Here is a 49765-nt window from a genome sequence, read left to right on the forward strand (position 1 = left end):
CTCATTAAAGAGTTACGATATTTAGGGTATCTCACTTAAGAGTTACCATTTTTATTTATATGTGATTTTTTGATTTTAATTCGTGTCCGCGGAAGCAACCACATTCGTGATTGCTATTTTCCTTGGACAGCAAGCTCATTTTCGAGAGCTATTTTACTGCATATCTCATTAAAGAGTTACGATATTTAGGGTATCTCACTTAAGAGTTACCATTTTTATTTATATGTGATTTTTTGATTTTGATTCGTGTCCGCGGAAGCAACCACATTCGTGATTGCTATTTTCCTTGGACAGCAAGCTCATTTCCGAGAGCTATTTTACTGCATATCTCATTTAAGAGTTACCATTTTATTTATATGTGATTTTTTGATTTTGATTCGTGTCCGCGGAAGCAATCACATTTGTGATTGCTATTTTCCTTGGACAGCAAGCTCATTTTCGAGAGCTATTTTATTGCATATCTCATTAAAGAGTTACGATGTTTAGGGTATCTCATTCAAGAGTTACCTAATTTATCAAGTGTTTTTAGGTTCTTTCGAAGCTTATTTTATATTGTTCATGCTTGTCTATAAAAACTCTTAAAGTTTCCGAAAAGGGAGATAATATAGTTTTTCCTTTATAAGTTAACTGTAATCGGACTTTGATGTAAAAATGAGCTTGTGAACGACTCTTTTTTCTATATAAAGTATTCTGATTTCCGTTTTTCATTCCCATAGCTAATAATCTACTAGATGTAGTAGAAATATCATCTTTAAAGAAATGTTCTAAACCAAAATCTAAAGTAGATTTTCTGCTAGTGATTGGAATAACAGTATTTCTTCTTCCTGAATCTTCATAATGATAGAATCTTGCCTTTTTGGTAAATAAAAAAGGTTTGTTAGTCTTCTTATCGTAATAAGTTATTTTCTTTTTAGATTTATATCTATATAGTAATATTTTAGGTTCGTAATCTAAAATATTATCAGATCCATTAATTAACTCACAATCTAATAGGTTTACGTTTCCTGTATATGTTCTTGTTGGAGTATTACTATAACTTTTAGTATAGCTTTTTGATTTATCCCCCCAAGAGAAATTAAATTCAGGAAAAATATTCTGACTATCTGAAGAGTCAATTTCTATTGAATTATTGCCTGGATTAATAGTTGCTCCTTTAAAAATAACTTGATCTCCTTCTTTTGAAGCTGAAATAGTATTTACACCATCTGTTATAGTACTAAAGCTATTTAAATTAAGATTAGCAAGTTTCTCTTTTTCTTTATCAGTATAATCATTACTAGATAATTGTTTTCCTACAATTTTATCAACCTTATTAACTAATTTAGCTTCTACTTCATTAATCTTATTCTTAACAGGAGTGAACTCTGTTGTATCTAGTTTATCTTCTAAATTAGTTTCAATTTGGCTGACCTTATCTTTTGTAGGAGTAAACTCGCTAACATTGAGTTTGTCATCTAAATTCGATTTAATTTCATTTACTTGATCTTTAACAGGAGTAAATTCTGTAATATTCAATTTGTCATCGAAATTACTTTCAAGCTCTTGAACTTTATCTTCAAGTAATGTGAAATCACCACGATCTACTTTCTCTTCTAGATTACCTTCAATTTTTTCAACCTCAGTAGATAAGTTTTCATTGTCGACCTTGTTATTGATATCTTCTTTAATTTGATCTAATTCATTCTGAAGATCAGTGCTATCAACTTTATCAGCCAAAGATGTATTGATACTATCAAGTTCATCTTGTAAATTCTCAATACTACTGATAGGATAGGAGGTAGGAATTTCAGGTTGATCTATACTAATAATGTTTTTATCTATATCAATAGTAACTCCATCAAAAACAAGTTCATCTGCTTGACCGTTTGCTATAATTCTATTTTCACCATCGGTTACTGTAGAAAAAGTACTTATATTGAAATTCGCTAATTTTTCTTTTTCTTCTGTGGTGAAGTTTTCATCTGAAAGTTGTTTTCCTTCTACAATATCAATCTTGTTTTCTAAATCTTGATTGATTTTACTTAATGATTCTTCAAGTTCTTCTATATAACTAATTGGTTGTGAGTCTGGAGCTACATAATTTTCTAAGTTTGCTAACTTTTCTTTTTCTTCAAAAGAAAAATTCTCATCTGAAAGTTGTTTTCCATCTACAGTATCAACTTTACTTTCAATAGCTGCTTGTAAACCTTTTACATCTGTAATTTCATGAAATTCAGGATGTACATAGTTTTCTAATTCTACTAATTTCTGTTTTAATTCTAAAGTGAAATTTTCGTCAGATAACTGTTTACCAGTTTCTTTAGTTACTTTAGAGTTTAAAGTTTCAACTAAGCCATCAATAAAATTCTGAGGCATTGTATTTGGCAAAACAAATTTTTCTATTGAAGTGGTGTTTCCGTCAGAAAAAGTGAAAGAAACATCTCCATTAGTCAAAATTTCATAGCTTGTTATAATATTTCCATCATCTTTATGATGAAAACTATCGATAAGGTTTTCAAACTGATTCTCTGTAGGTGTATCTCCAGTTTGAAACCAACTTTTTAATATATCTAAACTTGTCTTCATTTTCTTTTATAGGGTCTTAAAATCTAGAACGTCGCTGGAGGAGCGGTTTCTGAGACTACAGGTACATCTTTCTTTATGTTCATAGTGAAATATTCTATTCTTAGGGTAAGTGATCCTTTTAAAGTGTCAATTACCTTATTAGGTTCACCAATAAGATTAATACCTTGAGTGAAATCTGGTTTATATTCTTTTAAATTTGTGTATCGGATGTATATATTGTTGTTTTCTACGTATGGAGCGTTTACAGTATATTCACCAAGATTAGCTAATTGAATATTGTGGAAAGTATCCAAATAAGGTTTGTCTTGAGTTAAATCTGTAAAACCTAATTTTAAAAAATATCCATATTCTGTAAAAGGATCAGTATATCCAGATATCGTTATTTTGGTAGGGATAATGATACTGTTCGCTACAGAATTTTCAATAAGAGGCAGCGTTACTATTTCTTTATCATCTGTGGTGTTGAAAAATTCTAGGTTGATTTCTTCTTCGTATACAGAGTTGTGACCTTCTATAATAACAACATTCTTTTCAGTATCTATTTTCGCACCTTTTAATACTAATTCATCAGCTTGACCGTTTGCTATAATTCTATTTTCTCCGTCTGAAATACTAGAGAAAGTAGTAATATTGAAATTCGCTAACTTTTCTTTTTCTTCAGTTGTAAAGTTTTCATCAGAAAGTTGTTTTCCTTCTATTAAATCAACTTTGTTTTCTATGTCTTGGTTGATTTTTGTTATGGTTTCTTCAAGTTCTTCGATATAACTAATCGGTTTCGAATCTGGAGCAACATAATTCTCTAAACCAGCAAGCTTTTCTTTTTCTTCAGTAGAAAAGTTTTCATCAGAAAGTTGTTTTCCAACAATACGATCTACTTTATTTTCAATAGCTTCTTGTAAACCTTCAACCTCTGTAATTTGATGGAATTCAGGATGAATGTAATTCTGTAGTTCAGTAAGTTTTTGTTTTAATTCTAAACTAAAGTTTTCATCAGATAACTGTTTTCCTGTTTCTTTATTAACTTTTGAATTTAACGTTTCTACTAAACCATCAATAAAGTTTTGAGGCATAGTATTCGGTAACACAAACTTTTCTATTAAAGCTTTATTTCCATCGGAAAAAGTGAAAGAAACATTTCCGTTATCTTGTATTTGATACTGAGTAATAATATTTCCATCATCTTTATGATGAAAACTATCAATTAAGTTTTCAAATTGATTTTCTGTTGGTTTATCGCCAGTTTGAAACCAGGTTTTTAATATATCGATACTTGTTTTCATTTTTTTTTAGTTTAAAAAAATTAATAAACCATCACTACTGATGCTTGTGTCCATATTCTAAATGGAGAGTTTGTAAAGTTTAATAGCAATTTGTTATTATCTATTTTATTAGGTGTTTCTGATAACGGATAATCAAAATATGTTCTTGGGTATGTTTCTGTTTTTGAGTATGCTGTTTGTAATGGTTTAGCACAATCGATTTCAATATTTTGGGTTATAAATCGAACTCCATTAGCATTGTGAGTTACTATATCCGTTGTTAAAACAATATCATTTAAGTAAACTAATTTAGATGGTTCAAAATTTATAACAGATATGTTGAATAGCGGATAAGCGAAATTCAAATTTCTAATTAGACCAAGTTCAACAGAGAAATTGAAACTCTTTTGAGTTATTTCAACATTATCTGGAATATAACATCTTAGAGTTGAGTTTAATTTAATAGTATTGAAATCTCTAAGTAATTCATATGCGATAAAAGATTGATCTAGTAGGTCAATTTTTCCTGCTTGAAGTTCCTCAGGATCATAGAAAACAGATTTCGAGTCTTTGTATATTTTAATACTTTGATTTCCTAATTCTGCCAATTTCTGTTTTTCAGCGGTTGTGAAATCATTTGTAGAAAGCTGTTTTCCTGTTACTTTATCTACTTTGTTGCTTAAATCAGATTTAATTTCTACCAATTTATCATCAACTTGACTTTCGTCTAACTTGTTGTCTATTTCAAGTTTGATTTGATCGAGTTCGTCATGAAATTCAGTTCCGCTTATTCTTTCACTGATCTGATTTTCTAGATTTTGAACAATTGGTTCTAAACCACCTTCATCTATTTTTGTGTCTAGATCATTATTAATAGTTGTTAATTCAGCTTGTAAATCTTCATTACTTACTTTCTCATCAATAGATTGTGTAATACTGGTTAATTCCTCTTCAAGATTTTCTATACTGCTAATAGGGAATGAAGTAGGGATTTCTGGTTGATCTATAACTACTATATTTTTATCAACATCAATAGTAGCTCCATCAAAAACTAATTGATCTGCCTGTCCGTTAGCACTAATTATATTTGTTCCGTCTGAAACTGTTGCAAATGTGCTAATGTTGAAGTTTGCTAACTTCTCTTTTTCTTCACTAGTGAAGTTTTCATCAGATAATTGTTTACCCTCAACAATATCAATTTTGTTATTTAAGTCTTGATTGATTTTTGTTAGAGATTCTTCAAGTTCTTCTATATAGCTAATTGGTTGTGATTCTGGAGCAACATAGTTTTTTAAATCAGATAACTTTTCTTTTTCTTCAGTCGAAAAGTTTTCGTCAGATAATTGTTTTCCTTCAATAATGTCAACCTTGTTTTCTATAGCTTCTTGTAATCCTTCTACTTCAGTTATTTTATGAAATTCTGGATGAACATAGTTTTCTAAATTCTCTAGTTTTTGTTTTAATTCTAAAGAGAAGTTTTCATCAGATAATTGTTTTCCAGTTACTTTATTTACTTTAGAATTTAAAGTCTCTACCAATCCATCAATAAAATTTTGAGGCATGGTATTCGGTAATACAAATTTTTCAATTAAAGCAGTTTTCCCGTCAGATAAAGTGAAGGATACATCACCGTTATCAAAAATTTGATAGCTAGTTATAATGTTTCCTTCATCTTTGTGATGAAAGCTATCAATTAAGTTTTCAAATTGATTTTCTGTAGGTTTATCTCCAGTTTGAAACCAAGTTTTTAAAATATCTATACTAGTCTTCATTTGTTGTTCTTATTTGGTAGTGTTTTTATCTTGCTTTTGCAGAAGGAAATCCATCTGAAATAGAAATATCTACATCATCAAGGTTAATAGCATTAATTGCGTTTTTCTCCACTCTAAAGCTTGAGCCAATAATCCAGTATCCAATTCCTTGAAGGCCTTGAGTAATTCCTTCATCGCTTTTAGTTAATCCAGAAGCAGGAGAAAGATTTTGTTGGTTGTAATAATTTTTTATTGTTGTATCTACGACAACATCATCTGGGATAGTTAAAACACTTCCTACAGTTAAATTATCAGTAGTTGATAGTCCGTTTTCTTGAGCAATAGCTAAAGCATTTGTAGCTATACCTGTAGTTTGAATAGCAATATCGAATAAAGACTGGTTATTGCTAACTGTTACTGTATTTATCATAATTCTGTTGAGTTAGATAAAATAGTTACCCTGGCCAAGTAGTTTTAGCTGGTAATATTTTTGTTATATTTTGTTTGACTAGACGTGGTGTTAAGGAGGTGTAGTTGAGGTTAAACTAATCCTTTCTTAATATAGTATCGAATAGAAAAGTGTTTTAAAAACTGATATTTGATAAAATTTAAAAACCAAGTACTTGGGTTACTAGCAGTGTTCCATTTATGAAATTCTTCGTTTGAAAACTGTAAAGCTTCGTAAATATTTCCAAAATATTCTATTTCACTAATTTGTTCAGTCCATAATCTGTCGTAAATTAATGTTGCAATAGAAATTTTTTGAGTTGACAAAGAAAGCTTTTTAATCCATTTAGGTGTATTAGATGATTGTATTACATGACCTTCTGGTATAGAAAGCTTTCTTCCGTCTGAGAGTGTTACTTCTATGGTTTTTGTTATTATAAAATCATTTTTAATAGCATGTAATTTTGATGCCGGAATGAACGATGGAAGTTCGAGGTAATTTAATTTCATTTTTAATTTTTTTGGTTGATTCTCAATATAGCTTTGAAAAATAATTTTCGAATTTTAAATAATTGCTAATACTGTGCTTTTTAACGATTGATTACCTTAAACTTTTGTTAATTCTGTAATTATTGTGTTATTTTATGATCGTTTTTATAACTTTCGAACTCATCTTTTAAGTCTCGATACTTACTTTTCCATAAATCTAAGTTGGTTCTTAATTGTTTTATTTCTGTTTCTAATTCGTTGAATTTTTCGTCATATCTCTTTTTCAAATCATCCAATGCTTCTTGATATAAATCCACTACTTGTTGTTGGTTTTGGGTTTCTTCTTTAATAAGCTCTTGTCTTCTTTTTTTTCTTTCTGTCCAAGCTGTTAATATTCCACCAGCTCCGAATAGATATCCTATGATGACATCTATATGATTTACTAAAAACTCTTTCATTTTATGTTATCGTTAAGCTTAATGGTGCACCTTGATTACCAACTCCAATTATGGTCATTGTTTTTACATACGTATCTATGGCATTGGCTAAGTCTGCCGCAACTTGCTCATAGTTATTTTCGGTATTGTTAGATGGAGCTAAAATACTTTTGATTTGAGCTTCCAAAGCAACTTTGTTTAATGGCATAATTAAGGTTTTAAAATTTTATCTAATTCTGTATTCAAGGTATCGGTAACAGCAGTTTTAATTTGTGTTATCGCAGCAACATTTGGAGTAACTCCAATAGAAACAACAATTTTGTTTACTTCATCACAAAGACTTCCTATTTGATTTTGAATTTCATTGATAATATCTTTTAGTCTAACATCACCTTTTTCAAAGATGTATCCATCTTTATCGATATGAAAATGTGTGTCTTCTATAGTTCCTTCAATACTTTCAACTTCACTTATGGCGCTAACGAAAAGTGTATTGTCGTCGTCTCCAATTCTGCTAACTAAAACAGAGGTTTCTTCTTTAGGAAACTGTACAACTTTGTTAGTATCATCTATAACGCTAGTTAATCGCACATCATCAAAATCAAAACCATCAGTATCTATAATTTCAATAGTTTTCTTTTCTTTATCTACTTTAGTTACAGTAGCTATAAAAGTTTGAGGTTCTTTATGAGTTAAATGCCTAAAAGCATTTTGTAAATCTTTATCTTTTCCCATGTGCTTTAGTTTTAAATTATAGCTCCTAATTCTACTTTTCTTCTAGCTCCACTTTGCCCGAAGTGAGTGGTTACTTTTGGAACAAAATAAGTTCCGTTTCTTGAAGGATATTTTTCATCGATAATTTCAACTTTCATACCTCTAGTTGTATGAGGAACTAAGAATCCGGTTAAGTTTCCTCTATAACCACTATATTTAATGTTCTCTAATTCAGATTCTCCAATTTCTTTAAGTTTTTCTTCATCAGAAATGTTGTAATAATGTAATGTTCGTTGTTCTCCTTCTTCTTTATCACCTACAATAACTTCTACTTTAGTGTTGTCTTTTTTTACTCCAATGACCTTAACGTATAGATTAACATCTTCTTCTTTGGTGTATTTTAAGTTGTGTTTTACTACATTGGTTTGTAAATTGTATGTAGAAGATTCGTTAATATTTGTTGTTAATCTTAGTCCGCCATAAAGCTCATCTTTATCGTTAATAAAAACTCTTAAATTATAATCATCTACAATTTTCTTTAAAGCTTGAGCTCCATTTTTATCTTTTAATGGAAGATTGTCAAAGTTTATATCTGCTATATTGCTAGCTAACTTTACAGGAGTTGCATTTTCTGGTAATTTTTTATTAGTCTCAGAAATGATATGAGTTAAAACCTCCTTTAATGTTGTTTCTTTAAAGTTTTTATTGATTCGAGTTTTTCTAACATGATATAAAACATCTTCACATTCTATAGTTACCATGTGGTTTCTTGGTTCGATATGAGTTACATAACCTGTAAATTCTTTCTTTTCAAAAACATCTTTATAAGAAAGGGTGATTTCTACTGGCATACCAGCTTTTAATTCTTCTTCAAGCTGTTTTCTTTCTTCTCCGTTAGTGTTAGATAAAAAGACTGCGCTTGCTGGCATTTTAATCATAGCAGTATCTGAAAGTAAATCTACAGATTTCACAATCTTAATATCGTTAACACGCTTAAAAGTATATTCTCCTATATTTATTGTACAGTCTAAAACAAACATCTTTTTTTAATTTGATAATAGTTTTCCTCTATTATTTAGTTCTACATAAAAATCATCATCACTAATAGCATTAATGGTATAGCGTTGCGAGTAAGGCTGACCTTGCATTTTGTCAAAATTATAGCTGGTTATAATTATTTTATTAATTCCGAATAATTCAGCTAAATCATTTTCAAAATCCATAGCTTGTTGTTTTTGACATAAAGAAATGATCTTTTCTACTTGATTTGTAGGATATTCCTTTTTTCCAGGTTCAATACAAACACCTTCTATTTTAATTTTGAAATCACTTGAATTCACGATTTCTTTAACAGATCCTTTTTGTTCTCCACCAATGATATTAGTTTTTACAATCTGTTTTTGTGCACTAAAGGTTAATAAAGGTTCATTTGGTAATCTTTCTCCATCGATAAATACATCCATAAAATAAGGTCTACCCATGTGGTTTTTTAAAGATGAAAAACGACCTATTTTATTTCTGTTTGCTAAAGCTTCTTTATTCAAATAGAATGGAGGAACAGTATTATATCCGTGAGATGCTGCGGTTAATGTTTTTAAGTTAAATGTGTTTGCCATAATTATTAAATTTGAATTTCGTAAGTAGAATTAAGTACTCTTAAAAGGGCTTCTTTAACCTTATCTTCCATTTCATCTACACCTTCTACAAATTGCTCTGTAGTAATATTCATCTGTTCGATTAGTTTATCGAAATGAACATTAATATTTGTTTGTTTTTTACCGCCATCGGTAATGTTACCAATACCTTGTTGTGTTCCAGAAGGAATTGTAGATAAAGAAGGAGTTTCATTTCCTGTTTTATCAGCAGAGAAAGAGAAGTTATTTTTAACTTTACTTATATCTCTTTGTAAGCCTTTTCCATCAAAAGATAAACTTTGAACTTTTTTAAGTCCTTCACCAAAAGTTTTAGCATTGTTTAAAAAATCTAATTGATATTGTTTAACTCTTTGATCTCTATTTTTCTTGAGTTCCTCAATTTGAACTTGGGCTTTTGTTTCAATTTTTTGAGTTAAGGTTTCTCTGGCTTCAGAAAATTTTCCTTGCCATGCTAGTTTTATTGCTTGTCCAATATTTTTTACAAACTGAACAGCACGTTGACCGAAACTAACTATATTTAAAAATGCAAGTTTGAAACCGTAACCTATAGAGTCAATTAAGAACCAAAAATCACTTTTTATTTGTTGCCATATTGCAGACAGCATATCTCCAAGACCTTGCCACGCTGTTCCCCAACCTTTAGTGTACTTAATTAATATGGCTATAGCAGCTACAACAGCAACAATACCAATAATTAACCAGGTTAAAGGACTTAAGTACATGATTGCATTCCATAAAGCCCATACTGTAGCTATCATACCAATAACAGGAGCGATAGGTTTTAGTGTTTCGAATACAATTGAAAGTCCTAAGCTTATATATGATAAAACTACTCCAAGTCCTTCCAGGATAAACTTAATCCATTCGAATAAATATCCTCCTTCTTGAAGAGGGAACATAGCATTGATAAAGTTGTTAAGTCTTTCTGCTAAGTAGGTTAAACTCCCAATAATAGGTTCTAAGTTTGATTTGAATTTTTTAAATAAGTTAATAGCTAAAGGAACATATAAAAGTATTTTGATTAAAGGGTTTAGTTGAGCCAAGAATTTTATTTTATTTAAAGTTGCACCAATACCTCTAAAAAACTTTCTTAACCTAACAGAAACTAATGCGATTCTAGTAGCTAAAACAGAAAAAAAGTTCATTGTTACTCTTATACCATTAGATAGTTTTCTTACGAGTATAACACTAGTTCTAAAGAAACGATTTGCAATGTTTAAAATATTGCTAACTACACCGAAAACTTTTCTGAATTTACCTCCCGTAACACTTAACAAAGTAAAAACCTTAAATAAATTTCTAGATTTTCTTGCAAGACCTATTAAAGTGGTAGCGAACTTTCTTAAAACTTGAACAGTTTTTAAGTTTGATATATTTGTTAGTTTTCTTAATACAGAAAAGGTTTTAATTATAGGGTTAAAAGCTTTGTTTGCATTAGCACTCAATAGTATAAAGAATCTGGTGAATAATCTTAATTTACCGATAAAATCATTTATTGGTTTAATTCCAAAATATATTCCTATTCCTTGTTTTATATATCCTTTTAGTAAATCAAGGATACTTTTTACTTTATTAAATCCATTTTTAACTTTACTTACAAAGCTTTTTACTTTAAAAATGGCTCCCTGAATTCCAGATTTAACCTTGTCTATAGCTCCTTTAATTTTAAAGAAGGTAGTTTTAACTTTATCAAGTTTATTTGATATGTTTTCTTTTAATTTATCCTTTAATTGAATAAATTTATCATAAACACTGGTTAACACTTTTTTTAGTTTTTCATATGCTTTTTCAAGCTTTTCAGTGCCTTTTCTTAAAGTTTCCGAATCAATAGATACACTATCGATAACTTTATTAAGTTTTTCTAAAATTTCAAGGAGTTTTTCCATCTTTACATTTGATTTGATTTGGCTTCTTTTTGCCTAATATCTTCTAGTTGCTTAAACTTTTCTGCCCATTGCTGATCACTCAGGGTAGAAGGATCTATGTTTAAATGATATTGCATAAGAGTATCAACATAGGTGATCCAGTTTTTTTGAGGGTCCCCTTGGGCACCCTCTAGCACTTTTTTAGCTCAGCCTCTTTTATTTCGATTAGTTTGTCAATTTGTCCTGCAGCGGCGAAGAATAAACCATCATTAGTTTTAATGTCATCATCTCCACCTAACCAACAGTTTTCTAGTATTACTTCTGCAAAACCTAAAGGATTGGTTTGTGCGTTAGTCATAGCATATGAAAGTGTTTTACGGTCTGGTTTTTTTAAATATCCTTTTTTACCATCTACGGCTACTTCGAATACTTCTCCGTGTTGTTGCTTCCAGCTGTTGATTTGTTCTTTATTAATTTTCATAATATTAAATGTTTATAGTTTTTAAGTATTTGTGTTTTTGAATCTTGTTTTGGTAAAAGTGTTTGTTGAAGAAAGGAGCAGGGATTCTAATAAAGGACATATCATTAGCCCTGCTCCTGAAGAATGAAACAAATACACTAGCTAAAAAACTAATCTTTTGTTCACAAACACTAATTACCGAGTGTTGGTGTTTATGCAGCTAATCTGCGTAAATACATGATTGGTAAAGTGATTTCCATGAATTTATCACCTTGTTTTAATTCTCTGTTATCTTCAGTGAATTCTACTCCTTTTAACATATATGTTGCAATTTTATCTGGAGCAGAGTTTCTTACGAAAGAAACAGTGATATCGAATGGAGGTAAATCTGTTAAATCTTCCTCTGGAGCTAATAATAATTGTAAAGCTTCCACTTCGCTTTGTAATAATGTTAATTCTCCTTCTGGAGTTTTGTTACCATATTGTATAGCGTGAGGATCTTCACCTCTTGCCATTAAATATTCTTTTTCTCTTTTTACAGAAAATTTTACTCCACGAACACGAGTAAGAACTCTTCCTAACATTACAATTTGTACATCTGCCCAACGATATTCAGGGCTTTTACTATCAAAAGTCATTTTTTAAATTTTATTAATAAGTTAAACGTTAGTTTTAGGGGGTTACGATAAGCTAGTAGTAAAGCCTAATTCAACAGTAATATATTTAGCATATCCTACTGGTAAAATATCTAATGATACTCTTACTTCGTTAGTTGCTAATACATCTTGAGCTGGATCGATGAAAGTTCTTACAGCAGAAATTTCACCATTTTGAGCCATAGTTAAGTTGATCGCATTGTCAACTAAACCTTCCCAACTCTTAATTAAAGCAGGAGCAATTTTACCGTTAGCTTCTAATGGAATTTCATCTAAGATTTCGTTAACAAATACTCCGTAAGCAACACGTCTTGCTTTGTAAATTGTACGAACTCTTGTGATGTTATTTAAATCATCGCTAGCAACAGTACAAGTAGGAGCATCATTGAAGAAATATCCAGAACGACCTACGAAAGATCTTAAAAAGATGTATCCTTTGTTGTGGATATTATCCCATGCGTTTTCTAATTCTTCAATAGCTTGTTCGTTAGTAAAGAAACCTTCAGTTGCAGGTAATGATCCAGATTTTACACGACCTGGGTTTCTCATTACAGGATCTTTAGCTAATCTACCTAATAATAATCCTACAGCTGCGTTTTTACTTCCGTCAGTGTTAGATAAAAGGATAGAAACGAATTCTTGATCTGAAGTAGAGTAATCTTTTAAGTCGGCAACAGTTCCATTAAAGTCTTTTCCGTCAATAATAACAGAAGCTTCTTTGTATTTGTCAGCATAACCTTCGATTAAAGCTTGAGCTTTTACTACAGCATTATCAACGTCAGCATCTACACCATTTGCAATAGTTGCAGAACCATCAGATTCTCTAGAAACTGCAATTAAGCGAACAGCTCCTTTAGCATCATCTAATAATTTTTTAGCATAGTCTTCGTCTGAAGAAACCATGTCTTCCATTGAAACAGTATCAGCAACTAACATTAACCAAAGCTCAGCTCCATTACCAGCTTCTTCGTAGAATTGTTGTACTTGTTTGTAAGCATAAGGGTTTGCAGTTGATGTGATACCAGCTGCTTCAGCTTCGTCTAAGCTAAATACTTGAAATGATTCTCCAACTTGAGCGCCTCCAGAAACAGAAGTTCCTGTTAAAATCATAGCAGATACGCCATCTTCGGTTTGAGCTACTTGCCCTAAACCATCATTGTTTACATTAATTTTTACTTTAGGTAATCCATTCATTTTTTATAGGATTTTTGGTTTAACAAATTTCACAATCGTTCCTCCTAGGAAAAGGATTAGTACAATTCCACCAATCCAAATCAGGGGTTTCAACAGTTCAGGTATATATTTTTGTGGAATCACAATAGTTTCCTGTTTTTGTTGATTAATTTCTTTATAGTGTTTTATGATTTCTTTCTGTAATTCTAAAAGTTCTTTTAGTTCATCAGCAATACATTCAGCTTCAATAGTGTTTCCCACTCTTTTAATGCTCAACTTGGTGTAGTTTGAGCGTTTTACAATAGCTTCTTCAGTAAGTTTATTGATGGTCTCTCTAAGTTTTACAGTGTCGGCTTTCCTAGCAATCACAATGGTGTCTATTGTGTGAGATTCTTTATAAATTGAATCCTTTATTTTAACAGTGTTTTGTGTTGCTGGTAGCTTTTTAAAACTTCGACAAGAGTTGATTAAAAGAGAGAGAACTATTAAACAGCTTAAGAGTTTAATTTTTCTCTTCATTTTTATTTTTTAAAGGTTACAGTATTCTTTTCTAGCATCGAAACATGGACAAGCTTTTATAAATTCAAAAGGCTCTATAATACCATTCTTGTTTATGTCTGTAGAAAAATCTCTATGTCCTAAAATTTTTGCTTGAGGATATTTTTCTTTTAAGACTAATAGTAATTCTCTCAAAGCTCTTTTTTGTTTTCTTGTTCTCGTGTCTTTTGGAGAAAATCTTTTATTTAAACCTCCGACATATACAATTCCGATTGAGTTTCTATTATGTCCTTTAACATGAGCACCGATTTTATATTCTGGTCTTCCTTCTTCTATAGTTCCGTCTAATCCTATTACATAATGATATCCGATTCCTTTCCAGCCTCTTTCTTTATGCCATAAGTCAATGTCTTTAGCTGTAAACTTTTTCCCTGCAACAGTAGCGGTACAATGAATAACAATGTGTTTAATTTTTCTCATTCTTTTTTCTTTTTTAACTCCCCCGAAGGGTTTGCAGTTCCCTCATTAATAAGAAGAGGTGAACTGCCTTTTGGTGACTCTTTAATAGTATAGTTTTATACTTCGTTCGAGTTGTTTGACGATGCAAATATGGGACGGAATTAGAGTTCTTACAACTTGATTATCAGTGTTTGCGGATAGATTTACAATGGTTGTATTTCGATTTGCAATGGTTGATTTTGAGTTTTAAAATTCCATGTAGTTAAAGCAACTTTGTATCAGAATTTAAACTAAAAAAATATGAATGATTTTAAATTAGACGAAACAGGAGATTTATTAATTGTAAACGGAGATTTTGTAGTTACAGATGCTACATTACAACATCAAGAACACATTATTTTGGCTCAGAAAGGTGAGTATAAAGAGTATCCAGAAATAGGAGTAGGAATTTCGAACATGCTTAATGATGAAAATCCAAGAGATGTTATTACTCAAATCAGAAGAAATTTTCAATATGATGGTATGGAAGTAAAGCAATTGGATTTTGATCCAGCAGGAGATATTGTTGTAGAAGCTCCTTATAGAGAAGTATAAATTAAAAAAAGTAAAAGTAATATGAGTGTAAGAGTAGAAATATTTAATGAATTGTCATCTAGATTAGATGATATGAATTTTTTTCAAATTATAGATATTTATAAAGGACAGTTTTCAGATGAAGATGCAAATGGAATTAGTCATTTTCCTGCAGCTTACGTTTCAATAAGTAGAATTGATTATGAAGAAATGACTGTCGATTTTATTGAGGGTAGAGCAGTAATAGATGTTTATGTTTTCTTCAGGCAATTCGATAACACAGATATTTTAGATAAGAACAAACCAAGTTCTATTGATATTTTAAATATTATGGATGAAATTGTAGATGAACTACATGGAGCTACAGGAAATTTTTTCTCAGAATTATCGCAAACTGCTGAAGAAGATTTAAGCTTTATATATGGAAAACCCGCTTTCAAAGTTTCTTTTTCAACTGAAATTCGAAAGCGAGTTGAACTCGATAATTATATTTTAAACTAGTTTAAAAAGGCGCTTTTATAAGCGCCTTCATTATTTAATATTGCAGAGATGGTTCTTTTACTTATAAAAAACTCTAATGATAAAGTTTCTAAAACTGCATCATATTTCCATTTAGGATACTTATTTGAGATTTGACTAAAGCGTTGTTTTACTTTCTGATTTCTCAATGCAATTAAATTGTTGTTTCTAGCCATAGATATTTCGTTTTTAATGGAGGTTTGTGGTTAAGTTTTTAAAGACTGTGCAATTTTAATTTACACAGTCTTATGTTGGTTTTAATCTTTTAAAATGATTGTTTTGTTATTCAATCTTTTGTATTTCGCGCCTTGACTAAGTTTGTCTTTTTCTATTTCCTTAGCAAGTTTTAACGCTTTCTTTCCTTTCTTTTTTAAATAATTTTGAGATTCCATAGATTTTATTGAGAGTTATTTTTACTGTTTTTTTCTTCTAAAAGAAAATGAAGTACAATTGCACAAATCATAATCATAGCTGTATTGGCTTGAATTTTTAGAAGCATACTCACGTCAATCGATGTTAGTTGTATTAAAACAACAGTAATCAGTAATGTTATACAAGAAATACCAATTACGATAAGTCTGAAATTTTCCATAAGATTTACAAGCTAGAGAATTGAATGTTAATGTCTTTCCATTTATTGTTTTCATCTCTAGTCTTTACACGACAGTATTTAGAAGATCCAGAAACACGTTGACAATCGCTTAATTTTTCAAATTCTTCAATTAATTTTTCGTCTCCCATATCTTTAACTTGTTTGCGAGCTTTAGCTAATAGTTTTGGATCATATTCACCTTTATTTCCTTTAATTAATAAGCCGTCTAAAATGTTATATAATCCTTTGTTACGGTTTGCAAACTTATTTTTAAAGATATCTTTAATAGCATTAATATGAACATTAGCTTCTTCTGTAAACTCTATTCGCTCTTGATAATCTACAGTAACCATTATATTACCTTCTTTGTTTTTTCTAGAGAATGATTTTACATCTTTTGGTTGTCTTCCGTTCAGATTATACATTTCTTTATATAATCTATTGGCTTCTCTAATGGTTTCGTCTTTAAGTTGTTTTAATTGGTTAGAAAGAAACGCAAATTTTTCAGCTGTTTTACTACAAAAGTTTTCATTTTCTTTTTCTAATTGAGCTCTTTTGTTTTGATAAATTAATTTTCTTTCTTGTTGTTTTTTTGCTAAGGCAGCTACTAATTGATGTTCAGTTAATGTGTCGAGGTTAATTGCGGTATTCATAAGCTTTTTTTTCTTTTTTAAATTATTTCAGGTTTAATCCAGTTTTCTTCTATAATACAATCATTAATATCGAGTACTTTATCGTTTACAATTTCGCTAACGGTATATTTTGGTTGAGAGCTTTGTCCGTCCATTACTCTAAACCATGATGCTATTTCGAGATTACAGCAAATTCCCTCTCCAATAGTCATGATTTTTTGTTCGTTTCTACTGTAAGCAATGGCGTTTCTTAATTCTTTAATTCTATTTTCTATTTCTCTTAATCTCATTTTTTTGGTTTTTTTTAAGTTCTAATTCAATTTCATTTTTATCTTTTAATAATGCAGCGTAAATTTCATCATCAAAGTTTTGAGCTAGCATGAGTTCGTATTCCTCTATGCGTTTTTGAAGTTTTTTTTGTGTTTTCATACATTTTATTTTTAGTATAACTGTTTTTTAATAGGAAGTTTTTCATAGGATATTTTTTTTAGTGATAATTTTCTTCTTTTTTAATTGATGTTTTGTTTTTGTTTAATTTGAATCTCTTTTGCTTTTGATAATTTTTTATTAATAATAATTATGTAACCTGTTTTCTTGTTTTTTCTTAGTATTCATGGAAGAATTGCTTAAAATGATAATTTTCAATTGTTTTTACTTTAAAATCTTGTTTTAGTGATTTTTATTTCTTTATATTTGCTTGTCTGATTATTTCATGACAAATATAGTTGATAATTTTCAATAAAAAAATTAAAAGAAGAAAATTATATCTTATTTTGTGTTAAATTTTATTTTTTTTGATACTTCCCCCGAGAATTCCTGAATAAATTAGAGTAAAGTTTTTAAGTATAATTTTAAATAGCATTATATTGGCTTATGGATAAGTAGATTTATACTTGTTCTTAAAAGTTGAATTAGTTGAATATGAAAATAAAAGTAAATTATTATGAGTACTATAGATAGAATAAAGGTTTTGGCGGATCATGAGAATATTAAAATCACAGCTCTTGAAAAGCAAATAGGTGCGAGTAAAGGTGTTCTAAGTAGGGCTTTTAATAATAAGACAGATATACAAAGCAAGTGGTTGACAAAGATAATTGAAAATTATCCCCATTTTGATTCTTTGTGGTTGTTAACAGGAAAAGGTGAGATGTTGGTTAAGTCTGATTTGGTTGTAAATAGTGAGGTTGTGGCAAACAATGTTTTTAAATTAAAGACAGATCATGCTATTGGTAAACAATCGGTACCGTTATATAATGTAGAAGCTGCTGCTGGTTTAGTAGAATTATTTCAATCTCATGGAGATACTCAGCCTGTTGGAACTTTAAATATCCCTAACTTACCTAAATGTGATGGTGCTGTTTTTGTGACAGGAGATAGTATGTATCCGTTGTTAAAAAGTGGTGATATTGTTGCTTACAAACAGATTTATGATTTTTATTCTGAGATTTTCTGGGGTGAAATGTATCTAATATCTGTTGAGGTTGCGGATGAGGAGTTTATTAGTGTAAAATATATTCAGAAATCAGAAAAAGGAGAAGATTATATAAAATTGGTGTCTCAAAATAAGCATCATCAGCCGAAAGATATTAAAATGTCTAAGATAAGAGCAATGGCTTTGGTTAAGGCTTCGGTTAGAATGAATTCTATGGGGTAGTTTTTAAAAAGAAAACCCACTCATTAAAAATGAGTGGGAAAATTGCTATGAAAAAGAAAAGTACAGAACGTCTTCCGTACTGTACTTTTATATAAGCATAAATTATGCCAAAACAAATTAATTTAAATTTTCTTATTCTGTGAGCTCAAATTCTTTTTCAAGAGTTGTAGTTGAGCTTCCTCCAATAAAGACTTGAAACTTTCCAGCTTCTATTATGTGTTCGCCTTCATTGTTGTAAAAACCAAGTTCTTTTTTAGATAAGTTGAACTCAATAGTTTTACTCTCTCCTTTTTTTAAGTTTACTAGCTCAAAACCTTTTAATTCTCTTACTGGCCTTGTAACACTTCCTACTAGGTCTCTTATGTATAATTGAACAACTTCTTTTCCGTCAAGTTTTCCTGTGTTCTTTAAATCTACAGTTACTTTTACAGTGTCTTTAATGTTGAATGTGTCTCCATGAATCTTAAAGTTGCTGTATTTAAAAGTTGTATAACTTAAGCCGTGTCCAAATGGGTATAAAGGAGTGTTTTTAGAGTCGATATAGTGTGACCAAAAAACATTAGGTTCTTCTTTAGGTCTTCCTGTGTTTTTGTAGTTGTAATATATAGGTACTTGCCCAACATTTCTAGGGAAAGTCATTGGAAGTTTTCCGCTAGGATTGTAATCTCCGTAAAGAACGCTAGCAATTGCATTTCCTGACTGAGTTCCTAGTTGCCATGCTTCAATAATAGTTGGGATGTTTTCATCAGCCCATTCTATAGTTAGTGGTCTACCGTTGGTTAATACTAAAACAATGTTTTTATTTGCTTTATAAACTTCTTCAAGTAATTCTTGTTGTAGTCCAGGTAGGTTTAATTCGGTTCTGCTTCTTCCTTCACCACTTTGGAATCCATGTTCTCCAAGAACTAGAACAACTACATCTGCATTTTTAGCGGTGTTAACCGCTTTTTTAATTTCTGAACGATCTGTTGTGTTTACGTTTATATGTTGCGTAAAAGAAGCATTTCCTTCAACTAAATTTAAGCCTTTTTCAAATAAAAGAGTATTTCCTTTATATTGTTGCATACCTTCTAAAACAGAAACTGCTGTGTTGTCATCAGATCCTAATCTCCAGCTACCTAATGGGCTGTTTTTTTCGTCTGCCAATGGTCCTATTAAAGCTATTTTTTGTCCTTGTTTTTTAAGGGGAAGTAAATTGTTTTCATTTTTTAATAAAACAATTGACTTTTTAGCAACATCTAAAACAGCATCATGATGTTCTTTGTTTCCAATGTTATTTTTTTCGTTTTCTGGATCACAATATTTGTAAGGATCATCAAATAGGCCTAATTCAAATTTGACGGTTAAAATTCTTCTAGTAGCATCGTTTATTAATTCTTCTTTAACTATACCGTCTTGAACTAATTTAACAAGTTCTCTAACATAAACGTAACCTTCCATGTCCATATCGGATCCTGCGATTGATGCTAGTTTTGCTGCTTGTCTTTTGTTTTCTGCGTGTCCCCAGATAATGATTTCATTTATCGACGCCCAATCGGATACTACAAAGCCATTAAATCCCCATTTATCTTTCAAAATGTCTCTTTGTAAGAATTTACTAGCTGTTACAGGAACTCCATTAAGTTCGTTGAAGGAGTTCATTAATGTTTTTACTCCACTGTCAACGGCAGCTTTAAAAGGAGGTAGTACTGAATTGTAAAGGGTAGAAGTTCCAATGTCTACGGTGTTGTAGTCTCTTCCGGCTTCTGAGAATCCGTATGCAGCAAAGTGTTTTGCGCATGCTGCTATTGTGTTGTTTTTAGATAAATCGTCACCTTGGAAACCTTTAACTCTTGCTTTTGCGATTTTTGATCCTAAATAAGGGTCTTCTCCAGCGCCTTCCATAACTCTTCCCCATCTAGCATCTCTAGAGATGTCAACCATAGGTGCGAAAGTCCAGTTGATTCCAGAGGCAGAAGCTTCTATTGCAGCTATTCTTGCTGATTTTTCAATAGCTTCTAAATCCCAACTTGCTGCTTCTGCAAGAGGTATTGGAGCTAGTGTTTTGTATCCGTGAATTACATCGAATCCTATAATTAAAGGTATTCCTAATCTTGTTTCTTCTACAGCTATTCTTTGCACTTCTCTTACGTTTTCTGTGCCTCTTACATTAAGCATAGATCCTACCCATCCTTTTTTAAGGTGTTCAAACTTAAGTTTAGCTGTTCCAGCTTCGGGTACTGGACCTGTAACATCCCAAAAACCATTGTATTGATTCATTTGACCAACTTTTTCTTCAAGGGTCATTTTAGAAAGTAAAGAATCTACTCTTTCTTTTATAGTTTCGTTTTTTGTATCAATCATTGAGTTGTTGTTTTTTTTGTAAGAACATCCAAAAAGAAATATAGCAGACATATAATATATTGTAGTTTTTCTCAGGTGATGTTTCATTGTGATCTATAGTTTTAGAAAAGTGGTGTAAAATTAAGCTACAAATCCATTAATTAATTTACTCAAATGATCAAAATTTGATATTTTTTTTAATTATTTAATAATTTTTTGTCATTCAAATGATGAAAAAGTATTATAAAACTTTTTGTATTCCATTAAATTCTGATCTAAATTCACTTGGAGTGTTGTTTTTTATTTTTTTAAACATTCTGTTAAAGTTTGCTAAGTTGTTAAATCCACATTTATATGCGATTTCACCAACGCTTAAATCTGTTTCAAGTAAAAGTCTACTTGCGTAGCTAACCCTGGTGTTGTTTATGTATGATACAAAGGTTTTTCCTGTTCTTTTTTTAATAAACCTATTGAAGGAAACTGGAGTCATATTAACGAGTTCAGAGATTTCGTCTAAAGAAATTTTTCTACTGAAATTGTTTTGAACATATTCGTATACTTTTTTAATTTTTTCACTATTTTCAAAATCATTATAGTTTGAAAAAGATGTAGATAAGAGTTTTTGGTTTCTAGAAATAGATAAATCATGAAGTATAGAAATGAATTCTAAAAAGTAGTCTATTCCAGATATTTTAGGTAGTTCAAGTAGTCTAGGCATGATTTCTTTAACTGTTTTTTCGGAAAAAGCAATGCCGTGAATAGATCTGTTGAGCATATCTCTGACAGATTTAAAAACTCTTCTTGATAGTAGTTTTTCATCAAGTAAATCGTTGTGAATGTGTATTGTTATTTCGTGTATTTCTTTTTCTTTGCAGTTGTGTAGTTCCCAGCAATGCGGTAAATTAGGGCCTACAAGAACAAGTTCATAATCGCTTATTTCTCCTATATGATCTCCTATAACTCTTCTTACTCCAGAACCTTTATGTATGAAGTTTAATTCGTATTCGGGATGAAAATGAATCGGAAAGTCAAAATCGTCTTTAACTCTATAGTAAACTAAAAAGCTATCTGAGGGAGATAGTTGTGTGATTTCTCTGTGGATGTTTTTATTCATTTTGTAAAATTTTATGCTTGTTTTTGTGTTGTTTGTAATTTTTACGGTTCAATAATATTAAAAAATTATTAATGAATGACAAAATTATATTAACGATTAGTTAATATTGGATATACTTTTGTGTTAAACAATAATTTTTGTAGCTAAAAGTGTATCAAAACATTTTGATATTATGTTAATTAATGTGTTTTGAAATTGCTTTTTGATCAAAAAATGACCAAATTACTTATTAATATGAAAAAAAATATCTTTTCGTTTTTCTTGCTAACATTTATGCTGATATCTACTTTCGGTCTAAATGCACAAAATGTAAATGGAGTTGTGTCCGACAACTCCGGTCCGCTTCCTGGGGTAAATGTAATTGTTAAAGGAACTACTCGTGGAACTGAGACAGATTTCGATGGTAAATATTCTTTAAATGATGTTAAATCAAATGATGTTTTAGTTTTCAGTTATGTAGGGTACAAAACAATTGAAATTGCTGTAGATGGAAGAACTACTGTTAATGTGACTCTTGAAGAAGATACAAGTACATTAGAAGAAGTAGTTGTAGTAGGTTATGGAACTAAAAAGAAAAGTTTGGTAACCGGTGCTATCTCTAGTATAGATAGTAAAGAAATACAAAGTGTTTCTAATCAACGTGTAGATCAGGTTTTACAAGGTCGTGCATCAGGTGTAACGGTATCTTCGTCTTCTGGTTCTCCAGGTTCACAGACTAAGATTCGTATTAGAGGTACAGGTTCAAGTGGTAGTTCAAATCCGTTATTTATTGTAGATGGAATGAAAGTGACTACAATTGACAATATTGCACCATCCGATATTGCGAATATAGAGGTGTTAAAAGATGCTGCTTCTGCTGCTATTTATGGTACTGAAGGAGCTAACGGAGTAGTAATTGTAACTACTAAAAAAGGACGTGTTGGAGGTCCTCAGTTTTCTTTTAGTTCTCAGTTAGGTATGCAATACTTAAATACTAATATGGAGTTAATGAATGCAGAGCAGTTCGTAACTTACATGAATGAAGGTGGAATAACAGCTGTAGTTGATAATGGTGTAGATACGGATTGGATTGATGAAACTTTTGACTCTGCATTTATGCAACGTTATGATTTTAGTATGTCTGGTGCTACAGAAAGTACATCTTATTATTTCTCAGTAGGACATACAAGTCAAGATGGTATTGTTGGTGGAGATAATTCTAATTTCCAAAGAAATTCAATGCGTTTAAATCTTAAGACGGATGTAACAAAATGGTTAGAAGCTGGAGCTAATGCTAATGCGGCGTTTATTAAAAGAAGAGGTATTTCTGAGAATAGTGATACAAGAGGTGTAATTCAAAATATGTTAATTATAGATCCACTTACACCAGTTACTTACGAACCTGGAAGTGTTCCTGCTAGTGTTATTCAAAGATCTAGAGATAATGGGGTTCCAGTTTTAAGAGATAGTAATGGAAATGTATATGGTTATCCTACATATTCTACAGGTGAAGTAATTAACCCTGTTGCTTTTGCAAATTCAATTCAACAAAATATTAATAGTACAAGTCAGTTTTTGTCAACATTATATTTAAAAGCAAAAATAATTGAAGGTTTAAATTTTACAACAAGATATGGTGTTGAGCAAAACTTATTTTTAAACAGCACAAATACTAATGCTTATTATGTTGCTTCTGAAGCTTCTAATACACAATATAATATTAGAACTTCTAAAGTTCGTTTTAGTAGATGGCTTTGGGAAAATTTTGCGTCTTATGAGAAATCATTTGATCAACATAACTTTAAAGTATTAGCTGGTTTTTCAGCAGAGCAAAGTAGAAGGCCAACGTTTACTACAAGGTTATTGTCTGCTCCAGTGAATTTATTTAGAGGTTTTAATCCAAATTCTAATGCGTTTACAGAAGATCCAAATTCACCAATTAGTAGAACTTTTAGAGATAACTTAGTTTCTATGTATGGTCGTTTATCATATGATTTTGATGAGAAATATTTGTTTGAGGCTACGGTTAGAAGAGATAAATCAGATAAATTCCCTTCAGCAAATAGAGCAGCGATATTTCCATCATTCTCTGCTGGTTGGGTAATATCAAAAGAAGATTTTTGGGCAGATGATTTCAAAGTAGATTATCTTAAGGCTAGAGCAAGTTGGGGACAAAATGGAAACAAAGGTAATTTAGCAGGAAACTCTGATGTAATTGCTGTAACTAATGAAGATAACGGAGCTACATTAAGTTATTTAGGAAATGTAGGTGCTCAAATTACTGGTTTTGCAAATCCTAATTTAGTTTGGGAAACTTCTGAGCAATTAGGTTTTGGTATTGATGTTAGAGCTTTCGAAAGTAGATTAAATTTCTCTGCAGATTATTACCAAAAAACAACAAGAGATTTAATAGTATTAGATGGTAGTTTAATTACTCCTGGTTCAGCTGGTTTTAATTCAAATTCATTTAATGCAGGTACAATAGTAAATAAAGGTTTCGAATTCGAAATCGGATATTCTGATACAACTTCAGGAGATTTTAGTTATCAAATCAATGCGAACTTATCTACTTTAGATAATGAAGTTACAGAAATTAAATTTTTACCAGATGGTACTTCTTTAGTAGGAGCTGGGGCGCCACAAAATGATGATGGTGTAACAAGGTTTTCTGAAGGTTTTCCAGCGTGGTATTTTTATGGATTCGAAACGAATGGTATAGATGCTGCTACAGGAGAGGTAAATAAAGTAGATACTAATGGTGATGGAATTATCAATAACGCAGATAAAACTTTTATAGGTTCTCCACATCCAGATATTTTATTCGGAGGTAACATAAGATTAGGATATAAAGCATTTGATTTTAATGTGCAATTCCAAGGAACTATCGGAAATGATATTTTCGCAACATATCACCAACCTTCTCGACCAATAACGAATAAACCAGTTCAGTTTTTTGAAGGAAGATGGACAGGGCCTGGAGATACAAATGCTACTTTCCCATCTGCGGCAAATGTTACATCTGCATATGATACAGATTTAGTAGTAGAAGATGGTTCTTTTATGAGAATTAAGCAAATTCAACTAGGATACACGTTACCAGAGAGTTTTACTAATAAATTACGTATGAATAGAGTAAGATTATACGTATCTTTAGATGACTTTTTTACATTCACTGGATATAATGGTTTAGATCCAGAGATAGGTAACTTCAGTTTTAACGATACAGGTGTAGATAGAGGTTTTTATCCAACTGCAGCAAGAGCGCTTTTTGGATTTTCAGTTAACTTTTAATCATTTTTAACAAACAAATTAATTAAATGAAAAAAATAATTTTTGGATTAGCATTTATTTGCTTAGGAATTATTGCATGTAGTGAGGATTTTACAAATAATCCTCCAGAAAATGTTCAGGATCTTGATACTTTCTTTTTAGAAGAAAGTAATGTTGAGCAAGCTGTTATCGGAATTTATGATCTAATGCAGTTTAATTATGCTAGAGATTGGCATAGTGCATTTTTAGTAAAATTATTACCAGGAGACGATGCAAATGCTGCTGGTGGAAATTCAGGAGATCAACAACAATTGCAAGATATTGATGATTATACAAATGTGTCTACATCAAATTCATCAATACAAAGTATTTGGGATCTATATTATAGAACGATCGCATTATCTAACTTAGTTATTCAGAATTTAGAAGGTAGTAGCTTAAGTAATAAAGATAGAGCTGCTGCTGAAGCTAAGTTTTTTAGAGCTTGGTGTTATTTTGAGTTAACTACAATGTTCGGTGATGTGCCATTACGTTTACAGTTACCAGAAGGAGCAGAAGATTTTGGTTTAGGTAAATCGTCACGTTCTGAAATTTATACACAAGTTAAAGCAGATTTGGCAGATGCTATTCAGTTTTTACCATCAAAATCTGCAGTGTCAGATGTGTTTAGAGTTTCAAAAGGAGCTGCGGAAGCTTTAATGGGTAAAGTTTTAGTTTTTGAAGGAAATTATAATCAAGCTATTCCATTTTTTGAATCAGTAATAAACGATCCATCTCACGATTTAGAAGCTACTCCTGCTGATGTTTGGTCTGTAGATAATGAATTCGGTCAAGAATCATTATTAGAATTAGGGTATATTTCTACTACAGGAAGAGATTGGGGAAATATTGCTTGGGGAGGTAGAAACGAAAGTAATCTACATATCCAATTAATGGGGCCAAGAGGAGATGGAATTTTTAATGTAAACTCTATTGGTTTATTAAACGGTTGGGGATTCAATTTACCAACTAATAAATTAGCAATGGCATTTGATGCTAGTGGTGATGTAGTAAGAAAAGGAGCAACTTTAATGACAGAAGCTGAGTTAATTGCAGCAGGAGGAGCAGTAGATGCTGGTTCTGCTACAGGAGGTGTAATTTGGGATTATGAAGGTGCTATACGTTTAAAGTACGCTACAAGATCTGAAGATACTAGTTCAGGAGGAGTTCGTGAATTAAATTATACTACAAATTTCCGTTTATTCCGTTATGCAGAGGTGTTGTTATTAGCTGCTGAAGCATATAATCAAGCAGGAAACGATCCGGCGGCTAGAACTGAGTTAAACAAAATTAGACAAAGAGCTGGTTTAGCTGATATTGATCCTGCTACTTCTGGAAGTAGTTTATTTGATGCTATTGTGAATGAAAAATTCTTAGAATTAGCTCACGAAGGTCAACGTTTTTGGGATTTAGTAAGATGGGGAAGAGCAGCTACAGAATTGGCTGGTACTGGTTATACATCTAAAAACGATTTATTCCCAATTCCTCAAACTGAAATTGATAAGAATACTGGGCTTACTGATGCAGATCAAAATCCAGGATACTAATCCTGATAAAATATCATAGCTGTAGATTGTATTTGAATTAATAATCTAAACTTAGTAAAGCAGTATGATTTTTCATGCTGCTTTATTAATTATTCATCTGTTATTTATGAGAAGTTTTCTGAGTTTTTTCCTTATTGTCCTTTTATTGGGATGCAAACCTCAAATTGAAAAAAATAAAAATTTAAAAATGTTTTCTAAGGTAGATTCTAAGGAGACAAATGTCAATTTTAGTAATGATTTAAAGGAAACAGAAAAATTTAATTACTTCACTTATACCTCTATTTATATGGGAGGGGGAATTTCTATTGGAGATATTAATAATGATGGGTTGTTAGATGTTTTTTTTACTGGAAATCAAGTTTCCAATAAATTATATTTAAACAAAGGTGATTTAAAATTCGAAGATATTACTGATACTTCAGGGATTTCTGGAGATAACAGATGGTATACAGGAACTACAATGGTCGATATCAATAACGATGGTTATATGGATATTTATTGTTCAGTTTCTGGTATCGATGGTGATACAAAAAATCAATTATTTGTCAATAATAAAGACAATACATTCACTGAAAAAGCTGAAGAATATGGTTTAGCTGATACAGGAAATTCTGTGCAAGCTACTTTTTTCGATTATGATAATGATGGAGATTTAGATGCTTATATAGCTAATTATCCACGAGCACATCCTTCAACTTCAAATATGGTGTACAAACATCGTATGGATAATGTTAAACCTGAAGAATCAGATAGGTTATATAGGAATGATGAAGGAAGATTTATTGATGTTTCTAAAGAAAGCGGAGTTCAAAACTATAGTTTTTCATTAGGAATTACAGCTTCAGATATTAATAATGATGGATGGACAGATTTATATGTTTCTAATGATTATAGTGTACCAGATTTCTTGTACATCAACAATCAAGATGGAACTTTTAAAGAAGTGATTAAAGAAGCTACTTCACAAACAGCTTTTTATGGTATGGGAATCGATATTGCAGATATCAATAACGATGGTTTTATGGATGTTTTTCAGGCAGATATGGATTCTGATGACAATCGTCGTCAAAAAGCCAACATGTCTAGTATGAATCCAAGGTTATTTTATGAAACAGTTTTATACGGTTTTCATTATCAGTATATGCACAATTGCTTACAGTTAAATTCTGGATATATTGAAAATGGAATTCCAAAATTTTCTAATGTTTCCCGTTTAACAGGAACTTCTTCTACAGACTGGAGTTGGGCTCCATTATTTGCCGATTTTAATAACGATGGTTATAAAGATTTATATATCACAAATGGAATAAGAAGAGAAGTAAATAACAAAGATTTCTTTAATAGTATTGGAGATGAAAAATATGATAATCTTACCTTATTAGATAAAACTAAAAAAATACCAAGTGAGAAGATTGATAATTTTATGTTTCAAAATCATAACGGATTAGAATTTTCAAAGGTCAATCAAGAATGGGGAATTGAACATAAAGGTTTTTCAAATGGTGTAGCTTATGGAGATTTAGATAATGATGGAGATTTAGATTTAGTTGTGAATAATATAGATGAGGTTGCTACGATTTTTAAGAATAATGCTTCTGAAAAAAATAACTTCTTAAAAGTGAAACTTAAAGGAGATCATCAAAATCCTTTCGGAATAAATGCTAGAGTTCATGTTTTTACTAAAAAACAAAAACAAGTTCAAGAGTTAACACTAACTAGAGGTTTTCAATCTTCAGTTGCTCCAGAATTATTATTCGGATTAGGAAATATTTCAAAAATAGATAGTGTAAAAGTTATTTGGGATACAAAAAATGTTGAGGTTGTAAAAAATATAAAACCCAACCAAACACTACTTTTTAATAAAGAAAAAGCAATAGTAAAAGTTAGTGTAAATAAAGAAAGTACAAATTTATCATTTACTACCAATCAAAAATTATCTCAAGAAATCAAACATTTTGAAAACGAACACGACGACTTTCAAACGCAAGTTTTGTTACCGCATAAAATGTCAACTTTAGGACCAGCTGTTGGAGTTGCAGATGTAAATAACGATGGTTTAGAAGATATTTATATTGGAGGTTCTTACGGAAAATCAGCAAAATTATTTATTCAAAACAAAGATGGTTTTGAAGAAGATAAAACAACAATTTTCAAAAAAGATGAATTATCAGAAGACACAGGAACTTTATTCTTTGATGCTGATAATGATGGAGATCAAGATTTATATGTAGTTAGTGGAGGTTACGAATTTTCTTCAGATTCTAAGAGATTTATAGATAGGTTATATATAAATGATGGAAATGGAAAATTCTCGAAATCGAAATCAATTCCAGAATTAAAAATTAGTGGTTCTAAAGCATATAAAATTGATTTTAATAAAGATGGAAAACAAGATGTTTTAGTTTTAGGAAGACAATTAGCAGGGAAATATCCAATGCCAACATCTTCTTTTATTCTCGAGAATACATCTACGAATACTTCAGTTCAATTTAATAATGTTACAGAAAACATCGCGCCTAGTTTTCAAGATTTAGGAATGGCAACTAGTGCTTTAATCATAGATTTTGATAATGATAGTTGGGACGATATTATCATTGTTGGCGAATGGATGCCAATAAAAGTGTTTAAAAATAATAAAGGAAAGTTTACAGATGTTTCCGAAAAATTAGGTTTATCAAAAGATACTACAGGTTGGTGGTGGAGTATTGCTTCTGGTGATTTCGATAATGATGGAGATTTAGATTTTGTATTAGGAAACAACGGATTAAACTATAAATATAAAGCTACTGAAGATGAAACTTTCGATATCTACATGAAAGATTTTGATAAAAATAGAAAATCAGATATCGTATTAAGTTACTACAATAAAGGAAAGCAATATCCTGTAAGAGGAAGACAATGTTCTTCTGAACAAGTTCCTGGGATAAAAAAGAAATTTAAAAATTATGATGAGTTTTCTAGAGCAACTTTAATTGATGTTTATGGGAAAAAGAATTTAGAAAACTCGTTGCATTACCAAGTAAAATCATTTGCTAGTATTTATCTAGAAAATAAGAATGGAAAATTTGAGATAAAAAAACTTCCTGTAGAAGCACAGTTGTCGAGCATTAATCAAATTCTTGTAGATGATTATAATGGTGATGGTAATAAAGACATTTTAATCGCAGGAAATTTACACAATTCAGAAGTAGAAACACCTCGAAACGATGCAGGTTATGGATTGCTATTGCATGGTGATGGAAACGGTAATTTAAATCCTGTTCCGGTTACAGAAAGCGGTTTCTTTACAAATGGTGATGTGAAAGATTTACAGCGAATACATATAGCAGGAGAAGAGCACATAATTTCTATCAAAAACAACGATTTCATTCAGTTTATAAAAGTTGAAAAATAAGATGAAAAAAATAATAATCCTTTTGGTAATTCTAAACGCGATAGCGTGCAAAGAGAATGTAAAACAAGTTAAAGAAGAAGCAGAATTAGAGTTTAAAATTGATGCAAAATTAGGAGAAGGAGCAATATGGAATCATATTTCTAAAGAATTGTATTGGATCGATATAGAAGGAAAGAAATTACATATTTATAATCCAAGTTCAAAGCAGAATTCTTCAATAGAAATGCCTTGTAGAATTGGTACTGTTGTTCCAAGTGAAGACAAAAATAAAGCTATTGTAGCTTTAGAAGATGGAATTTATGTAGTAAATACAAAAACTAAAGAATTATCGTTGTTGTCAGATGTTGAGTCAGATATGACGGAAAATCGTTTTAACGATGGAAAATGTGATCCAAATGGAAATCTTTGGGTAGGTTCAATGCATTTAGCACAAAATAAACCAAATGCAAACTTGTATAAAATTAATGAAAAAGGAGAGAGTGATAAAATGCTAGATGGAATTACAATTTCTAATGGAATTGTTTGGTCGAAAGACAAATCTACTATGTATTATATCGACACACCTAAAGGAACAATTCGTGCCTTCGATTATGATAAAAAAACAAGTGAAATTTCTAATGAAAGAGTAGTGGTAACTGTCGATCCGAAAGATGGTTTTCCTGATGGAATGGCAATAGATGATCAAGATATGTTATGGGTTGGTATGTGGAATGGAAATGCTGTGGCAAAATACAATCCAAAAACAGGAGCTTTAGAGAAGAAAATTCAAGTACCAGCACACAATGTAACATCATGTGCTTTTGGTGGCGATAATTTTGATGAATTATACATAACTACAGCTTCTGTAGATATGACAGATGAAGAGAAAAAACAATTTCCTTTAGCAGGTTCGGTATTCAAAATTAAACTAAAAGAAAAAGGAGTTAAAAGCAACTTTTTTAAGAAACCAAGTATTCAAATTGCTGAATTAAAATAAACGACTACTTAAATGAAAATAACCAAATTAATCATATGTACACTAGCAATAGTGTTGGTTTCATGTAAAAATGAAGAAATAAAAAATACAAGTAATAATCCTGTTGAAAAGAAAGTTCAAGCTTTATTGGCTAAAATGACCATTGAAGAAAAAATCGGACAATTAAATTTAAGAGGAACATCGAGTAGAGTAAAAGGTTCATTACCAGAAGAATTAAAACAAGCGGTAAGAGATGGTAAAGTAGGAGCTTTTTTAAATGTAATGAATACTAATTATGTAGATGAATTACAAAAAATTGCAACAGAGGAAAGTCCGAATAAAATTCCATTAATTTTTGCTAGAGATGTCATTCATGGTTTTAAAACAATTTTCCCAATTCCTTTAGGATTGGCAGCTTCTTGGAATCCAGAAACAGTAGAGGCTTCTTCAAGAGTAGCTGCAGTAGAAGCTTCATCTTCTGGTATTCGATGGACATTCGCTCCAATGTTAGATATAGCTAGAGATAGCCGTTGGGGAAGAATTGCAGAATCTCCTGGTGAAGATCCGTATTTAGCATCAAAATTATCAACAGCATATATAAAAGGTTTTCAAGGAGAAGATTTAAAAAGTTCTACAAGTATGATTGCTTGTGCTAAGCATTTTATTGGTTATGGAGCAGCTATTGGTGGTCGAGATTACAACACAGCAATCATTAATAAAGAGTTAATGCAAAATGTGTATTTACCACCTTTTAAAGCAGCTTTTGAAGCAGGAAGTCAAACGGTAATGACTTCGTTTAATGAAACTAACGGAATTCCAGCCTCTGGTGATAAAAAGTTATTACAAGATATCTTAAGAAAGCAATTGAAGTTTGATGGTTTTGTAGTAAGTGATTGGAATTCTGTGACTGAAATGATTCCTCATGGATTTGCCAAAGATGAAAAACATGCTGCTGAGATAGGAATCACTGCTGGATTAAATATGGAAATGACCAGTAAATCCTATGAAAATCATGTAAAAGATTTACTGAAAGAAGGAAAACTAAATGAAACTCAAATCAACAGTCTAGTAGCTGAGATTTTACGAGTAAAATTTAGAATGGGATTATTTGACAATCCGAATAGAGATAAAAATCATACTGGAAATTTATATGCTGAATCACATTTAGAATTGGCAAAAAAATCCGCAATTGAAAGTTCTGTTTTATTAAAGAATGAAGGAAATATTTTGCCTTTCAGTAAAGAAACCAAAATTGCCGTAATCGGACCATTAGCTGATAAACCAAGAGAACAATTAGGGACTTGGACTTTTGATGGAGATAAAACACATACGGTAACTCCAGTAGCAAGTTTCAAAAAAGCAAATGTAAATTACGACTTCGTAGAAGGATTATCGTACAGTAGAGATCTGTCTGAAAAAGATTTTCAAAAAGCAATCGCCGCAGGAAAGAAATCAGATGTTATTGTTTTTATTGGTGGTGAAGAAGCAATTCTTTCTGGTGAAGCGCATAGTAGAGCGAATATAGATTTACCAGGAGCACAAGAAAAATTAATTAAAGAATTAGCAAAAACAGGAAAACCAATTGTGTTGGTTATCATGGCAGGTAGACCAATTACATTAACAAATATTATTAACGATGTCGATGCTGTTTTAATGGCTTGGCATCCTGGGACTATGGGAGGACCTGCTATTCACGACATGCTGTTTGGTGTAAAAGAGCCGCAAGGTCGTTTACCAGTTACATGGCCGAAAGTAGCAGGTCAATTGCCATTGTATTATAATCATAAAAACACAGGAAGACCAGCAATTCCAGAAGAGTTTGTACAAATGAACGATATTCCTGTAGGAGCTTGGCAAAGTTCATTAGGTAATACTTCTCATTATTTAGATGTAGGTTACACGCCTCATTTTCCTTTTGGATATGGTTTAAGTTACACTTCTTTTGAGTATAGTAATTTAAAATTATCAACGAATAAATTAACTGATACAAATGAAATAACTGTTGAGGTTACTGTGAAAAATACTGGTAAAAGAGATGGTGAAGAATTAGTACAGTTTTATGTGCAAGATGTTGTTGGAAGTATTACTAGACCTGTGAAAGAATTAAAAGGATTTAAGAGAGTAAGTTTAAAACAAGGAGAAGAACAAAAAGTAAGTTTTTCTATTGGTGTGAAAGATTTAAAATATTACAACAGCGAACTTATTTACGGAGTAGAAAAGGGAGATTTTAATGTTTGGATCGGAAAAAACGCTGCAGAAGGATTAAAAGGTAGTTTCGTTTATGAGTAGTAAAATTATCATCTTAATGGGAGTAAGTGGTAGTGGGAAATCTACTATTGGAAAATTGCTCTCTAAAGAAATCGCTATTCCTTTTATAGATGCAGATGATTTTCATCCAAAGTCAAATGTTGAAAAAATGAGCAATGGAATTCCTTTAAATGATGAAGATAGGAAACCATGGCTCGAAATTTTAAATCAAGAATTAATAAAAGCTGAAGGAAATCAAGGGATAATTTTAGGTTGTTCTGCATTAAAAGAATCGTATCGACAAATTCTTGCTAAAAATATAACCAATATTCATTGGTGTATTTTAAACGGAACATACGAATTGATAAAGAATAGAATGGAGGAAAGATCTGGGCATTTTATGGGATCAGCAATGCTAAAATCTCAATTTGACTGTTTGGAAGTTCCTTCTTACGGAACTCATATCGATATAGATAAAGATCCTTCAGAAATTATAAAAACAATAACAAAAGTTATGGATAAATCATCTTTTGGTGTACTAGGCTTAGGTGTAATGGGGAAAAGCCTAGCAAAAAATATCTTAAACAATGGTTTTTCATTATCAGTTTATAATAGAGAAACTCAAGGAGAAGAAGGAATAGTTGAAGCTTTTGTAGATGCCAATTCTTATGATAAAGTTTTAGGATTTACAGTTTTAAAAGATTTTGTGGATTCTATAGAAAAGCCTCGTAAGATTTTAATGATGATTAAAGCTGGAAAAGTTACAGATACTGTTATTGATAGTATTATGCCTTTTTTAGATGAAGGTGATATTTTAATTGATGGAGGAAATTCTCATTATGAAAATACAAAAAAGAGAAGTGATAATCTTCAGAAAAAAAATATAGAATTTATAGGTTTAGGTGTTTCTGGAGGAGAAGAAGGAGCTTTAAAAGGTCCGTCTTTAATGCCTGGAGGAAATAAGTCAAGTTATGATAAAGTTGCTAAATTTTTAGAAGCAATAGCTGCTAAAGATGAAAGCGGACAAGCATGTTGCAATTATATTGGTCCAGACGGAGCAGGTCATTTTGTGAAAATGGTCCATAACGGAATAGAATATGGAGACATGCAACTTTTGGCTGAGGTGTATGCGATTTTATCTAAAACTATGAGTTATGAAGAAATTGCTTCACTTTTAAAACAATGGAATTCAGGCAAACATTCGAGTTATTTATTAGAAATCACAACAAAAATTCTAGAAGAACAAGAGAATGAAACCTATGTTTTAGACACTATTTTAGATAGAGCTGGAAATAAAGGAACAGGATCATGGTCTAGCATCGCATCATTACAATTAGGAATTCCAACAACAGTAAAAACAGCAGCAGTTCATGCACGTTATACGTCTTCTTTTAAAGATGAACGTAAACGATTATCAGCTTATAAACAAGATATAACTCCAAAAAAAACAGTGGATTTGAAACAATTAGAAGAAGCATATGATTTTGCAAGAACTATAAATTTACATCAAGGTTTTCAGTTATTACAAGAAGCTTCTAAAGAGTACAATTGGAATTTAGACTTAGCTGAAATCTGTAGAGTTTGGTCTAGCGGATGTATCATTAAATCTGAAAAAATAAAAGAATATAGTAAGATTTTAAAAGAAGTAACCACACTTTTCGATGATGAAAAAGCAATCTTAGAATTGTTCAAAAATGAATCAAGTATTGCTTCTGTTTTAAATTATGCGATATTAAATCGAATTCATGTTCCTTGTTTATACGAATCGTATAATTTTTGGGTAGCTATGACAACAGAAAAATCTTCTGCAAATGTCATTCAAGCACAACGAGATTTCTTTGGAGCGCATAGATATCAAAGAATCGATGTTGAAGGAGAAGAAACGTTTCATCATAATTGGAGCTAGATATGTTAGATTTTAATTTAGTTCTTGCAGTTTTAGGCGGAGTAGCTATTTTACTGGTTTTAATTTTACGTTTTAAAATTCAGGCATTTATATCGTTACTTATAGCAAGTGTTTTTGTTGGAGTTTTTTCAGGAATGCCTCCAAAAGAAATTATTACAACCATGCAACAAGGTATGGGAGGAACATTAGGTTTTGTAGCTTTAGTTGTTGGGTTAGGAGCAATTTTTGGTTCTATTTTAGAGCAATCTGGTGGAGCAGAAGCCTTAGCAAATTATTTGTTATCCAAATTTGGAGATAAAAGAGCATCTTGGGCATTAATGTTAACCGGATTTTTAGTTGCAATACCAGTGTTTTTTGATGTAGCGTTTATCATTTTAATTCCATTGGTATATTCACTACAGCGAAGAACAAAAAAGTCATTGTTGTTGTATGCAATTCCTTTATTAGCTGGTTTAGCAATTACACATTCATTTATTCCGCCAACGCCAGGTCCAGTTGCAGTTTCCGATATTTTAAAAGCTGATTTAGGTTGGGTAATTCTCTTCGGTTTTATTGTTGGAGTTCCAACAGCTGTGGTATGCGGACCAATATTTGCAAATTATATTGCTAATAAAATTCATATAGAAGCACCAAAATTATCTTCTAATACAACTGAAATTCAAAATTATCCAGCGGTACGATTAATTATTATGATTATCGGAATTCCAATAGTTTTAATTGTTGCAAATACATTATTAAACAGTCCGTTAATAGGTGAAGATTTAGTTCCTCAAAATGTGAAAGATTGGATCGGAATGATTGGTAATCCATTTATCGCATTAATTATAGCGAATTTAATCGCTTGGTATTTATTGGGAATAAAAAGAGGATTATCAAAAGATGAATTACTGAAAATTGCAACGAATTCAATGGCTCCAGCTGGATTAATTATTTTGTTAACAGGAGCTGGTGGTGTTTTTAAGCAAATGTTAGTGAATACAGGAACAGGAGAAATGTTAGCAAATTATTTCTCAACTATCGGGATCGGAGTTTTATTTTTCGGATTCTTTATCGCAGTTTTAGTTCGTATTCTTCAAGGTTCAGCAACTGTTGCAATGATTACAGCAGCAGGAGTTACCGCTCCTTTGTTAACTGGAGCAGATTTAAGTGAACCTAGTAAAGCATTATTAGTAATCGCTGTAGCTTCAGGAGCATCAATAATGTCTCATGTAAACGATAGTGGATTTTGGCTCGTTGGAAAATATTTAGGTTTAACAGAAAAACAAACGTTTAAAAGTTGGACGGTAATGACAACTATATTAGCTTTAACAAGTTTTACTATAATAACCATTTTATCATTACTCGTTTAAGCCATGATTACACTAAAAGATTTAGCCAAAGAATTAAATGTATCGATATCTACTGTTTCTAAAGCATTAAACAACAGTTACGAAATAAGTGAAGATACCATTGCTAAAGTTAAAGAATTAGCAAAAAAGTATAATTACAAACCAAATAAGGCTGCGCTAAGTCTAAAGAAAAGTAAAACAAGAACTATTGGAGTTGTTTTACCAAATATTTTGAATCCATTTTTTGCAAGATCATTGCATAGTATAGAGCAAGAAGCTTCGAAGCACGATTACAGCATTATTACCTGTATTTCAAATGAATCTATTGATAAAGAGAAAAAGAGTATCGAGCTTTTAACTGATGGAAGTGTGGATGGATTCTTAATTTCTGTAGCAGAAGAAACGCAAACTTCAGGTGAAGTAGAACATTTAGAAGAATTAATGTTATACAATCGATTACCTGTGGTAATGTTCGATCGTTTTATAAAATCTATCGATTGTGATAAAGTGATTATCGACGATTTAAAAGCTGTTTACGAAGCAACGAATTATTTAATTTCTGAAGGAAGAAAAAAGATTATACTCTTAGATTCTTTAACAGGATTAAACGTTGGAAAATTAAGAGTAGACGGTTATAAAAAAGCAATTGAAGAATCTAATTCATATAAAAACTCACCAATAATTTTTGAAGTTACTAACGATGCAAATGTAGATGATAGCATTGAAAAAATTATGTCAACATATAAAGATATCGATGCAATAATTGCAATCGATAATGTGTTAGGTGTAGTTGCATTAAATATTGCTAGGAAATTCAATATTTCAATGCCTTCGGAACTTTCTATTATAGGTTTTTCAGGAAAGAATGTGGTGGTTTTCACCAATCCAAAATTAACAACGATAAGTCAACATACCGAAGAAATCGGAAAAAGAGCTTTACAATTATTAATAGACAGAATAGAGAAAAAAGATGTATCAGAAAACAAAACTTTAGTTATCGATACCAGTTTAATACATAGAGAAACAACCAAATACAAATAAAGTATATGTCAGAATTAAGTAAACTATCATTAAAAGAAAAAATAGGCTATGCCTTAGGAGATACAGCAGCTAATATTGCATGGAGGACAATGGGACCTTTTTTACCAATTTTTTATACCGATGTTTTCGGATTAGGAACAGCAGCTGTAGCAACATTATTATTGGTAGTTCGCTTAGGAGACGGAGCAACAGATTTAATCATGGGAAATATTGCTGATAGAACCCGAACAAAATGGGGGAAATTCAGACCATGGTTACTTTGGACAGCTTTACCGCTAGGTGTAGCTTTAGTATTACGATTTACAACTCCCGATTTAAGTTTGGGAGGAAAAATTTTCTGGGCGTATGCAACGTCTATATTTTATATTCTCGCATATACAGCGAATAATGTTCCATACTCTGCTTTGATGGGAGTAATGACGACTAGCCAGAAAGAAAGAACAGTATTGTCTTCTTTTCGTTTCTTCGGAGCATATTTAGGAGGTGTAATTGCTACTATCGGTGTAATTACGTTAGTTGATTTTTTAGGAAATGGAGATAAAAATGCAGGATATCAATACACTATGTATGTGTTGGCATTTGTTTTAGTTTGTTTTTCTTTTATCACTTTTTATACCACAAGAGAGCGTGTAAAATCTGTTGAAACGGGCGATTTATCAAAAGATTATAAAGATTTAGCAAATAATAAACCGTGGTTGATTTTATTATTTATTGGTTTTGTATTTGTTACATACAACATTATTAAGCAAAGTTCAATAATGTTCTATTTTACACATTATGTGAATGATGAAAATAATTTCTTCGGAAGTTTAACGAGTTGGGGTGGTAAAAACGGATTAGCAGGTTTGTATCTATTATCACTGTTAGTTATTTCAATGATTTCTACCTTTTTTGCACCAGCTTTAACAAAGTTTTTTGGAAAAGTAAAATTATTCATTTTTAGTATTTTATTTTCTGCAGCTTCTGTTGCTGCAATGTATTGGTTAGAAGCAAATCAAATCGGTTCCATTTTTACTTTAGGAATTATCTCAGAATTCGGAGCAGGTTTAATGCCTATTTTATTCTTTGCAATGTTAGGTGACGCTGCGGATTATTCTGAATTAAAAAACGGAAGAAGAGCCACAGGATTAATTTTTTCAGCAGGAACTTTTGCAATGAAATTCGGTGGAGGTGTAGCTGGAGCTATTACTTTAGCTGTCTTAAATTTGTACAATTATGACGGTCAAGCTGCTGTTAAAACAGCAGAAATGTTACAAGGAATTAAATTAAACATGAGTATTGTTCCGGCGGTATTTGTGTTGTTAGGTGTTGTAGCATTATTAGCTTATCCATTAACTCAAAAAAGAATGAAAGAAATCGAAGAAGAGTTAAAAATTCAAAGAGCAGAAGCTAACGAATAATCTTACATAAAAAAATGCATTCTTTAAGAGAAGAAATGATTGCTGTACTTTCTGAAGTCATGAGTTTTTGGTCTGAAAAAACTGCCGATTTTAATCATGGAGGTTTTTATGGAGAACTTGATTTTTATGGAAATCCTATAGCTAATAGTACTAAAGGAATAATTTTAAATGCTCGTTTATTATGGTCTTTTGCAAAAGTTGCAAATCATACAAAAAGTAATGATTTTTCAGATGTTTTAGAAAGAAGTTATGTGTATATAGAGCAGTATTTTTTTGATGAAAAGTATAGTGGAGTTTTTTGGGAACTAGATGATCAAGGAAATATTATTCATGCTGAAAAAAAAGCTATAGCTCAAGCTTATACTTTACTTGGATTGTCAGAGTATTATTTGGTTACTAAAGAAGAAAAAGTCAAAAATAAGTGTATTGAATTATTTCTATATATAGAAGACAATTTTTACAATAAAGAATCTAATTTTTATTATAATGAACTTACTCGTGAATTAAATCCTATTGATTTTGAAAGTAAAAGTTTAGGAACACATTTACATCTTTTAGAAGCATATACTAATCTTTATCAATTTTATAAAACAGATCAACTTAAAGACCAAATTCAAAATTTATTTGAAATTTTAATCAGAAAATTTCTACATCAAAACGAGTTTTGTGAATTGGATTTTGATAAAAATTGGAAATCAAAAACTGAAAATATTTCAATTGGTCATAACGCTGAAGTTCCTGCTATGTTATTAGATTTTTCTGAGATAGTTGATAAGCATCAATACCAAGAAAAGTTAATTTCTAAACTTGAAAATTATTGTCAGATTTCAATGAAATTGATAGATGAAGTTGGAGGTTTGTATATGTTTCAGAATGTAAAAAGTAAAGATTTTACCAAAGATTTTCAATGGTGGATGCAAACTGAAACTATTATTGCATTTCAAAAATTATACGAGTTCACGAAAGAAGAAAAATATTTAGAATATAGAGACAAGTTATTTAATTTTGCTAAAGAACATTTTATTGATGACAAACATGGTGAGTGGCACGAAAAGTTATTTGTAGACAGAAAACCAATAGTTGTGCCCAAAGTTGCCATGTGGAAATCACCATATCATATTGTTAGAATGTGTACTTCATTTATTTAAAATTATGAAAAAGCTTAGTGTAATTTTAGTTCTATTGTGTTTGAGTTCTTGTAAAGAATTTCAAAATCAGATTATTTTAGAAGACGATTTTGAAACCTATAGAGTTGGTCAAACTACTTTTTTTCCTTGGGAAACATCAGGGAACGGTACAATGGAAATAGATTCTTTAAAACATGTTTCAGGAAATAAATCTTTAAAATTTATTTCAGGAGAAGGTTACGATAATCGTGCATTTTTATCTTTTTCAAGTGAGAAATTGATGAAACTAGATGAATATTATGGAAGTTTAAAAATGTTTGTTGAAGAAGCCTCACCAAATGGAGTCCACTGGACAATGATTCAAACGAGTGGAAAAACAGCTCAAGGTTTTCATGCTGAGGTTCGTTATGGTGGACAACATCACAAATGTTTAATGGCAAATTACGATACAAATCCGATAAAATCAGATTGTTGGGATCATACAAAAGTGAAAATCCCAGAAAATGAATGGTTTGTTGTGAATTGGTATGTAAATAGAAAAACAAACAATATGCAATTGTGGATTAATGAAGAATTAGTTCACGATTTAAAAGAACATCAATCTTTTGACAAAGGTTGTTTAGAAAATGGAAATAATGGAGAATGGAGTTTTCCTGTCTTTGAAAAAGTAACATTAGGCTGGGTAGATTATCAAAAAGGAGGAGGTAATAGAAAAGTTTGGATAGATGATGTAACTTTGTCGAAAGAAAAATTATGAAAATAGCTATTGTCTTAGTCGTTTGTATTTTGTTTTCTTGTGGTGAAAAGAAGCAAGAAAATAAAATGGAAGAAAATGTAACTACAAAAAAAGAAGAGGTAAATCAGCTTAAAGAAAAACTTCTTGAAAATGAACAAATTTTTGAAGAAAAACAAAAAAAGCTTCGTCAACAAATGCTAGCTTCTAAACCAGACGAAAACCTTAAAAATAGTCTGTTAGCGGAACTGTATTTAAGAAATTTAATTCATAGAAATAAAGAAGTCATAGAATTCGATTTAGTATTCGATTTACATGGTTTTGATTGTGGAGCTCCAGATTGCTACAGAACAACAATAAAGTTTAATATTCCTTATGTAAAGCCTGTTTCATTTCCGAAAACAATACCTTTTAGTTTTGATGAAGAAGGATGTACAATAGATAAAGAAATTTCAAGAGAAGGGATCTTCCAACTTCAAGAGGAATCGGAAATAGGAGTGAATTACTATTCAAAATCAGAGCAAAGTAATCTTATTATTCAGAAAGAAGACACTCAAACGAAGCTGTATTATTTTCCAAATATTAAAGAAGGAAAAATTCAATTAAAAAGTTTAAATCAATTTATTGAAAGTATAGATGAAACAAGTGAAGAAAGTATTGCACCATACACTTCAGGTATTATGAATATGTATGATTACTCAATATTTGTTCAAAAAGAATAATTATGTAACCTATTGGAAAAGTTGGAGATAACAAGAAAAAAGAAAATCTCTAGTTTACATTATTTAATCTTATCTTTTTTTGGTACTACTTTTGATGAAAGATAAAACAATTTTAAAGCTAAGTTTATATTAAACTATCAGACTATGAAAAAAATTGCATTATTAATAGTGGTTTTACTTTTTGTTTCTTGTGATGAGTTTTTTGAAGATTGTATTTTCTTTCCTGCAAAAGCAGAAATTAGAACAACAAGAATTGATAAAGTTAAAGTAGGAGAAGAATACTATCAAGAAATTGAGGGAAGAGTAAAAAATGGACATGGAAATTTTCATTATTCTTTTGATGTAGGAAGAGTTCCTGAAGGTTTAAGCTATTATAAGTTAGGAAATAAATTAATGCTTGAAGGGAAACCTGTAGAATCAGGTATTTATAACGTGAGTGTAGAGTTAATTATTGAAGAAGATTGTTACAGTACAATTGATGATGACGAGTCTGATTGTGATAATATTTGTTTTGATAATAACACAGCAAAAAAAAACTATTCTTTAATAATAGAAGAATAGTTTTTTGAAAGTTTTATTGTTCATAAATACGATTTTAAAAAAAATATAGTTATTTCTATGTTTTATAAAATTAGTTCTTTTTCAACATAGAAATAGCCTTATGAATATCTTCTGTAGGTAATTTACAAGCCTTATTTACACAAACATAAATCAATGTTTTTTCAGTGTTATATTTCCCTTTTAATAGCGGTAAGTCACTATTTTCGGTACTTCCAATTATTAAATGATTTGGAATATAATTTTGATGTAGTTCTTTTAATCTATTCAAAGCGTTTTTACCTGAAATAGCTGTTTCATAAAAAGGATAACTTAAGTTTAAATAAGAATCTAACCAGTTAGAATAAATATGCGGATACTTTTCTATTTTAGGTAACATTTTTTGTAGCATTTTTTCGCTTAATTTTAAATATTCATTATTGCCAAAATAATGCCCAAGCTTGAAAAGATTTTTGCAAGCTACAGAATTTGAAGAAGGAATTACAATGTCTTCAATCTCAAAATTATTAGAAATTAATTGATCACTATTTTTAGCAGTGTAGTTAAAGAAATCATTTTCTGTATTGAAGAAATTTGTAAAAGTAGTCTCAGTAATTTTTTTTGCTTCCTGAAGCCATTTTTCATCCAAAGAAATTTCATAAAGAGAAATAAAACTCTGAGCTAGTAAAACATAATCTTCCAAATATCCTTTAATATTTTTATCGGTAGTTGTAACGCTTCTTGTAATTTCTCCGGTATTAGAAATAGCTTTCTTTTTAATGGTTTCTGCACATTCTATTGCTTTAACTTTAAGTTTATTATCACCAAAAACTTTATATGCATCTACAAATGATTGTAATAATAAAGCATTCCAAGCCGTTAAAATCTTTTGATCTGTAGTAGGTTTAATTCTTTTATTTCTAACGTTTAATAAAGTAGAGGTCCATGAGTTAATTTTTAGTTGTAAATCCTCTACAGATAATTGATGATTTTTACTGAAAACATCATCATTATAAACTTTAACTAAGGTATGTTTTCCTTCAATAGTTTCAACGCTATCAATTCCAAAGTAAGATTCAAAAAGATTAAAATCAGTGGTGATTAATTGCTGTAATTCTTCTTTTTCCCAGGTATAATAGGCACCTTCTTCCAACTCACCATTTTCATTCTCGCTATCGGCATTTAAAGACGAAAAATATAATCCGTTGTTATAAAGTTCCTGATCTATAAAATCAAAAGTTTTATAAATAACTGCTTTATATTGCGGGTTTTTAGTGAGTTGATAAGCATAAGAAAAAAGAGAAATTAATTGTGCATTATCATAAAGCATTTTCTCAAAATGAGGAATATGCCATTTATTATCTACAGTATATCTAGCAAAGCCTCCAGCTAAATGATCATTTAATCCACCATTAGCCATTTTATTTAATGTTTTGTAAATAAAATTTTCTAGTTTTTTATCATCTTTTTGATGAGCATACCTTAATAAGAATTGATAATTACTAGCTCTAGGAAATTGATTATTTCCAATTAAACCACCATTAACAGAATCTAATTTTGTTTTCCAATCAGTTATAAAATTATCAAGTTTATCTCTAGAGAACTCCTGATTTAAATTTGTGTTACTAAATTCTTGTAGTGATTTTAAGTCTTCTGTTAATTGATTAGCAAAACCTTTTGCTCGCCCAGGATTTTCTTCATAAAGTCGTTGTATTTCTTTTAAAGAAGTTAACCAATTTTCTTTATTAAAATATGTTCCACCCCAAATAGGTTTTCCATCAGGTAAAATAACACAGTTTAAAGGCCAACCACCATTTCCTGTCATAATTTGAACAGCTGTTAAATAGGTTTTATCAACGTTAGGATGTTCTTCTCGATCAATTTTGATATTGATAAAGTTTTTGTTCATGAATTCAGCAACTTCTTTGTCTTCAAAAGTTTCTTTTTCCATAACATGACACCAATGACAAGAAGAATAACCAATAGATAATAACACTAATTTGTTTTCTTTTTTTGCTTGATTTAAATATTTTTTATCCCAAGGAAACCAGTTAACAGGATTGTGTGCATGTTGCAATAAATACGGGCTAGATTCGTTAATTAAAGAATTAGTATACTGGTGTTTTTCTGTGTTTTTATTCTTTTCTTCTAATTTGCAGCTAAAAGCAATCAAAAGAAACGAAACGATACAGAATTTAAAGACAATTGTTGTTGATTTTTTTATGTGTTGTTTTGTAAACATATGTTAATGATAAAAACTATTCGTCTATACTTTTCTACATTTTATCGTTAAATATAAAGGTTTAAACTAAAGAAAATATATTACGAGCACTATTATATTAAATTGCAGATTAAGCTACCTAAAATATAAAAAAATGCAAAGAAAATTAACAATATTGTTAATTGAAGATGACCAAATAGAAGTAATGAAATTCAACCGAATTTTATCTAAATTAGATTCAAAGCATCACGTTATTGAAGCAAATAATGGCGAAGAAGCTTTGAAAATACTTGAAGATAAAGACAATTTGCCAAATATCATTCTTCTAGATCTGAATATGCCTAAAATAAACGGTATCGAGTTTTTAAAGATTCTTAAAAATGATGACGTTTTAAAATTCTTACCAACTATTATTCTTACTACTTCTACAAATCAAAAAGATATGTTAGAATGTTATAAAATAGGTATTGCAGGTTACATGGTTAAACCACTTAAATATGAAGATTATCAAAATAAATTAATAAAAGTATTATCTTACTGGAGTGCTAATGAGTTAATTACAGTATAATAATTTTAGTCTTTTTCATTAGTGTAATCTTTATCAAACTTGTCCCATATATTTATGGGATATACTAGTTTTAAACTATATCCAAAAAAATATGGATGATATCGTTAGTAATGACTTAAGAAAGGCTTTAGAAAACGAAAGACAAGCAAGAATAGATGCTGAGGAGAAATTAAAAACTTACGTTGAACAGTCTGAAACAAAGATTAAAACTCTAAAGGAAAAAGCAGAACTTCTTCAAGAGGAATTATTACAGAAAGATTCTGAACTCAAAGGAATTTTTGAAAATATAAATGATGCATTTGTTTTAATTAACCTAAAAGGAGAGGTAATTAAAATGAATGACGTAGCCATTACCATGTTTGGTTATGAATATAATGCCGATACTCCTCTGAATTTAATGAAAGTCGTTCATCCTGACGATTACGAGTATACGATAAAAGCTTTTCAAAATTTAATTCAACAAGGATTTTATTCAAAGTACAGGTCTAGAATAATAACAAAAGATAAAACTATAAAAACCTTAGAGGTTAACTGTAGCTTAGTTCACGATAATTCTGGTCAAATTATTGGAGCGCACGGAATTGCTAGAGATATAACAGAAGAAATAGCAATTAAAGAGTTATTAGAAGAGCAAAAACATCAACTTGATATCATTTTTAATAATTCTCCTATTGGTATTGTTTTATCTGAAGAACAAGACGACGATTTTGTATTTGCTAATAATACAATAACCAAAATGTTAGGGTATACTTTAGAAGAGATGCGTGCTTTAACAGTAAATGAATTTACACATCCAGATGATAGAGAAGCTTCAAGGATTTTAAGAGGTAAAATTTCATCAGGAGAGATTAGTAATTTCACACAAGAGAAACGATACATAAGAAAAGATGGAGATATTTTATGGGCTAAAACTGTTGTGAATTCTGTAAAGAGTCCAGAAAGTAATGTAAAATTCCAAGTAGCAACTGTTGAGGATATAACAGAAAATAAATTAGCTAAACAACGCTTAATTGAGTCAGAGAATCGATTAACTTCATTAATATCAAATTTAGATAGTGCGGTTTTATTAGAAAATGAGAAGCGAGAAATTGTAATCTCTAATAAAAAAATGTGCGAAATTTTTTCAATTCCAATGGAACCGTCTGAGTTAATTGGGTTGAACTGTTTAAAAATGCTTGATGAAACAAAATATCTTTTTGAAAGACCAGATTATTTTGCTGCTAGAATCAATAAACTTATAAAAGACAAGAAAGTTGTATTAGGAGATGAGTTGAGGTTAGTTGATGGTAGAATCTTAGAAAGAGATTATATTCCAATTTCTAAAGACGATGAATATAAAGGACATCTTTGGACATACAGAGATGTTACTCTATCAAGAAATTATAGAAAAAGCTTAGAGACTCATAAAAGAAGATATAGTAATATTATAGCCAATCTAAAATTAGGATTAGTAGAACTTGATAGAAGAAATAAAATATTGTCAGCGAACAATAATTTTATGAAAATGACTGGTTTTGATGAAGAACAAATTTTAGAACAAGACATTAGAGATCTTTTCAAAAAGGAAAAGATTATCGATTTTATTCAACAAAGAAATAAAGATAAAAAAGGAAGAAAATCGGGTTCATATGAATTTAAGTTTATCAATAATCTTAATCAAGAAAAAGTATTATTAGTTAGTGCTGCTCCAAACTTTGATATTCAAGGTGAAATTACAGGTTCTATAGGAATCGTTTTAGATATTACCCATATCAAAAAATTAGAATCGCAGAAAGAAGAATTATTAAGAAAATTAGAACAAAGAAATGTAGAGCTTGAGGAGTATGCACATATAGTTTCTCATGATTTAAAATCTCCTTTACGTAGTATTTCTGCTTTAACAAGTTGGTTGAAGGAAGATTATGGTGAAAGTTTAGGAGATGGAGGTGTTAAAAACGTTGATATGATTCAAGAAGTAGTTGAAAAAATGGAACGTTTAATTAACGATATTCTTAATTATTCTAGTATTAATAATGATGGAGCTCCTTCTGAAGAAGTAGATACTTATAAAGTCATAGAAGGGATTAGCAAATTAATTTATGTGCCTAAACACATCAAAATTAAAATAGATAAAAACTTACCTAAAATTAAAGCTGATAAAGTAAGAATTCAACAGCTTTTTCAAAATTTAATGAGTAATGCAGTAAATTATATTGATAAAGATGAAGGATTGATTGCTGTTAGTGTTAAAGAAAAAAAGAAAAGTTATATATTTAGTGTAAGAGATAACGGTATTGGTATTAAGAAAGAGTACCATGCTAAAATTTTTGAGGTCTTTCAGTCTTTAGGAAATCATAAAGATTCTACAGGGATTGGACTTTCAATTGTTAAAAAAATAGTAGATGTCTACAACGGGAAAATATGGTTAGAAAGTGAAGAGGGGGTAGGAACAACATTTTACATAGAATTTAAGAAATAAAATATGAATTCAGAACAACCAAATTTAAACTACATTAAAGAGCTTTCTGGTGGAGATCAAGAATTTGAAGAAAAAATGCTTTCGATTTTAAAAAGTGAACTTCCAGAGGAGATAGATACGTATAAAAATCATGTTGAAAAACAGGAATTTAAACAAATAGCTGAGATAGTTCATAAAATTAAACATAAAATTAGTATTTTAGGCTTAGAAAAATCATATGAATCAGCTGTAGCGTACGAAAAAGAACTCTTAGAAGGAGATATGAAAGGTCACACTGATTTTCTGGAATTATTAACCAAAATGTCTAATTTTTTAGGCAATGCGTAAAAACTATTTAAATACATGAATTGTTTAATTATTGATGATGAATCCACTGCAAGAACAATAGTAAATCAACTTTGTAAAAGTGAAGGATCTTTAACTGTGTTAGAAGAATTTTCTAATGCTTTGCAAGCAATAAAGTATTTAAACCAGAATGAAGTAGATCTGATCTTTTTAGATATTCATATGCCAGATTTTACAGGTTTTGATTTAATTCAAACATTAAAGAATCCACCAAGAATTATTTTAACTACATCAGATCAAAAGTTTGCAATAGATGCTTTTGAATATGAATGTATAGTTGATTACTTAGTAAAACCAATTACTTTACCGCGTTTTGTTAAAGCAGTTGAAAAAGCTAAAAAGTTTACTTTTTCTGAAGCTACTCAGAATAACTCAAATGGAACTAAAGAAGAGGCCAAAGAAGAAGATCAACAGTTGTATATAAACATTGATAGAAGATTAATTAAAATAGAAATTCCTAGTATTAATATAGTTGAAGCTAAAGGAGATTATATTTTAATTAAAACTAAAGATAAAAACTACACAGTTCATTCTACATTAAAGAAAATAGAAGAGAAACTACCTAATGACTTATTCTTAAAAGTGCACAGGTCATATATAATTAACTTGAAAAAGATAGTTGATATAGAAGATAATAGTGTTCTTATAGAAAAAGATGTAATACCAGTAAGTAGGTCTAATCGTTCTGAATTAATGAAAAGATTAAATTTATTGTAATCTTAGAATCCACATTTTTAGTGTTTTACCATTCATCGACTTAAGGTCTTCCTTTTGTCTATGTTATAATTTGACTACATCGAATATTTAATGTTTTAGCTTTATATGTATATATATTTATATAGTATTTAAGTTAAAAGTTCAAATTAAATATTAGAGAGGTACCTCTTAAAATTTGTTTTTTTCATTATTTGAATTCCCACTTCACAAAATAAGTGGAGTTTTTAGATTTATTTGGTTGATTATAAACCCTTCTGTTAAGAAGGGTTTTTTCTTTTTAAAAAGAAGTGTAAATCAGTTTAACGAGTGTTTTAAACCGTTTGTCTAAAGTAAATAGTACAATAACTAAAAAGGTGAAATTTAATCTCTAACTGTCTGTATATTTGAATGTAAATAAGAAATAAAAAGTATAAAATATATACATAAAAGTTTTGTTTTTTTCATTATTTGAAAATACCCTTCTAATAATTGAAGGTTTTTAGATTTATTTGGTTGATTAATGAAACCTTTTGCAAACCCCAATTGCAAAAGGTTTTTTATTGTTCGTTATTTTTTGTAATGTGATCTCATTTTTCAGTTCAACGAGTGTTTCAAACCGTTTGTCTAAAGTAAATAGTACAATAACTAAAAAGGTGAAATTTAATCTCTAACTGTCTGTATATTTGAAATGTAAATAAGAAATAAAAAGTATAAAATATATACATAAAAGTTTTGTTTTTTTCATTATTTGAAAATACCCTTCTAATAATTGAAGGTTTTTAGATTTATTTGGTTGATTAATAAAACCTTTTGCAAACCCCAATTGCAAAAGGTTTTTTTATTGTTGTTTAATTATTAGATTTTTATATAAGAAATCACATTTTTCAGTTTAACGAGTGTTTTAAACCGTTTATCTAAAGTAAGTTGTATAACATCTAAAAAGTTGAATTTCAACCTTTAACTGTCTGTATCTTTGAAGTGTAAATAAGAAATATAAAGTATAAAATATATATACATAAAAGTTTTTGTTTTTTTCATTATTTGAAAATACCCTTCTAATAATTGAAGGTTTTTAGATTTATTTGGTTGATTAATAAAGCCTTTTGCAAACCCCAAATTGCAAAAGGTTTTTTAATACGTAATATTTTCATTCTAATAATAAATCTCTTTCTTCCAGTCTTTTCTATTAATCTTTTATTATTGACAGTTTGTAGTGTTTCATGCATACCGATTTTACAACTTACCGACACTCAATGCGTTTTAAACATAATTTACTTCTGTATGTGTCGAAATTCAAAGTATTAAACATCATTTCCATAGTATCTTTACAGTGTTGAAAGTAAGTAAGTAAGTAAGTAAGTAAGTAAGTAAGTAAGTAAGTAAGTAAGTAAGTAAGTAAGTAAGTAAGTAAGTAAGTA

Annotated in this window: 45 protein-coding genes; 20 read left to right on the forward strand and 25 right to left on the reverse strand. The window is 30.2% G+C overall.

The features are described from left to right. Positions 1–525: 525 nt before the first annotated feature. From Q1A46_RS19215 to Q1A46_RS19290, 16 genes are all read right to left on the reverse strand, one after another. On the reverse strand, positions 526–2565 hold the full coding sequence (locus tag Q1A46_RS19215) for a hypothetical protein (RefSeq protein ID WP_299682951.1): 2040 nt from the start codon (positions 2563–2565) through the stop codon (positions 526–528). A gap of 23 nt (positions 2566–2588) precedes the next feature. Further along, complete coding sequence (locus Q1A46_RS19220; RefSeq protein ID WP_299682953.1) at positions 2589–3845, reverse strand: hypothetical protein; 1257 nt, start codon at positions 3843–3845, stop codon at positions 2589–2591. A 20-nt stretch (positions 3846–3865) separates the two neighbouring features. After that, entirely contained in the window at positions 3866–5596 is a 1731-nt protein-coding gene (locus Q1A46_RS19225; RefSeq protein WP_299682955.1) for a hypothetical protein, read from the reverse strand. Positions 5597–5621: 25 nt separating this feature from the next. Continuing rightward, on the reverse strand, positions 5622–6005 hold the full coding sequence (locus Q1A46_RS19230; protein WP_299682957.1) for a LysM peptidoglycan-binding domain-containing protein: 384 nt from the start codon (positions 6003–6005) through the stop codon (positions 5622–5624). A 110-nt stretch (positions 6006–6115) separates the two neighbouring features. After that, positions 6116–6532, reverse strand: a complete 417-nt coding sequence (locus Q1A46_RS19235; protein ID WP_299682959.1) for a hypothetical protein — start codon at positions 6530–6532, stop codon at positions 6116–6118. A gap of 119 nt (positions 6533–6651) precedes the next feature. Then, positions 6652–6969, reverse strand: a complete 318-nt coding sequence (locus Q1A46_RS19240; RefSeq protein WP_299682961.1) for a hypothetical protein — start codon at positions 6967–6969, stop codon at positions 6652–6654. 1 nt (position 6970) lies between these two features. Further along, positions 6971–7156, reverse strand: coding sequence for a hypothetical protein (locus Q1A46_RS19245; protein WP_299682963.1), 186 nt, complete (start codon positions 7154–7156; stop codon positions 6971–6973). Positions 7157–7158: 2 nt separating this feature from the next. Beyond that, complete coding sequence (locus Q1A46_RS19250) at positions 7159–7683, reverse strand: hypothetical protein (RefSeq protein ID WP_299682965.1); 525 nt, start codon at positions 7681–7683, stop codon at positions 7159–7161. An 11-nt stretch (positions 7684–7694) separates the two neighbouring features. After that, complete coding sequence (locus Q1A46_RS19255) at positions 7695–8702, reverse strand: late control protein (protein ID WP_299682967.1); 1008 nt, start codon at positions 8700–8702, stop codon at positions 7695–7697. Between the two features lie 6 nt (positions 8703–8708). Continuing rightward, positions 8709–9278 carry a DUF6046 domain-containing protein gene (locus tag Q1A46_RS19260; RefSeq protein ID WP_299682969.1) on the reverse strand — a complete coding sequence of 190 codons (570 nt, stop codon included), beginning with the start codon at positions 9276–9278 and terminating at the stop codon, positions 8709–8711. A gap of 5 nt (positions 9279–9283) precedes the next feature. Further along, positions 9284–11203 carry a hypothetical protein gene (locus Q1A46_RS19265; RefSeq protein WP_299682971.1) on the reverse strand — a complete coding sequence of 640 codons (1920 nt, stop codon included), beginning with the start codon at positions 11201–11203 and terminating at the stop codon, positions 9284–9286. Between the two features lie 169 nt (positions 11204–11372). Next, the gene (locus tag Q1A46_RS19270; RefSeq protein WP_299682973.1) at positions 11373–11663 is read right to left on the reverse strand and encodes a hypothetical protein; all 291 of its coding nucleotides are present in this window, start codon (positions 11661–11663) and stop codon (positions 11373–11375) included. A 191-nt stretch (positions 11664–11854) separates the two neighbouring features. Continuing rightward, positions 11855–12280, reverse strand: a complete 426-nt coding sequence (locus Q1A46_RS19275) for a hypothetical protein (protein WP_299682975.1) — start codon at positions 12278–12280, stop codon at positions 11855–11857. A gap of 42 nt (positions 12281–12322) precedes the next feature. Then, positions 12323–13492, reverse strand: a complete 1170-nt coding sequence (locus Q1A46_RS19280) for a DUF2586 family protein (RefSeq protein ID WP_299682977.1) — start codon at positions 13490–13492, stop codon at positions 12323–12325. Between the two features lie 3 nt (positions 13493–13495). After that, positions 13496–13990 carry a hypothetical protein gene (locus Q1A46_RS19285; RefSeq protein ID WP_299682980.1) on the reverse strand — a complete coding sequence of 165 codons (495 nt, stop codon included), beginning with the start codon at positions 13988–13990 and terminating at the stop codon, positions 13496–13498. 9 nt (positions 13991–13999) lie between these two features. Next, positions 14000–14449 (reverse strand): N-acetylmuramoyl-L-alanine amidase, encoded by a 450-nt coding sequence (locus tag Q1A46_RS19290; RefSeq protein WP_299682982.1) that lies wholly within the window; start codon positions 14447–14449, stop codon positions 14000–14002. Positions 14450–14728: 279 nt separating this feature from the next. On the opposite strand from Q1A46_RS19290, the gene Q1A46_RS19295 reads away from it, so the two are divergent. Together Q1A46_RS19295 and Q1A46_RS19300 are read left to right on the forward strand one after the other, a co-directional pair. After that, the gene (locus tag Q1A46_RS19295) at positions 14729–15022 is read left to right on the forward strand and encodes an oxidase (RefSeq protein WP_299682984.1); all 294 of its coding nucleotides are present in this window, start codon (positions 14729–14731) and stop codon (positions 15020–15022) included. Positions 15023–15043: 21 nt separating this feature from the next. Beyond that, complete coding sequence (locus Q1A46_RS19300) at positions 15044–15502, forward strand: hypothetical protein (protein WP_299682986.1); 459 nt, start codon at positions 15044–15046, stop codon at positions 15500–15502. On the opposite strand, the gene Q1A46_RS19305 is transcribed toward Q1A46_RS19300, so the two are convergent. The 6 genes from Q1A46_RS19305 to Q1A46_RS19330 form a co-directional block, all read right to left on the reverse strand. Continuing rightward, positions 15499–15696, reverse strand: a complete 198-nt coding sequence (locus Q1A46_RS19305) for a hypothetical protein (RefSeq protein ID WP_299682988.1) — start codon at positions 15694–15696, stop codon at positions 15499–15501. The two genes, Q1A46_RS19300 and Q1A46_RS19305, sit on opposite strands and share 4 nt — an antisense overlap. Positions 15697–15777: 81 nt before the next feature. Next, complete coding sequence (locus tag Q1A46_RS19310) at positions 15778–15912, reverse strand: hypothetical protein (protein ID WP_299682990.1); 135 nt, start codon at positions 15910–15912, stop codon at positions 15778–15780. A 5-nt stretch (positions 15913–15917) separates the two neighbouring features. After that, the gene (locus Q1A46_RS19315; RefSeq protein WP_299682992.1) at positions 15918–16112 is read right to left on the reverse strand and encodes a hypothetical protein; all 195 of its coding nucleotides are present in this window, start codon (positions 16110–16112) and stop codon (positions 15918–15920) included. Positions 16113–16117: 5 nt separating this feature from the next. Then, a complete protein-coding gene (locus tag Q1A46_RS19320; protein WP_299682994.1) occupies positions 16118–16765 on the reverse strand; it encodes a DUF3164 family protein in 648 nt (215 codons plus the stop codon). 17 nt (positions 16766–16782) lie between these two features. Then, on the reverse strand, positions 16783–17034 hold the full coding sequence (locus Q1A46_RS19325) for a hypothetical protein (RefSeq protein ID WP_299682996.1): 252 nt from the start codon (positions 17032–17034) through the stop codon (positions 16783–16785). Continuing rightward, a complete protein-coding gene (locus tag Q1A46_RS19330) occupies positions 17009–17173 on the reverse strand; it encodes a hypothetical protein (protein WP_299682998.1) in 165 nt (54 codons plus the stop codon). Before Q1A46_RS19330 ends, Q1A46_RS19325 begins: the two co-directional genes overlap by 26 nt. 652 nt (positions 17174–17825) lie before the next feature. On the opposite strand from Q1A46_RS19330, the gene Q1A46_RS19335 reads away from it, so the two are divergent. Continuing rightward, entirely contained in the window at positions 17826–18398 is a 573-nt protein-coding gene (locus Q1A46_RS19335) for a S24 family peptidase (RefSeq protein ID WP_299683000.1), read from the forward strand. Between the two features lie 132 nt (positions 18399–18530). Here Q1A46_RS19335 and bglX (Q1A46_RS19340) read toward each other — a convergent pair whose 3' ends face one another. Further along, complete coding sequence (bglX, locus tag Q1A46_RS19340) at positions 18531–20828, reverse strand: beta-glucosidase BglX (protein ID WP_373456522.1); 2298 nt, start codon at positions 20826–20828, stop codon at positions 18531–18533. 133 nt (positions 20829–20961) lie between these two features. Next, entirely contained in the window at positions 20962–21834 is an 873-nt protein-coding gene (locus Q1A46_RS19345; RefSeq protein WP_299683004.1) for an AraC family transcriptional regulator, read from the reverse strand. A 234-nt stretch (positions 21835–22068) separates the two neighbouring features. Between Q1A46_RS19345 and Q1A46_RS19350 the strand changes: the two genes are divergently transcribed. The 13 genes from Q1A46_RS19350 (at position 22069) to Q1A46_RS19410 (ending at position 42083) form a co-directional block, all read left to right on the forward strand. Next, on the forward strand, positions 22069–25104 hold the full coding sequence (locus Q1A46_RS19350) for a TonB-dependent receptor (RefSeq protein WP_299683006.1): 3036 nt from the start codon (positions 22069–22071) through the stop codon (positions 25102–25104). A gap of 26 nt (positions 25105–25130) precedes the next feature. Next, on the forward strand, positions 25131–26669 hold the full coding sequence (locus tag Q1A46_RS19355) for a RagB/SusD family nutrient uptake outer membrane protein (protein ID WP_299683008.1): 1539 nt from the start codon (positions 25131–25133) through the stop codon (positions 26667–26669). Positions 26670–26856: 187 nt separating this feature from the next. Further along, positions 26857–30063: a VCBS repeat-containing protein gene (locus Q1A46_RS19360; RefSeq protein WP_299683010.1), complete on the forward strand. Its 3207-nt coding sequence runs from the start codon at positions 26857–26859 to the stop codon at positions 30061–30063. Between the two features lies 1 nt (position 30064). Continuing rightward, positions 30065–31039: an SMP-30/gluconolactonase/LRE family protein gene (locus Q1A46_RS19365; protein WP_299683012.1), complete on the forward strand. Its 975-nt coding sequence runs from the start codon at positions 30065–30067 to the stop codon at positions 31037–31039. Positions 31040–31051: 12 nt separating this feature from the next. Further along, complete coding sequence (gene bglX / locus Q1A46_RS19370) at positions 31052–33307, forward strand: beta-glucosidase BglX (RefSeq protein ID WP_299683014.1); 2256 nt, start codon at positions 31052–31054, stop codon at positions 33305–33307. Continuing rightward, positions 33300–35171, forward strand: a complete 1872-nt coding sequence (gene gndA, locus Q1A46_RS19375; RefSeq protein ID WP_299683016.1) for an NADP-dependent phosphogluconate dehydrogenase — start codon at positions 33300–33302, stop codon at positions 35169–35171. The genes bglX (Q1A46_RS19370) and gndA overlap by 8 nt, the downstream gene beginning before the upstream one ends. Before the next feature lie 2 nt (positions 35172–35173). Beyond that, positions 35174–36520, forward strand: coding sequence for a GntP family permease (locus tag Q1A46_RS19380; protein WP_299683018.1), 1347 nt, complete (start codon positions 35174–35176; stop codon positions 36518–36520). Positions 36521–36523: 3 nt separating this feature from the next. After that, on the forward strand, positions 36524–37540 hold the full coding sequence (locus Q1A46_RS19385; RefSeq protein ID WP_299683020.1) for a LacI family DNA-binding transcriptional regulator: 1017 nt from the start codon (positions 36524–36526) through the stop codon (positions 37538–37540). Positions 37541–37545: 5 nt separating this feature from the next. Continuing rightward, a complete protein-coding gene (locus tag Q1A46_RS19390) occupies positions 37546–38940 on the forward strand; it encodes an MFS transporter (RefSeq protein WP_299683022.1) in 1395 nt (464 codons plus the stop codon). A 14-nt stretch (positions 38941–38954) separates the two neighbouring features. Beyond that, positions 38955–40088, forward strand: a complete 1134-nt coding sequence (locus tag Q1A46_RS19395) for an AGE family epimerase/isomerase (RefSeq protein ID WP_299683023.1) — start codon at positions 38955–38957, stop codon at positions 40086–40088. Between the two features lie 4 nt (positions 40089–40092). Continuing rightward, the gene (locus Q1A46_RS19400; RefSeq protein WP_299683026.1) at positions 40093–40824 is read left to right on the forward strand and encodes a hypothetical protein; all 732 of its coding nucleotides are present in this window, start codon (positions 40093–40095) and stop codon (positions 40822–40824) included. Then, the gene (locus Q1A46_RS19405) at positions 40821–41522 is read left to right on the forward strand and encodes a hypothetical protein (protein ID WP_299683028.1); all 702 of its coding nucleotides are present in this window, start codon (positions 40821–40823) and stop codon (positions 41520–41522) included. The genes Q1A46_RS19400 and Q1A46_RS19405 overlap by 4 nt, the downstream gene beginning before the upstream one ends. Before the next feature lie 144 nt (positions 41523–41666). Continuing rightward, positions 41667–42083 carry a hypothetical protein gene (locus Q1A46_RS19410; protein WP_299683030.1) on the forward strand — a complete coding sequence of 139 codons (417 nt, stop codon included), beginning with the start codon at positions 41667–41669 and terminating at the stop codon, positions 42081–42083. A gap of 70 nt (positions 42084–42153) precedes the next feature. Here Q1A46_RS19410 and Q1A46_RS19415 read toward each other — a convergent pair whose 3' ends face one another. Further along, positions 42154–44301, reverse strand: coding sequence for a thioredoxin domain-containing protein (locus tag Q1A46_RS19415; RefSeq protein ID WP_299683032.1), 2148 nt, complete (start codon positions 44299–44301; stop codon positions 42154–42156). Positions 44302–44434: 133 nt separating this feature from the next. Here Q1A46_RS19415 and Q1A46_RS19420 point away from each other — a divergent pair, with 133 nt between their 5' ends. The 4 genes from Q1A46_RS19420 (at position 44435) to Q1A46_RS19435 (ending at position 48368) form a co-directional block, all read left to right on the forward strand. Beyond that, complete coding sequence (locus Q1A46_RS19420; RefSeq protein WP_299683034.1) at positions 44435–44848, forward strand: response regulator; 414 nt, start codon at positions 44435–44437, stop codon at positions 44846–44848. A gap of 91 nt (positions 44849–44939) precedes the next feature. After that, the gene (locus tag Q1A46_RS19425) at positions 44940–47306 is read left to right on the forward strand and encodes a PAS domain S-box protein (RefSeq protein WP_299683036.1); all 2367 of its coding nucleotides are present in this window, start codon (positions 44940–44942) and stop codon (positions 47304–47306) included. Between the two features lie 3 nt (positions 47307–47309). Further along, a complete protein-coding gene (locus Q1A46_RS19430; protein WP_299683038.1) occupies positions 47310–47633 on the forward strand; it encodes an Hpt domain-containing protein in 324 nt (107 codons plus the stop codon). 15 nt (positions 47634–47648) lie between these two features. Continuing rightward, complete coding sequence (locus tag Q1A46_RS19435; RefSeq protein ID WP_299683040.1) at positions 47649–48368, forward strand: LytTR family DNA-binding domain-containing protein; 720 nt, start codon at positions 47649–47651, stop codon at positions 48366–48368. The last annotated feature ends 1397 nt before the right edge of the window (positions 48369–49765 follow it).

The sequence above is a fragment of the uncultured Tenacibaculum sp. genome (assembly GCF_947502995.1).
In the GTDB taxonomy this organism is placed as follows: Bacteria; Bacteroidota; Bacteroidia; order Flavobacteriales; family Flavobacteriaceae; genus Polaribacter.

Excerpts from the sequence above, each read along its gene's own strand:
- Q1A46_RS19215 (WP_299682951.1), bottom strand. The coding sequence starts at position 2,565 with ATGAAGACAAGTTTAGATATATTAAAAAGTTGGTTTCAAACTGGAGAT.
- Q1A46_RS19220 (WP_299682953.1), bottom strand. The coding sequence starts at position 3,845 with ATGAAAACAAGTATCGATATATTAAAAACCTGGTTTCAAACTGGCGAT.
- Q1A46_RS19225 (WP_299682955.1), bottom strand. The coding sequence starts at position 5,596 with ATGAAGACTAGTATAGATATTTTAAAAACTTGGTTTCAAACTGGAGAT.
- Q1A46_RS19230 (WP_299682957.1), bottom strand. The coding sequence starts at position 6,005 with ATGATAAATACAGTAACAGTTAGCAATAACCAGTCTTTATTCGATATT.
- Q1A46_RS19235 (WP_299682959.1), bottom strand. The coding sequence starts at position 6,532 with ATGAAATTAAATTACCTCGAACTTCCATCGTTCATTCCGGCATCAAAA.
- Q1A46_RS19240 (WP_299682961.1), bottom strand. The coding sequence starts at position 6,969 with ATGAAAGAGTTTTTAGTAAATCATATAGATGTCATCATAGGATATCTA.
- Q1A46_RS19245 (WP_299682963.1), bottom strand. The coding sequence starts at position 7,156 with ATGCCATTAAACAAAGTTGCTTTGGAAGCTCAAATCAAAAGTATTTTA.
- Q1A46_RS19250 (WP_299682965.1), bottom strand. The coding sequence starts at position 7,683 with ATGGGAAAAGATAAAGATTTACAAAATGCTTTTAGGCATTTAACTCAT.
- Q1A46_RS19255 (WP_299682967.1), bottom strand. The coding sequence starts at position 8,702 with ATGTTTGTTTTAGACTGTACAATAAATATAGGAGAATATACTTTTAAG.
- Q1A46_RS19260 (WP_299682969.1), bottom strand. The coding sequence starts at position 9,278 with ATGGCAAACACATTTAACTTAAAAACATTAACCGCAGCATCTCACGGA.
- Q1A46_RS19265 (WP_299682971.1), bottom strand. The coding sequence starts at position 11,203 with ATGGAAAAACTCCTTGAAATTTTAGAAAAACTTAATAAAGTTATCGAT.
- Q1A46_RS19270 (WP_299682973.1), bottom strand. The coding sequence starts at position 11,663 with ATGAAAATTAATAAAGAACAAATCAACAGCTGGAAGCAACAACACGGA.
- Q1A46_RS19275 (WP_299682975.1), bottom strand. The coding sequence starts at position 12,280 with ATGACTTTTGATAGTAAAAGCCCTGAATATCGTTGGGCAGATGTACAA.
- Q1A46_RS19280 (WP_299682977.1), bottom strand. The coding sequence starts at position 13,492 with ATGAATGGATTACCTAAAGTAAAAATTAATGTAAACAATGATGGTTTA.
- Q1A46_RS19285 (WP_299682980.1), bottom strand. The coding sequence starts at position 13,990 with ATGAAGAGAAAAATTAAACTCTTAAGCTGTTTAATAGTTCTCTCTCTT.
- Q1A46_RS19290 (WP_299682982.1), bottom strand. The coding sequence starts at position 14,449 with ATGAGAAAAATTAAACACATTGTTATTCATTGTACCGCTACTGTTGCA.
- Q1A46_RS19295 (WP_299682984.1), top strand. The coding sequence starts at position 14,729 with ATGAATGATTTTAAATTAGACGAAACAGGAGATTTATTAATTGTAAAC.
- Q1A46_RS19300 (WP_299682986.1), top strand. The coding sequence starts at position 15,044 with ATGAGTGTAAGAGTAGAAATATTTAATGAATTGTCATCTAGATTAGAT.
- Q1A46_RS19305 (WP_299682988.1), bottom strand. The coding sequence starts at position 15,696 with ATGGCTAGAAACAACAATTTAATTGCATTGAGAAATCAGAAAGTAAAA.
- Q1A46_RS19310 (WP_299682990.1), bottom strand. The coding sequence starts at position 15,912 with ATGGAATCTCAAAATTATTTAAAAAAGAAAGGAAAGAAAGCGTTAAAA.
- Q1A46_RS19315 (WP_299682992.1), bottom strand. The coding sequence starts at position 16,112 with ATGGAAAATTTCAGACTTATCGTAATTGGTATTTCTTGTATAACATTA.
- Q1A46_RS19320 (WP_299682994.1), bottom strand. The coding sequence starts at position 16,765 with ATGAATACCGCAATTAACCTCGACACATTAACTGAACATCAATTAGTA.
- Q1A46_RS19325 (WP_299682996.1), bottom strand. The coding sequence starts at position 17,034 with ATGAGATTAAGAGAAATAGAAAATAGAATTAAAGAATTAAGAAACGCC.
- Q1A46_RS19330 (WP_299682998.1), bottom strand. The coding sequence starts at position 17,173 with ATGAAAACACAAAAAAAACTTCAAAAACGCATAGAGGAATACGAACTC.
- bglX (WP_373456522.1), bottom strand. The coding sequence starts at position 20,828 with ATGAAACATCACCTGAGAAAAACTACAATATATTATATGTCTGCTATA.
- Q1A46_RS19345 (WP_299683004.1), bottom strand. The coding sequence starts at position 21,834 with ATGAATAAAAACATCCACAGAGAAATCACACAACTATCTCCCTCAGAT.
- Q1A46_RS19350 (WP_299683006.1), top strand. The coding sequence starts at position 22,069 with ATGAAAAAAAATATCTTTTCGTTTTTCTTGCTAACATTTATGCTGATA.
- Q1A46_RS19355 (WP_299683008.1), top strand. The coding sequence starts at position 25,131 with ATGAAAAAAATAATTTTTGGATTAGCATTTATTTGCTTAGGAATTATT.
- Q1A46_RS19360 (WP_299683010.1), top strand. The coding sequence starts at position 26,857 with ATGTTTTCTAAGGTAGATTCTAAGGAGACAAATGTCAATTTTAGTAAT.
- Q1A46_RS19365 (WP_299683012.1), top strand. The coding sequence starts at position 30,065 with ATGAAAAAAATAATAATCCTTTTGGTAATTCTAAACGCGATAGCGTGC.
- bglX (WP_299683014.1), top strand. The coding sequence starts at position 31,052 with ATGAAAATAACCAAATTAATCATATGTACACTAGCAATAGTGTTGGTT.
- gndA (WP_299683016.1), top strand. The coding sequence starts at position 33,300 with ATGAGTAGTAAAATTATCATCTTAATGGGAGTAAGTGGTAGTGGGAAA.
- Q1A46_RS19380 (WP_299683018.1), top strand. The coding sequence starts at position 35,174 with ATGTTAGATTTTAATTTAGTTCTTGCAGTTTTAGGCGGAGTAGCTATT.
- Q1A46_RS19385 (WP_299683020.1), top strand. The coding sequence starts at position 36,524 with ATGATTACACTAAAAGATTTAGCCAAAGAATTAAATGTATCGATATCT.
- Q1A46_RS19390 (WP_299683022.1), top strand. The coding sequence starts at position 37,546 with ATGTCAGAATTAAGTAAACTATCATTAAAAGAAAAAATAGGCTATGCC.
- Q1A46_RS19395 (WP_299683023.1), top strand. The coding sequence starts at position 38,955 with ATGCATTCTTTAAGAGAAGAAATGATTGCTGTACTTTCTGAAGTCATG.
- Q1A46_RS19400 (WP_299683026.1), top strand. The coding sequence starts at position 40,093 with ATGAAAAAGCTTAGTGTAATTTTAGTTCTATTGTGTTTGAGTTCTTGT.
- Q1A46_RS19405 (WP_299683028.1), top strand. The coding sequence starts at position 40,821 with ATGAAAATAGCTATTGTCTTAGTCGTTTGTATTTTGTTTTCTTGTGGT.
- Q1A46_RS19410 (WP_299683030.1), top strand. The coding sequence starts at position 41,667 with ATGAAAAAAATTGCATTATTAATAGTGGTTTTACTTTTTGTTTCTTGT.
- Q1A46_RS19415 (WP_299683032.1), bottom strand. The coding sequence starts at position 44,301 with ATGTTTACAAAACAACACATAAAAAAATCAACAACAATTGTCTTTAAA.
- Q1A46_RS19420 (WP_299683034.1), top strand. The coding sequence starts at position 44,435 with ATGCAAAGAAAATTAACAATATTGTTAATTGAAGATGACCAAATAGAA.
- Q1A46_RS19425 (WP_299683036.1), top strand. The coding sequence starts at position 44,940 with ATGGATGATATCGTTAGTAATGACTTAAGAAAGGCTTTAGAAAACGAA.
- Q1A46_RS19430 (WP_299683038.1), top strand. The coding sequence starts at position 47,310 with ATGAATTCAGAACAACCAAATTTAAACTACATTAAAGAGCTTTCTGGT.
- Q1A46_RS19435 (WP_299683040.1), top strand. The coding sequence starts at position 47,649 with ATGAATTGTTTAATTATTGATGATGAATCCACTGCAAGAACAATAGTA.